Source organism: Streptomyces sp. UG1 (assembly GCF_049974585.1).
GTDB lineage: Bacteria > Actinomycetota > Actinomycetes > Streptomycetales > Streptomycetaceae > Streptomyces.
The window spans coordinates 57,672-113,591 of the sequence record NZ_JBNGGG010000045.1 but is presented as its reverse complement, the minus strand read 5'-3'; the positions used below and the strand labels follow the sequence as shown (position 1 = coordinate 113,591).

The following is a 55,920-nucleotide window of genomic DNA, read 5'->3' as shown; positions in this document are numbered from 1 at the left end:
CATCGATCAATCCTCCGGGGAGGCATGTCCTGCCGGGTCTGATCCACAGGTCTTGAGCATTGCTCCGCGGGGTGGGGCCGTGCCTGGCACGCTGCTGGCCGGGGCGGGGGTGTGGAGTTGTTCGGCGCATGCGGGTGGGTGGTTCTGCGGTGTGCTGGTGAAGGTGGACAGTGATGTGTTGTGAGGAGGGGATGCTCGTGTCGCAGGACTCGTCCGCGGCCGACGGCGCGGCGTTTTCGAGGGTCGATTCCACGGTGCCGCACTCGGCCCGGATCTGGGATTACTGGCTCGGCGGTAAGGACAATTACCCGGTCGATGGGGAGGCGGGTGATGCGTTCCGCCGGGTCTTTCCCGGCATCACCGATCTTGCCCGTGACTCGCGGGCCTTCCTGGGCCGCGCCGTGGGCTACCTGGCCAAGGAGGCCCAGATAGGCCAGTTCCTCGACATCGGCACCGGCCTGCCGACGGCCGACAGCACCCATGAGATCGCGCAGCGGATCAATCCCGGGGCCCGCATCGTCTATATCGACGACGACCCTCTGGTCCTGGCCCACGCCCACGCGTTGCTGACCAGCACGCCCGAGGGGGTCACCGACTACGTCGACGCCGATGTGCACGACCCGCGGACCATCCTGCGCGAAGCGGCCCGGACGCTGGACTTCACTCAGCCGGTCGCGCTTACGATGATGCAGGTCAGCGGGCACATTGCCGACGACGGGCAGGTACGTTCGATCATCGGCACGCTGCTGGGGGCCCTGCCGTGCGGCAGCTACTTCGCGTTCAACGACAGTGTCGACACCAACCAGGCCAACGTGGAGGCCACCCGCCTTTACAACGAAAGCGGGGCGGCCCCTTACCACTTGCGCAGTCCCGGACAGCTCGCCGGTTTCTTCGACGGCCTGGAACTGCTGGAGCCCGGCGTCGTGCCCCTGAACGAGTGGCGCCCCGAACCCGGCCGCTCTGCCGGAGAGGTGATCGCCCTGGGAGGTGTGGCCCGAAAGCCCTGACAGGCGTGCGGCTTGCCGCGCGGCCGTATGCTCCGCATCCGGACCGGCGGCCGGGACGCCACAGCAGGCCGCGGCGGATGCCGTGAGGGGCTTCAGCCCCGCGTGCGTGCGGGGGACCGGGCCGCCGGCAGCCCGGACGGACACAACTGCCCCGGTGGCACCCCCCGGGGGGGACCGGGGCAGTTGTGTCCGGCGTGGACACCGGGGGGCTCCGCAGAATCTCACGCCACGGGCCTTGCCGGTGCCGCACGGGCGTGGGCGGATCGACCGTGCCCCGGTCACGGGTTGCCATGGACGCAGCGCCGTGGATCGCGGACCCGGGGGCACATCCCCGGCGACGGGAAGCGGCTGGTCTGGATGTGCGGCCGGGCCGCTGCCGGGTGTGCGGCGCTGACGCTCGGGGGCGAAGCGGCGCGATGCGAGGCGGGCGGGCCCCAGAACGCGCCCGGCCGCGCGCTCCCGGGGCGCTCCGTGCCGCACGGGGGTGGGCGCGGTGGGGTAGTGCCGGCAAGACTCACCAGGCGCTACACCTGGCGGATCGGGCGGTCCGGATGAACACCCCTTCGCCCCCTGACGTGACCGCGCCCGCGCCGGCGGGGCGCACGGACCGGCCAGGGCGCCGGCCTGCCGCCGCACCTTGAATGGGCTCGTGCCTTCAGCGGCCGGCGCTCTGGGGCTGCGGGCCGGCCGGGGATGCGGTTGCCGGCTCGGGCACGTCGGGGGCGGTGTAGAAGACCGAGGCACCCTGCTTGGTCCGCAGGGCCTGGCCCTTGGCCACCAGTCCTTCGAGGGTGACGCGTACGACCTTGGTCTTGATGCCGCGCTCGGGGTGGGCCTGGCCGAGTGCGGTGGCGGTTTCCGCCGCCGAACGCGGCTCGCTCTGCTCGGTGAGGTGGCGGCGGATGAGTTCCACCAGGGTCGGCCGGGCCGCCGGCGCGGCGCTTGCGGCCTTGGCCGCGGGCCTGCGGGCAGTGGTCCTGCCCGCTGTCCGCTTCCCGCCCGGCCTGGTGCCGGGTGTGCGCCGGGGAGCGGGCACCGTGGCGGCGGTCTCGGGCATGACCTCAGGCGCAGCCGGTGCTTCGGTGATGCCGAGGGCCTGCTGCATGTTCACCAGCACCGCGTGATCACGCCGTAGGGCGGTCAACTGCTCCTGCAGGGAGGCGATTTCCGCACCGATACGTTCCTGCTCCGTGATGTTGCGTTCGAGATCACCGGCCACCTGGGCGATGTACTGCGCTGCCAGCTCAGTGGCGGGCGTGGCGCTTTCGGGCATGGTGCTGACCTTTCCTCGGTGTGCGGCCACGGCGCAGACCTCAAGAGCGCCTGCAGACCCGGGCCCGCTCTCGGGCCCTGACGCCCACGGATGTGACAGGACACCGCAACCGGCCGCAAAGGACCTTGGTGCACAAATGGTACGGACAGGCGCAGCCGTTTGCTCCTCTCCATCAGCCGCCGGTGTCGGCTGCCGGGTTCACATCTGCTGCGTCCCGGACTGCGCCGGCCCTCCTCGCGGGCCGGGGCCTGTTTCTGCAGCCGGGGGCAATTGCCACAGCACCTCGTCCCTCTCGCGGCGGTGATGCTGGCCGGGGCGGCGCCATACGGCTCCACCCGGAGCAGCTCCAACCGGCCCCAGTCCGCGGACGATTCGTGAAGACCGGATGGATCGGACAGCTCTGGAATCTGAGCCCGCTGCGTTCAAGGGCGAGTACGAACGGGTCAACAGCAGCCACGACGTCTTACGTGCCGTACCGTTCATCGCCACGGACGCCGTGTACCGGTTCTCGGACGGTTCGCGTCGGGCCATCGAGGAGGACCGGTCCGCGATCGAAAAGCAGCACCGCCCCCATCTCGCCCGGCGGCAAAGCACAACGAGGCGTCATCAGGCGCCGCAGCCCGTCGTGTGCGCGCTCCCGCCACCCGCAGATGATCCACCCCGGGAACATCCCGGTCGGCTGGACCAGGCGTCCGCCACCGTCTCGCCCGCGGCGTCCTTCCCGCGCTCGCCGGTGTGCAAGGTGCCGTGTAGGCGGCCACATGCTGCACGAACAGCGTGCTGATCGAGGAGAAGGCGCGCTCTAGGTGCCCCTTGGCCGGCCCGTTGCCCACCGGAGCAGGCTGCACGAAACGCCCAGCGACTCAGGCGGCGATGAACGAGAACGAGATGAACACATTGCCCCTGGCCGACCACGGTGGCCTGCAGGGTGCGACTCCTCATTTCGGTGTCACCTGTGGTTCTCATCTGGATGTCATGCATCTCTCCTGGGCGGAGCGCAGAAGTGGTGGCATCGGGTGAGGAGTCCTGGTGACATTGTGTGGGAATCCTCAGCGCACTGAAGTGAGAAGGCCATAGGAGTGGCCATCTGACCTGGTGTTTCTTGCTACGTGGTGAAGATCTGTGCGTGACGGCCGATCTCGAAGACCCCCGCTGGGGGCGGAGGAACGCGAGCGCTGTGACTGGGCATGGCAGTTTGCTGGGTTCGTCCGCTGGCCGATCAGCCATCACCGCCCCGCTGAGGGGCGGGTCCCGGCCGTGGCTGCAGGTTCGCTTCACGGTCGCCCGGGTCGCTCTTGGCTCTGGGGATGAGGGCCGGGAGGGTTTCAGTCGCTGTGTGGGATCGGGCGGGACGGAACCCGCCGGTTCTTCGGGCCGTGTGGCCGTCGCGTGCCGGCGGTTCGCGCTGTGCCGGCAGGTCCCACCACCGTCCGGGGCCGCGGGAGTGATGGCAGGACGAGTCAGCGCCTGCGCGGCCGCCGCTTGGGCTGTTGGCATCGTGATGTGTCTTTCCGGTCCGGCCCGGCTCAGGGCAGCAGGGCCGCGGGTGTCCCGTCGAAGGCCTCGTCCGGCGTCGCCGGCCGTTGCGCGGGCAGGCGCGGCACCGCGTCGCCCGGCGGTTGGGCCCCGGGCGGCAGAAGGGTCTCCAGCAGGGCCGAGTGCCCGCTGTTCGCCAGGGGGATGCCGGCCAGGAATTCCTCCGGCAGGTCGAACGCCTCGACCAGCAGCGGAAGCTGAGGCGCCAGCCGTTCCATGAGGGTGTCGACGGCCAGGGGCAGCTCCCGGACGTGAGCGGGGGTCACATGGCCCTCCGCCAGCAGGTCGCCGGTGTGCGGGGTGAGTTCCTTGAGCAGGAAGAGCCGGCACAGGTCCTCGAGCAAGGAGCGGGCACCGGGCTCCGTGGTGCGCTCGATCGCCGCGAGGAAGGCGTCCGCGGCCTGCAGCCGGATGTGCGCGGAGACCATCTCGAGCCCTGCGGTCGATGCCGTGTTCCAGCGGCCCAGGGGGTTGCCCGTCGGTCCCGTGCGCAGGGCCGTGCGAGCCCTGGCCTGCCAGATGTGTTCCACCTCGGCGAGCGCCCCGCGCAGGAAGGACAGTTCGCTCAGCGGCTGGACGTGCGGGGGCAGCAAGGGAGCGGAGGTCCGCTCAGGGCAGTGGCCGAAGATCATTTCCGCGGCGGCCTTGCTCCAGATCACCAGGTTGTCGCCCTCGGCCGTGATGGTGCCCTCGAGGTTCTGAGTGATCTCGGCCAGGCCGTTGACGGAGAACAGCCCGGCCGCCCCGCAGCGCTCCCGGCATTCGAGGGCGACCTGACGGCTTGTCCAGGTGATCCACCCCTTGGCCATGGCGACCAGGCGCTCGGCCTCGCCGCGCTCCGCTTCACCGGCTTCGGCCCAGCGGGTGAGCACGGCCCGGTGCAGGAAGGTCATGGCGTACGTCAGGGCGGTAGCGTGCAGGAGACGGCCGTGGTGGCTGCGGTGTGCGTCCAGCGGGACGCGCGTGCCCGCCCTCGGCCCGCTGATGGTGCGGTGCTGTGAGCGGTGTACGGCAATGGACAGGGCGGCCCGGGACACTCCGACACCCGCGGCGCTCATGCAGAGCTTGCCCCGGGTGACACGGCGGATCGAGTGCAGGCACCGTTTGCGCGGGTTGCCCAGGCCGCTGCTGAAGCCGGCGTCCGGGGTGAGACGCCCGTGTTCGCCCTCCAGCAGCGCATGGCGGGGCAGGCGGACGTCGTCGAAGCTGGTCAGGCAGTGGTCGACGGGGCTGCCGAGCCGCTGCGGCAGCCGCTGGATGCGAATGCCCGCAAGCGGGCCCGCCATGTCGGTCAGCGGCACCAGGAACAGGAAGACGCCCCGGTCCTGGCCGTCGACCACAAGACGTGCCGCCACCACTGCGCTCTTGGGGCCACCGATGAGGCTGGTGTTGGGCATGAACTTGCTCGCCCCGAACGCGGGCGTGCGCAGCACGAACTCGTCGGTCGCACGGTCCAGTTCGCAGGTGGTCTGCAGCGCCGCCACGTCGTTCCCATGGTCCAGCTCTGTGCACAGAAACGTTCCTGTGCGCTGCATGGAGGTGTATTCGACGAGCTGGTGCCGTTCGCCGTTGTCGCGGTCGAGCAGACTGCCCAGGAACAGGTTGTAGTGGATGCCCGCCAGAGTGCCGAGAGCTCCGTCCACGATCCCCGTCCACTCGTGCAGGCTCGCCAGAAGCGGCGTGTCGAGCGCCAGGGACACCGGGCTGTCGACGGTCTCGTTGATGATCCGCAGCCGCTCGTAGGAGAGCGCCGTGCGCTCCTCGGCGGAGAGCCCCGGACGGTAGCGGAACTCCTCTTTGCCGATGAGATCGCGCCAGGTTCTGTGCAGACGACCGCGGTTGTGCTCTTCGAACAGTTGGTGCGTCAGCTCGCTGAGGGTTGCTTCAGCCAGAGCCTTCTCTGCAGGTCCGGTGGGGCTGGAAACCTGGGTCTGCATCGTCAGCAGGGTCATAACCCTCTCCACAGTGGGGTGTGTGATGTGGGGGGAGAGGAGGCGCCGGACCTGCAAAATACATACCCCCCGGTTTCTTTTTCAAGGCTCTTTGCGAACGCTTGACCTTCGCGATCCGGACGAATCCATTCCAGGCGGGAGCGCGTGCGGATCAGCTCCGGGGCGGCAGGGGGCGGGGGTGTGTTGAGCTCCGGTGCTTCCTCGCGGCATGCGGCATGCGGCTGCTGCGACCCTCCTGTCGCCCGCCCGGCATGGGGAAGCCCCTGTTCAACGGGCCGGTGGCTGGTTGGGGCGCCCAGTGGTTCCCGGGCCCGCCCCAGGCCCCGCCCCGGGTGGTGCGGCGGACCGGCGAAGGGGCGCCGCGCGGGCGGCGCGGCGACCGGCCCTCTTGAAAAACCGGCTAGCAGGTTTTATTGTCCGGGCGGGGGGTGCGGCGAAGCGCCTGGGCGAGGTTGAGGTTTCATTCCGCGGGGGGAGGTGGGTCAGTAGAATCCGAACCTGTCGGTTTCTTTTCCGGGCCGGCAGATGGAGCGAAGTCGCTGAGCGGTGTGGAGGTGCGGTGTGGCGCGGCAGGATCGAGCCATCAGAACCCGGCAGGCGATCGTTGTCGCCGCCGCCAAGGTGTTCGACGAGGTCGGGTACGAAGCCGCGACCATCTCCGAGATCTTGAACAGGTCCGGGGTGACGAAGGGAGCCCTGTACTTCCACTTCGCCTCGAAGGAGGAGCTCGCCCAGGAAGTGCTCGCGAAGCAGGTCTCCTTCGTGCCGGCCATTCCGCAACAGGAGCTGCTGCTGCAGGAGGCCGTGGACCGGGCTCTGCTGCTTTCGTACCTGGTCGGGAAGATGCGCGACCCGGTGGTGCGGGGCAGTATCCGGCTCACCGTGGAGCAGGGTGTCCCAAGGGACGGCCTCGACCGAAGTGTGCCGATCCAGGAGTGGGTCGACTTCAGCGCGGCCGTCTTCGAGGAGGCGAAGGTACGGGGAGAGGTCCTTCCCCACGTCGACGCGGCCGCTGTCGCCAAGCTGTTCGTCGGCGCTTTCACCGGGGTGCAGCTCCTCTCAAGCCTGCTGACGCAGCACACGGACATCACGGAACGCACGGCGGATCTCTACCGGCACCTGATGGCGGCCATCGCGGTCCCGTCGGTGCTGGTACGTCTGGAGATCGCGCCGGAGAGAGCAGCGCGCGTGTATGAGGAAGCCACGAAACAGGACCGGGACGTCGCAGCGGCCCAGGCGGGCTGACCGGCTCGGTCCTCTGAGCATGCGTCAGTGAACTGCCGGAGGCGGCGGGCCGCAGTCTGATCCGGGCGCACCAGTTGGAACGTGCGACACGAGAGCCAACTACAGGGGGAGTGCACCATGGAGAGATCTGTATGCCCGTACGCCCTGGACGTACTGGGGCGTGATCATGCCGGTCAGGCTGCCGCGCTGCGTGCTCAGGGGCCGGTGACGCAGGTCGAACTGCCGGGCGGGGTCGTGGCCTGGGCCGCCACCGCCCACCGTTATGTCAAGCAGCTGGTCGCGGACCCGAGGGTGTCCAGGGACGCCCGGCACTGGCCGGCGTTCACCGAGGGCCGGATCACCGAGGACTGGCCGCTGTATTACTGGGTCTCGGCGCAGAACATGTTCTTTGCCGACGGCGCACGGCATGCCAGGTTGCGCCGGCTGGTGGCCGGCGCCTTCACGATGCGGCGCGTGAAGGCGCTGCGGCCCCGGGTGGAGGCGGTCGTCACCGAGTTGCTCGACGCCATGGCGGGTGCACCCGCCGGCGTCCCGGTCGATCTGCACGGCGGGTTCTCCCGGCTGCTGCCCATGGGTGTCATCTGCGAGCTGTTCGGGGTGCCCAAGGACATGAGGGAGATCCTGTGCGAGGAGCTGAGCACGACGGTCAGCACCGTGGCGACGCCTCAGGAGACGACCGCCTCGCAGCTGACGGTCTTCGACCTGCTGGGTCAACTGGTGGCCGTCAAGCGGTCACAGCCGGGCGATGACCTGACCTCCGCGTTGATCGAGGTCAGGGATCACGGCGAAGGGCTCACCGAGCAAGAGCTGGTGGGAACCCTGAACCTCATGATCGTGGCAGGGCTGGAAACGACCAGCATGATCATCGAGAACGCCGTGGTGGCGCTGCTGTCCGCCCCTGACCAGCTCGGCCATGTGCGCTGCGGCCGGGCCGGCTGGGACGACGTGGTCGCAGAGACCGTCCGGTCGCGCAATCCTGTGGCGTTCTCGCCCCTGCGCTACGCGGTGGAGGAGATCGATGTGGACGGCGTGGTGATCGGCAAGGGCGAACCCATCCTCGTGAACTTCTCCGCTGCCGGGCTCGATCCGGCACAGTACGGGGATGAGGCCGCCGTGTTCGACGTCCTGCGTACGGATCGCCGAGAGAGCCTGGGATTCGGGTACGGCGTCCACCGCTGTCTGGGAGCGCCGCTGGCCGTGCTGGAGGCATCCGTCGCCCTGGCGGCGCTGTTCGAGCGTTTCCCGGACATGGTGTTGGCGTGCCCGGCCGAGGAGCTGGAGCCGCAGGGGTCGTTCATCGTCAACGGCTACCGAGAGGTGCCCGTACTGCTGAGGTGACGCTCTCAGTCCGGAATTGGGCGACTCCGCAGCCCGTTGGGCTGCGGAGTCCCGTGCTTTCGCGGGCGGGCCGGGCGTCTGACAAGGCGCCGTGCGGCCGGCAGTGATGCAGATCTTCAAAAGCTCGCAGCCTGAACGTTAAACCGCACGAGCGGTTTGTTAACCTTGCTTGCGTGGCCCGGGGCCGGACCTCATCAGTCCCGCCCAGGGAGTACAAATCCGAGCTCATGCACCCGTACTTACGCGGCGGAGCGCGGCCTGACCGGCCTCGTCCCCTCCCGCACACACGGCAGTCCCCCGCAGTAAGTCCCCGGATCGGGCACGACCCCGAGGGCCGGCCGATGGCGCCCGCCGGCCGGCCCCAGTCAGGAGAACCGTCATGGTGAAGCAGGAGCGTGCCGCGCGCACGCGGCAGGCCCTGGTCCGGGCAGCCGCCGAGGTGTTCGCACAAGACGGTTTCGTCCTGGCGTCCCTCACCTCCATCAGCAAGAAGGCCGGGGTGAGCAACGGCGCGCTGCACTTCCACTTCGAGAACAAGCAGGCCCTGGCCCGTGCCGTCGCGGACGAGGCGGCCGCCGTCGTCCGCACCATCGCCGGGCCGGGCCGGCCCGGCGGGCCGGATCCGCTGCAGCGGATCATCGACGCCACTCACGCCCTGATGAGACGGCTGGACCAGGACGTCGTGGTCCGGGCCGGTTTTGAGCTGGGCAACGGCTCGCGGCGCCGGGACGGCGCCGTGGACCTGCGCGGACGGTGGCAGGCCTGGGTCGAGGAAGTGCTCAGGGAGGCGGAGCGCGAGGGCGTGCTCGCCGAGGGCGTGTCCGCGGCCGATGCCTCGGTTGCCGTCGTGGCGGCGACGGTCGGCTTCAAGCAGCTCGGTGCGGACGACCGCACATGGATGTCCGCGGCCACGCTGGTGCAGTTCTGGGACCTGCTGCTGCCGCGGCTGGCGTCGGCCGATGTCCTCGGTGGGCTGGTGTCCGGCGGGACGCGCACAGATCCGGCCGAATAAACAGCGGTAGCGGTCTGTTAAGTGATCCTGTGCTGCTCGATCCGGAGTCGGATCTCCCCGGTTCCGTTCTCCCCGGTTCCGTCTTCGAAGTGACTCGCCCAGTCGCGGCGCTCGCACGGGAGATCACGCTGTTTTTCCTGTTCAGATGGGCCCGTCTGCGCTCGAGGGTCGGTCTGGGCGGATCAGATAAAACAGCGTGCACGGTTTGATATTGGCAAACCGCTCTTGCTGTTTTCTGCTGGGTGCACGGGACGTCAGAGAGAACGGGGTCTCGATCACCCCCACCGCACCGAAGCCTCGGCAGGTCCTCGCCCTTCTGGCGCTCTGTGCCGGCCAGGTGGTGCCGGTCTCCGGACTGATCGAGGAGCTGTGGGCGGACAAACCGCCGCGCAGCGCCAAGGACGTGCTGGTGACCACACCCGGCGGCTATCTGCTCGTCACCAGGGGCGGCACCAGTGACGTACGCGAGTTCGAGCGGCTCGCGGGCGCCGGCCACCGGGCCATGGACGCAGGGGGACTTTCCCGGCGCCGCCCGCAAACTGCGCGAGGCGCTCAGCCTGTTCAGCGGCGCCGCCTTCGCCGGCATCCAGACGGGTACACGGCTGCAGAGGGAGGCCAGACGGCTGGACGAGAGCCGGCTGTGCGCCCTCGACCAGCGCGTCGAGGCCGACCTGCGGCTCGGCCGGCACCGGGAACTGCTCGCCGAACTCACCGTGCTGACCAGCCGTTACCGCACCCACGAGAACCTGCACGCCCAGTTCATGCCGGCCCTGCACCGCTCGGGCCGGCGCGGTGAGGCGCTCGAGGTCTACCACCGGCTGCGCGGCACCCTCGTGGGGGCCTCGGCCTGGAGCCCTCGGCACGGCTGCGCCGGCTGCAGCAGTCGATCCGGATGGCCGTGCCCGAGACCCCGCTGTCCATGGACCACCACAGGCCCGCAGCGGCCCAGATGCCCCCCGCCGGAACGGGCAGGGCAGTATGGCGCAGGTGTGAACCGGTGCGCGGCCGTCCGGGACCACCGGTGCAGGAACGTTCCGAGAAGACCCGCCACCGGCTGATGCGCGCCGGGGCGGAACTGTTCGACCTCAAGGGATACGCGAACGCCACCCTGGTCGGCATCGCCCGCGCGGCCGGGGTGACCAAGGGGGCACTGTACTTCCACCTCGCCTCCAAGGAGGACCTCGCCGAAGCGCCTGTCGCAGCGCGGCCACGCCCTGGTGCGCGAGGTCCTGCGGGCGGCGGCCGACGGGGCGGCGCACACCGCTGCAGGCACTCGTCGACTTCACCCACTGGCTGGCGTGGACCCTCCAGGAGGATCCGATACTGCGGGCCGCGTTCCGGATCACCGGCGAGCGGGCCGGGAGTAAGTCCGCGGCGGGGCCCGGCTTCCACCAGAGGTGCATCGCGGCCGGCCGGCAGCTGCTGCGCCGGGCGCGTGCCGCGGGGGAGTTGCGGCGGCAGGCCGCCGACGAGGGCGCCGAGAGGCTGGTCGACGCCGCGCTGTGCGGCATCGAGGTGCTCTCGCGCGGTGGCATGACGTACGACGAACTGTCCGGGCGGATCGGCGCGTTGTGGGACCTGATGCTGGGCGATTCTGGTGCCGCCGGGTGCCGAGGCCGGGTACCGGGCCTCGGCACCCGCGAAGGATCCGGCCACCGGTGGCCGCGGGATGAGGGAACCGGCCACCGGTGGCCGGCAGGACTGAACACCGTCCTGCCGGTTCTCACTCCTTCTTTTCCATGGCAGACCGGGACCGGCCCTTGGCCAGGCCCGCCATGACCAGCGACCCGCGTTGACGCGGGCGGCATCGGGGGCGCTGACGCCGGCCCGGATGCGGCGGGGTCCGCCGGGCCGGTTCCGGCCGGCACCGTACGAGCGTGTCGTGGCCCCAGGGCCGGCCGGCCCTCAGGCAGTGGTGTCCGGGGGCGTTTCGGGTTTTGTGTGGAGGACTTCGCGGGCCTGGTCCGCGGCGCGGGCGGTGCTCTCGGAGATGAAGTCGAGGAAGCGGGCGATGTTCTCGAGGCGGGCGGCGGCGGGGGTGCGGGAGCCGAGGACGTTGACGCCTTGTCGTGCGGTCTCGGCGATCTGGGCGATGCCGCGGGCGCTGGCCATCATGGACTGGTACCAGACGTCGTCGTCGACGATGTAGCGCTCGCGGCGGTGTTCGTCGCGTTCCCTGCGCACGAGGCCCTGGCTTTCGAGGAACGCGACGGCTTTGGAGATGGACGCCGGGCTGACCTGGAGGCGCTGGACGAGTCCGGAGGCGGTGAGGCTGCCCGTGTCGCTGATGCACAGGCAGGCCATCACCCGGGCCATCATCTTGGGTGTGCCCGTCTGCATGAAGACGGTGGTGAGCGTCTCCTCGTACTCGCGTACGGCCTCGGCGTCGCGCCCGTGGGCCTGCTCGGGCACCTGTGGTCTGCGGGACGCGGCCTGCCTGCGCCGGTGCGCGCGGCGTTCGGTGGCGCGGTGGGCGAGGTCGGCGCGGTAGGCGGTGGGGCCGCCGTTGCGCATCACCTCGCGGGTGATGGTCGAGGTCGGACGGTCGAGGCGTCTGGCGATCTCCGCGTAGGCGAGGCCGTCGGCCAGTCCCAGCGCGATCTGCTGGCGTTCCTGCTGGGTGAGTCTGCCTCCCGGCATCACGGCCTCCTTCCGTGGTCTGCATGCGTGCTCCGTGGTGTGGCCACTATAGCGTTCACCCCCAACTCATTGCAACGAACATGCCGGGTGCGGTTGCATTAGAATTTGAACCATTGCAACGATTACCGGGCTCTCGCCTGCATCGATGTCTGTTATGCGCAACGGGCTTGTTGCTGGATCCTTGAATGCAACGTAGCGTTTCTGTCATCGGAAACAGCCAGCAGTGAGCCGGAGGAGCACACGATGCCGACGACGCAGTACCCGACGCGGACGTTCGACACCCCCGCCCCGATCACCACCGTCCTCGACGTCCCCGCCGGACACATCCGGCTCATCGCCGCCGACCGCCCCGACACCACCGTCGAGATCCTGCCCGCCGACCCCGCCAGGAGCCGCGACGTGAAGGCCGCCGGACAGATCGAGACCGGCTACGCCGACGGTGTCCTGCGCATCACGGCCCCGGCGAACAACCGGTACGCCGGCCCCTGCGGAACCGTCGAGATCACCGTCCAGCTCCCCGCCGGCTCCCGCATCGAGGGCAAGCAGGCCGCCGGCGGACTGCGCGGCGTCGGACGCCTCGGCGACGTCACCCTCGAGACCGCCCAGGGACCGGTCAGGCTCGACGAGACCGCCACCGCCCGCCTCACCACCCGCGACGGCGACATCACCATCGGCCGCCTGACCGGCCCCGCCCAGCTCACCACCCAGCGCGGCGACATCCGCATCACCGAAGCCACCACCGGCACCCTCACCCTGCACACCCAGCACGGCCACATCAGCGCCGGCGCCGCCCGCGCAGTCTCCGCCACCCTCAACGCCCACACCGGATACGGCCGCATCCACAACACCCTCAACAACACCCACGGCCCCACCGCCGCCCTCACCATCCACGCCACCACCCACCACGGCGACATCACCGCCCACAGCCTGTAGAGAAGGAGCACCCCTTCATGAGCAACCTGGCCATCGCGGCGAACGGGCTGCGCAAGTCCTACGGCGCCAAGACCGTCCTGGACGGTGTCGACCTGGCCGTCCCGGCAGGCACGATCTTCTCCCTGCTCGGCCCGAACGGCGCCGGCAAGACGACCGCCGTCAAGATCCTCTCCACGCTCATCTCCGCCGACCCGGGCACCGGCGCCATCCACATCGGCGGCCACGACCTGGCCGCCGACCCTCAGGCGGTGCGCGCCTCGATCGGTGTCACCGGGCAGTTCTCCGCCGTCGACGGGCTGATCACCGGCGAGGAGAACATGCTCCTCATGGCGGACCTGCACCACCTCTCCCAGCGTGAGGGGCGGCAGGTCACCGCCGAACTGCTGGAGCGCTTCGACCTCACCGAGGCCGCGAAGAAGCCCGCCTCCACCTACTCCGGCGGCATGAAGCGCCGCCTGGACATCGCCATGACCCTGGTCGGCGACCCGCGGATCATCTTCCTCGACGAACCCACCACCGGCCTCGACCCCCGCTCCCGCCACACCATGTGGCAGATCATTCGCGAACTCGTCACGGGCGGCGTCACCGTCTTCCTCACCACCCAGTACCTGGAGGAGGCCGATCAGCTCGCCGACCGTATCGCCGTGCTCAACAACGGCAAGATCGCCGCCGAAGGTACCGCCGAGGAGCTGAAGCGGATCGTCCCCGGCGGACACGTACGGCTCCGCTTCACCGACCCGGCCGCCTACCGGAGCGCCGCCGCCGCGCTGGGCGACGGCGCCCGGGACGACGAATCCCTCGCCCTGCAACTGCCCAGCGACGGCAGCCAGCGCGCGCTGCGCTCCGTCCTCGACCAACTGGACTCGGCCGGCATCGAGGCCGACGAGCTGACCGCGCACACCCCCGACCTCGACGACGTCTTCTTCGCCCTGACCGGCGGCGCCGTCATCCCCGACCAGCCCAAGGAGACCGCCCGATGAGCAACCTCGCCCTCGCCCTGCGTGACTCCTCCACGATGCTGCGCCGCAACCTCCTGCACGCCCGGCGCTATCCGTCCCTCACGCTGAACCTGCTGCTCACACCGATCATGCTGCTGCTCTTGTTCGTCTACATCTTCGGCGACACCATGAGCGCCGGCATCGGCGGCGCCCCGGACCGCTCCGAGTACATCGCGTTCCTCGTGCCGGGCCTGTTGCTGATGACCATCGGCAGCACCACGATCGGCACCGCGGTGTCCGTCTCCAACGACATGACCGAGGGCATCATCGCCCGCTTCCGCACCATGGCCATCCACCGCGGCTCCGTGCTCGTCGGACACGTCACCGGCAGCGTGCTGCAGGCGGTCATCAGTGTGGTTCTGGTCGGCGCCGTCGGCGTGGCCATCGGCTTCCGCTCCACCGATGCCACGGCTCTGGAGTGGATCGCGGCGTTCGGACTGCTCGTGCTGTTCGCCCTGGCGCTCACCTGGATCGCGGTCGGCATGGGCCTGGCCAGCCCGAACGCCGAAGCGGCCAGCAACAACGCCCTGCCGCTGATCTTCCTGCCGCTCATCTCCAGCACCTTCGTCCCCGTCGACGCCATGCCCGGCTGGTTCCAGCCCATCGCCGAATACCAGCCCTTCACGCCCGCCATCGAAACCGTGCGCGGACTGCTGCTCGGCACCGAGATCGGCCACAACGGATGGCTCGCGGTGGCCTGGTGCCTCGCCCTCACCGCGCTCGGCTACTTCTGGGCCAAGTCGGTCTTCAACCGTGACCCCAAGTAACCGGCTTCCTCGCGATGATGGGCTTCGGCCTCGGTGCGGCCGTCCTGTTCGGCGCCTTCGTGGCCCGGACGGCGATCGTGCCCGCCGCGCACTCGCCGCTCGGCAACGCCGCCTGGTGGCTGCCGAAGCGGCTCGACCGGCTGCTGCCGAACGTCGACATCGAGGGCGACCGGAGGACGAGGGGGAACCTCGCCCACTGAGGCAACCGCACGGGAGAACAACCGCGGCCCGGCGCGACCTGGTTCAGGCCGTGCCGGGCCGTTCGTGGCCGGACCTGGAGTGGCTCCGCGAGCCCGGCCGCCCAGCTGCTGGCTGGCACGCCTGGAGCTCCCGGTGAAGAAACGGTGGCGGACCTGCAGGCCGCTACACGTCGGTGCGGCCGCCGGTGACCGGACCGGCATCCGCATCGCCGTCGAGTTCGAGACCTGGCTCGACACCCACTGACCAGCAAACTCACCGTTCCGCCGAGCCAAAGACCCTGCCGTCTCACTTCATTTCGGTGGAGCGCTGGTCAGGCTCTGTGCCATTTCGGTCACCCGCATCGTCGAGCCGACCGCCAGCCGGCCCCACCGCCTCCGCCAGCAGGCCGGGGGCCTCGGTGCCCGCGACACCGCCATGATCGACGCCGTTGCCGGCCTTCCGCCCGTCGTCGTGCGGTGGCGTGGGCAGCGGGGGCGCCCTTCGAACCTCCGGCCCGGAGAGCCCCGTACCTCCGTATCCGGTCGGCGGGCCGGATCGACAGGCTGAAGGTGTGCGCGAACTCCTCAGTGTGCGTGCGTGATCGCGGGAACGCGAACGCGCCGATGTTCCTAGCGTGGACGCGGAGCCTGAGGAGCAACGTGCCCACGGCTGCCGCCGACCCGCCCCCGCACCCACTGACGAAGGAACTCCGAGGTGTTTCGATGACCGTCCTTCCTGAAACAACCGCCGGGCACGAGGCATCCGCCGTCGCCGACCTCCGGGCCGTGCTGGGCAAGGCGGCACAGGTGGTGGGCGCGGACCGGGTCACCCACCCCGACGACGAGACGCACGGCGCACCGGTCACCACGCTCGGGCCGAACGTCGGCCTGTACCGCTCGCGCGCCGTCTTCGGTGTCGTACGTCCGCAGACGGCCGAGGAGGTACGGCGCGTCGTCGAGCTGTTCGCCATCGAGGAGACCTCCGCACGGCTGCACGCCTTCAGCACCGGCGGGAACTGGGGACTCGGCTCGCGTGAGCCCGCACAGGACGGGGCGGTCGTACTGGACCTGTCCGGCCTCGACCTGATCCGCGACATCGACGTGGCCCAGGGCTGGGCCGTCGTGGAACCCGGCGTCACTCAGGCCCGGCTCGCCCGGCTCCTCGAGGGCAGCGAGCGCATGCTGAACGTGACGGTCTCCTCCGCGCACACATCCGTCGTCGGCAACGCCCTGGACCGCGGTGTGGGCCTGCGCCACCAGCGCGTGGAGGATCTGACGGGCCTGGAAGTCGTCCTGCCGAGCGGCGAGTTGATCCGGGTCGGCTGGTGGCCCGAGGCGGACCGCCAGACCCCGGTCTACGCCCATGGACTGGGCCCCTCGCTGGTGCAGCTGTTCGTCCAGTCCAACCTCGGCGTGGTCACCGCGGCCACCGTGCGGCTGCTGCCGCGGCCCGAGGCGCTGCGGGTGGTCCGGCTCAACTTCACCCCCGACAAGCTGGAGGCGGCCACCGCCGAGGTGCGGCGCTGGGTGAGCCAGGGACTGGCACGCGGTGTGGTGAAGATCTACAACGAGGCCGCGGCCAGGGCGTACGACAGCGAGCCCGGCCAGTACCTGGTCCATGTGTGCCTCGACGGCACCCGGGAGGCCGTGGACGCGCTGAGCGGCATCGTCACCGTCGAGGCCGTCAAGTCCGGGCTCTTCAGCGCCGTGTCGGACACCGACGCGAGCGATCCGGGCGCGGCCAACCATGACGTCGCCGTGCGGGTGGAGCGGGCGTATGCCGGTGACCCCGATCCGACGGACGCGCTGTTCGAGGCCAAGATGGGGCGTCCGGCCAGGCGGCTGGACGAGGAGGGCGGCTTTTTGTTCTTCCTGCCGCTGGTGCCGTTCACCGGGGCGGCGCTGGCGCGGGCGGACGAGCTGATCGAGCAGGTGCGCGCGGAGACGGGGATGCGCTGCGGGGCCACGCTCAACGCGCTCAGCGCGGACGTCGTCGACTGCGTCGTGACGATGAAGTTCGCCCGCGACGGCGAGGAGGCCGAGCGGGCCCACCGGGCACTGGACCGGCTCTACGAGCTCTTCACCGCCGAGGGGTTCATCCCCTACCGCCTCGACATCGAGCACACCGAGTGGGCCGACCGGCTGGCCGCGGGCACCGGGGCGCGGTCCTTCGCCCGGCGCCTGAAGGACGCTGTCGACCCCCACCACGTCATCGCCCCGGGCCGCTACGCGTGAGCACCGCGCGCTGACCAACCGCATCACACGCACCGGACGCTGGGAGAGCGCCGTATGAGCCTGATCGAAGTTCTGGAATCCACCTCCGCCGCATCAAAGACCTCCCTCACCGCGGAGGGGATCCTGGCGCGGGCCCGCGCCGTCGCGCCCCGGCTGCGGGAGCGCGCCGAGGACATGGAGAACGAACGGCAGTTGCCGCCCGATGTCGTCGAAATGCTGCGGGGGACCGGTGTCTTCCGCATGGCCCTGCCCAAGGCGTGGGGCGGTCCCGAACTCGACGCCATGCAGCAGACGGAGGTGATCGAGGCCCTCGCCATCGGGGACGCCTCCGCCGCCTGGTGCGCCATGATCGGGATGGACACCCCGATCTACGCGGGCTTCCTCACCGAGGACGTGGCACGCCGGCTGCTGGCCGACCCGGACGTCGTCACCGCCGGGGCGATCATGCCGATGGGGCGCGCCGAGCGGGTGCCCGGCGGCTACCGGGTGACCGGACAGTGGCACTTCGGCAGCGGCATCACGCACAGCTCCTGGGTCGTCGGCGGGGTGCTGGTCACCCGTGGCGGCGAACTCGAGCCCGGCCCGGCCGGAGCGCCGGGCAACTGGCGCATCATCGTGGCCCCCGTCGAGGACTTCGAGATCCAGGACACCTGGTACACCACCGGCCTGGCCGGTTCCGGCAGCCGGGACTACCGCACGGAGAACCTGTACGTGCCCGAGGAGTACACGTTCAGCTTCGCCGAGCCGAGGACCACCGGGGCCGCCGCCACCTCCGACGCGGTGCTGCGCAACATGCCCGGCGTGCCGCTCGGGGTGGCCCGCGCCGCGATCGACCATGTGCGCCAGATGGCCGCGACCCGCATCGACCGCACCACACAGACGCCGTGGTCGGAGAACTACCGCGTCCAGACGACCATCGCCCACGCCGAGATGGACCTGGCCGCGGCCCGGTACGCCGTCTACGGCAGCCTGCGCGAGCAGTGGGAGATCCTCGAGGCCGGCGACGTGCCCACGCGGGACGAGCAGGTGGCGACCGTGCTGGCCCGGGTGGGCGCCTTCCGCACCGCCCGTTCCGTCGTCGCCTCCCTCTTCGACCTGGTGGCGACCGCCGCGGTCTACCGGCCCTCCGTGCTCGACCGCTGGCTGCGCGACCTCAACACGATGTGCCAGCACGTCATCGCCCAGGACCAGGTCATCCAGTCCGCGGGCGCCCATCTGCTGGGCGGTGTCCCGCACAACGCCTACAGCGTGGGCGTCGTCCACTAGCCACCGCGACCGGGGCGGTGACCCCACCGCCGTACGCCCGGCAGCACACCACACCGACAGCGAGGACCAGCTCTTATGGCTACGTCAACCGAACCACCCCTCATCAACGACAAAACCGATGACATCACCGCCGCCGCGGCGGCGCCCGCCGAGGCGAACTCCGGCTGGGGCGCGCGGCTGTGGGGCACGCTGATCGTGCTGTGCGGTGCCATGTTCCTCGACGCGCTCGACAACGCGATGGTCGGCATCGCCGTCCCGCCGATCCAGTCCTCCCTGGACATGTCCACCTCGGCCGTGCAGTGGGTCGTCAGCTCCTATGTGCTGGGCTTCGGCGGGTTCCTGCTGCTGGGCGGGCGGATGGCCGACCTGCTCGGCCGCCGCAAGGTGCTGCTGGTCGCGGTCGCCGTGTTCGCGGCGGCGTCGCTGGTCGGCGGTCTCGCCCATGACGGCGCGCTGGTCATCGCCGCCCGCTTCGTGATGGGCGTGAGCGCGGCCTTCACCGCTCCGGCGGGTCTGGCGATCATCATGTCGACGTTCCCGGAGGGCGCCCAGCGCAACCGGGCCGTCAGCATCTACACCGCGTGCGGTGCGGCCGGATTCTCCATGGGGCTCGTCTTCGGTGGTGTGCTCACCGAGATCGGCTGGCGCTGGACGTTCCTGCTGCCGGTGCCGGTCGCGCTCGGCGTGCTGTTCGGTGCGCTCGCGCTGGTGCCGCGTGATCCGGCGCGCGCTCCGGGCAGGCGCAAGTACGACGTGGCGGGGGCCCTGACGGTCACCCTGGCCATGCTGCTGCTGGTGTTCACCATCGTCCAGGCGCCCGAGGCGGGCTGGGGCAGCGCCCGCACGATCGGCGGCTTCGCCGTGGCGGCCGTCCTGGTGGCCCTCTTCGTGGCGGTCGAGCAGCGCACGGCCGAGCCGCTGATCCGCCTCGGACTGCTCACCAATCGCGCCCTGGTCGGCGCGGCCCTGGCGGCCGCGGCCATCCTCGGCACGTACATGAGCTTCCAGTTCGTCGGCGCCCTGTACATGCAGTCGCTGCGTGGCTGGTCCCCGCTGCAGATGGCGCTGGCCTTCCTGCCGTGCGGGCTGCTCATCGCCACCATCGCGCCGCGCGCCGGCAAGCTGGTCGGCCGCTTCGGCCCCGCGTGGATGATCTTCGCCGGGTTCGTCGCCTACACCGCGGCGTACCTGCTGTTCTGGCGGATCGGCGCGTCGTCGGGCTACGTCGGCGTCATCCTGCCGACCATGCTGCTGATCGGCGTCGCCTTCCCGTTCTCCTTCACCGGCGCCTATGTGCAGGCGACCAGCGGAGTGGACGACTCCGAGCAGGGCGCGGCCGCCGGCATCCTGCAGACCGGCTACCAGGTGGGCGCCGCAGTGGTGCTGGCCGCGGTGACCGCGACCATGGCCGCGGACGACGGCGCCGGCACTGTCGCGGAGCGGCTCGACAGCTACCACGCCGGGATGTACGTCGTCACCGGCATCTCCGCACTCACCATGCTGTTCGCGCTGGTCTCGGCCCTGCGGGGCACGGTCCGCAAGCGGGCGGCGGCGGTCGCCGAGCGCTAGCGCCAGGGTTTCGGCGCTACGGCGGCGGGTCCGCCTACCGCGGGCGTGACGCCCCGGCCGGGCTCTTACGCCGCAACAGCCCGGCTTGGGGCGAAGCCTGCGCGGCCATGACGCCGCGACAGGGCCGAACGAGCTGAAGGAGCACGTCCGTTGGGATCCTTGCAGACCATCCCCCCTTCCGGTGCCGCCCGTGGGCGGGAGCAGGCCGCCGAGGCCTCACTGCTGGCCGGCGCGCCGTTGCCCGAGCCGGGCCCGGTGAATCTGGCCGAGGCCCTGCAGCGGGCGGCGCGGCGCCGCAGCGGCCCGGCGATCTGCCACATCGGCGCGGACGGCACCGAGTCCTGGAGCAGCTACGCCGAACTGCTGCGGCAGGCCTCCAGGGTGCTCGGCGGTATCCGGCGGGCCGGGGTGCGTCCCGGGGAGGGGGTGCTGCTGCGGCTGGGCGACGAGCGCGAGTTGCTCACCGCGTTCTGGGCTTGTGTGCTGGGCGGCTTCGTGCCCGCGCCGATAGGTTCACGCGACGGCCTCGAGCAGGCCTGGCATGCCCTGCACCGTCCGTGGATCATCGCCGACGACGCCACCGGCGCCCGGCTGGCGGGCCCGGCCGAGGGCCCCCGCGCGCACTGGATCGGCGCCGTGGACCGGCTGGGCAGCGCCGCCCGGCCCGTGGACACGGCGCCGGCGCCGAGCCAGTGGCACGACATCGCCGTCCTGGTCCTGACCGCGGGCAGCACCGCAAACCCCAAGGCCGTCATGCTCAGCCACGGCAACATCCTGAGCCGGTCGACGGGCACGGCCCTGGCCAACGGGGTGAGCGAGGACTGCGTCACCTTCAACTGGATGCCGCTGGACCATGTCAGCGGGCTGGTGATGTTCCATGTGCGGGATGTGTTCGCGGCGGCCACGCAGATCCACGCGCACAAGCAGTGGGTCCTCGCCGATCCGCTGCGCTGGCTGGATGTGATCGACCGGCACCGGGTGAACGCCATCTGGGCCGCGAATTCCGCGTTCGACCTGGTCAGTTCACGGGTGGAGGCGGAGCCGGGGCGGCGCTGGGACCTGAGCTGCGTGGTCTACGTCATGAACGGCGGCGCCCCGGTGAAGGCGCGCACGATCCGGCGCTTCATGGCGAACCTGGCCCCGCACGGACTGCCGGCGACCGCCATGCGGCCCGGCTGGGGGATGTCGGAGACGTCCTCGGGCATCGTCGACCACCGGCTGGACGCGGCTGTGCTCGACGAGAACGAGCGGTTCGTGCCGGTGGGCGTGCCCCATCCCGGGGTCGCGGTACGGGTGGTCGGCGAGGACGACCGGGTGGTGCCGGCGGGCACGCTCGGCCATCTGCAGGTCGGCGGCCCGACGGTCACGTGCGGGTACTTCGGCGCCGAGGATCTGACCCGGCGTGCGTTCACCGCGGACGGGTGGTTCAGGACAGGTGACATGGCGTTCGTCGAGGACGGGGCGCTCACCGTCACGGGCAGCGCCGATGACCTGATCCGGCAGGGCGAATCCGTCTGCCACGGGCACGAGATCGAGTCGCTCGTAGAGGATGTCGAGGGGATCGCGGCCTCGTCCGCCGTGGCGTGCACGGTCGCGGGCGGTGAACTGGCCGTCTTCTGCGCTCTCGTCGACGGGACCGATGCCGACCGGGCCGCGTGGCTCGTCCGGGCGGCGATCGGCGCCCGGTTCGGCATGGACGTCGCGCATGTCGTTCCGATCGATCCGCGCGACGTTCCCCGCACTCCCACCGGCAAGCCCAAGCGCGCGCAGTTGCGTGCGCTCTTCTCCCTCCCGGGCGCCCTCGACCGGCCGCGCCCGGCCGTCTTCAACGAGGAGCACACACCGCCATGCAGCTGATGCACCACCCCTACGCCCTGGACGCGACGCTGAACGCCGATGTCGTCAGGGAACTGGCCGACCGCCAGGAGATCGCCGACGCCCTGCACCGCTTCGCGCTGGGCCGGGACGTGAAGGACCGGGCCCTGTTCCGCTCGGCGTTCACGCCCGACGCCGAGTTCGACTTCCGGCCGGTCGGCGCCCGCATCGGCCTGGACTTTCCCCTGATGCAAGGGGCGGACATGATCGCGGCGTACGTTCTCAACCCGGACGTGGACCTCGACACCTCCCACACGGTGACGAACTGCCGGGTGCGGGTCACCGGGGACGAGGCGGGGCTGACCGCGCTGGTGGAGGCGCAGCACCTGCCGGGCGCGGACCACAGCCGCCACCTGCTGCTGAAGAACCTCTACGACGTGGAGCTGGTGCGCGGCGGGCAGCGCTGGCTGATGCGGCGGGTCCGCGTCGACAACCTCTGGTACACCGGCGACCCGCAGGTGATCCTCGGCCGGTGACGGCCGGCGGCCCGAACAGACGGAAGGAACACGTACGTTGACCACCGAGACCACGACCGCCGAGACCACGACCGCCGGCACCGCCGTACTGCGCGAGGAGGTCCGCGCGCTGGCCGAGGGGCCCAACTTCGCGGCGCTCACCACGCTGATGCCGGACGGCACCCCGCAGACGCAGATCGTGTGGGTCGCCGCCGACGGCGATCATCTGCTCGTCAACAGTGAGGTGGAGCGGCAGAAGGTGCGCAACCTGCGCCGCGATCCGCGGGCCACGCTCATGATCTGGCAGCGCGACAACCCCTACCGGTTCGTGGAGGTCCGCGGCCGGGTGGTGGGCGAGACGACGGGCGAGGCCGCCCGCGAGCACATCGACGAGCTGGCCGTGAAGTACAACGGGCGCCCCTACCCGCCCGAGGACATCGGCTCGCCGCGGATCATCCTGCAGATCGCGCCGCAGCGGCAGTACCTGTGGGGGCACTGACCCCGGCCCGCTGTTCGGCGAGGGAGGAGCGGTACCAGCCGGCGCCGGCGGCGACGTCCTCGGCGAAGCTCGTGCCGGGCGGGCAGTCCAGCAGCCGCCACAGCCGGGAGGTGTCGTACCAGTGGTCCACCGTGAGCAGCGACAGGCGCCGCTGCCAGCCGGGGTCGTCCTGTGTGCCGGGCCAGGTGCGGGCCTGTGAGTGCGACACCTCGCCGGCGGGCAGGGGCAGGCCCAGGGCCCGGGCCGCCGCGGTGAACAGCTCGCGCCCGCTGACCGGTTCGGGACGGCCGGCGTGCAGCGCCTCGCCGGTGGGCAGCTCGGGCCGCAGGGCGAAGCCGGCGATCACCCGGGCCAGGTCGTCGACTCCGATCACCGTCATCAGCGCCCGGCCGCCGTCCACCCAGTGCGGCAGCACCGTCAGGAAATCGGCCAGAGCCGGCAACACCCACACGTCGCCGGGGCCGTAGACCAGGTGCGCACGCAGCACCAGCCCGCCCGCTGCCAGCACCCGCTGCTCGCCGGCCAGCCGGGTGATGCTGGTCGAGGAGGCCGGCTCGAGCGGCAACTCTCCTTCCCTCACGCAGACATGGCGGCCGTCGCGGTACACGGCGGTGGTGCCCAGCTGGATGATCCGCCGCACGCCACTGCGCCCGGCCTCGGCCAGCAGCGCCCCGGTGCCGGCGTCGTTGACCGCATGGCACCGCCGCGGGCTGCCGCCGATCTGCGAGGCCAGGTGCAGCACGGTGTCCACGCTGTCACACAGGCCACGCAGGGACTCGGGGTCGGTGAGGCTGCCCTGGCGGACCTCCACCTGGCCGGTGCGGGGCAGTTCGCTCCGGGAGCGGTGGCAGAGCAGGCGCAGCGCCGGGCGGGGCCGCCCGAGGGTGTCGGATGTGAGGAGCGCGGTCACCCGGGCGCCGATGAAACCGGTGCCACCGGTGATCAGTATGCGGCTCGGTGCCATGCGTTCACTTCTTTCAGCCAGATGTGGAAACGGTTCGGCAGGTCCTGGAGCGGCCGGGGAAGGCGGGCGGAGGGTGTGCCGGGCGCCCGTATTCGGCCGCGCGCGTCAAGTCGACGGGCGGGCAGGGGAAGCGGTCCGGTCGCTGAAGTCGGGGCGAAGGCCCGGAGAACGGGGGAGGGAATCAGGTCAATTGTTTGCCCGAGCGATAGTGGAAGGCGCTCCTCCGATAGCTTGGGATCATGATGCAGGAGGGCCTTCTCGCAGGTAAATGTGTCTTTATCAGTGGGGCGAGCAGCGGAATCGGCGCCGCGGCCGCACGCGTGTTCTGTCGTGAAGGCGCGGCGGTCATGCTGGTGGCCCGTCGTGAGGAGAAACTGGACGCTCTCACCCGGGAGTTGCGCGGCAAGGGGTACGAGGCGCACTGCACGACGGCGGATGTCGCGCGCAGCGCCGAGGTGGCCGAGGCGGTGGACCGCACACTCGACCGCTTCGGACGGCTGGATGCCGCCTTCAACAACGCCGGCGTCGGCGCCGCCCAGGTCCCCCTGCATGTGATGGCGGACGAGATGTACGACCTGATCATGGACACCAACGTGCGCGGGGTGTGGAACTGCATGCGGCACCAGATCCCCGCGATGCTGCAGCGTGGCGGCGCCATCGTGAACACCAGCAGTACCGCGGGTCTGGTCGCCACCCCTGTGGCGGCCCCCTACATCGCCTCCAAGCACGCCGTGCTCGGACTGACGAAGGCGGCGGCCGCCGAGTACGCGGCGCGCGGCATCCGCATCAACTCGATCGCACCGGGCTCGACCCGCAGCGAGATGATCGACGACTGGCTCGAACAGGACCCCGGCGCCGAGGAGTTGCTGCGCGACGCCGCGCCCCTGCCGCGGATCGCGGACCCGGAGGAGATCGCCGAGGCGGCCGCCTGGCTCGTCAGCGACCGGGCTTCGTTCGTCGTCGGCGCCACCGTTCCGGTGGACGGCGGCTGGACGGTCCGTTGACCGGGCCGGCCAGCCGCGGTCGTCCGCGTGGTCCCCGGTGGTGGGCGGGCGGCCGTGCGGACGGGGTGACTCGGGACGAGCCATGGTGTCGACCGGCTCCTTCGACGGGACACGAGAAGGCGGGCGCCGCGCCTGGCAGCGGGGCCCGGCGGGGCGGGCGCCCTGTTGCGTGGCGCGGTGCGGTGACTGAGTGCGGTGTTGCTGTGAGCGCGCGGTCGGCGTGTGCGTGCACTCCCGCGTCGGGCACGGCGAAGTCGGGCCAGGACGCGGGAGTGCACGACGGCGAAGTCCTCGGGGGGTTTGCGTTCCGCCGGGGAATCTCCTGCCGCGGCGCGGACGGTGACGAGCCGACGGGCCGGGTTCACGGATGCCGCACGCACGGATGTGCCCGGGTACGTACCCGGCGACGGGCCGGCAGGCGCCAGTAACTGGCAAGGGAACATCCGAAACGGCGGCTCGTGCGCGGACCTGTACGAAGGTGGCGGCCCGGTTGCGTCGAAGAGCGCGACGGCTCCCCTGCCGGGCGGGCTCGCGCGAGGAAGCGGCGTGGCGCCGCGCTGCCCTAGCGGGCGAACCGGATCACGAAGGCGAGCTGCTCGTCCTGGTGACCGGTCACGCTGACCGAGGTCGTTCCGTCCTCGGCGGTGAAGGGGTGGGCCTCGATCCGGCAGGGGATGCCGAACTCGACGTACCGGCTGAAGTTCATCTCGGAGGACGACGGGTTGAACCGGCCCCAGGGCACGAGCATGTTCGCGGCCTGCTGGGCGGCTTCGACCAGGACCATCGCCGGGATGTGGTCGTTGACCCGGTCGAAAAAGAGCTCGTTGGCCGGATCGGCCCGCAGCTGCCAGCAGCCGGGCTGGTCGGTTTCCGCGAGGACCACATCGCACTCCCGGTCGTGGTGGACGGCCGGCGGGTCCACCGGATCGGGCAGCGCGGCCGCGAAGGCAGGGTCGTCGGAAGTGGGGACACTCCCGCGTATTCGTTCGTAGGCCGCAGGCGAGGTGATGTTGAAACGGATGGAGCCGGAGCCGACGGCGTGGCCCGACATCCGGATCGTCATCTCCATCGCCACGCAGGTCGGCACGGCCCCGCGCCGGCGCAGCTTTGTGACCTCGACATCCAGTGTGACGCCCGCGGGGGCCGTGCCGCGGGCCGGCAGTTCGGCGTCGAGGCGGTGGCACAGCTCCCACATCACGAAGTGGTGCCCCACGGGAACACCGAGCTCCGCGTGCGAGACCAGAAGCGTGGTCTGCCGGATCGTCTCCAGCACGAGCGAGGCCGTGTAGCGGCCGTCCGACGTCACGAACAGCCGGTGATCACGCGGCCAGCGTGTGGAAACGGTGAAATGTGTGTCGTCGCGGCGTGTCAGTTGTGTGGGCAACACGTCGCGCAGATGAGCCCGGTGCACGAGTGTCCGCTCCACCGGCAGCACCGGCAGACTCGGCGGTCCACCCGCCGTGATGTCCGGGAACACGGCGCGGTGCGCCCCTTTGTGAACGTCCCGGATCTTCGAAGCCATAGCACTCAAGGTCATTGCCTCTTCTTTCCTGGGTGAAGGTGCATGACGCGTGGGGTATGGCTGATCGCCCCCCGCGCTCGGTAAGATACAGGCATGCGGGTTTGTTTTTCAATGAGTTGGAGGACGAACCGTCGGAGTACGTACATGGAGTCGTCCCCCCGGGCGGCTGGGCACAGAAGGGAGGCCGCGTGGTGCGACAGGAGCGGGCGGTCAGGACCAGGAAAGCAATCCTGGATGCAGCCGGGGAGGTCTTCGCCGATCACGGCTTCGCCGGGGCCACGATCCTCGACGTCTACAAGCGTTGCGGGGTGACGAAAGGAGCCTTCTACTTCCATTTCGCGTCCAAGGTGGAACTTGCCCAGGCAGTGCTGGACGAACAGGTCAGCGGTCAGATCGGCTACCTCGAGGTGCCACCCGGTGAGCGGACGGTCAAGCTCCAGGACGCCCTCGACGTCGGGCTGCTCGTGGCGCACCGCCTCACCTTCGACCGGATGCTGCAGGGCAGTATCCGGCTGGCGGTGGACCAGGTGCACGAGATCAACCGCCGGGTTCCGTACCAGGCGTGGATCGACGTGCACGCCAGGATCCTCGCCGAGGCGGAGGAGCGGGGCGAGCTGCTGCCGGGCGTCGACGGCAACGACGCCGCGCAGATGATCGTCGGCGCGTTCAGCGGGGTGCAGCTGATGTCGGAGGTGATGAGCGACCGCAGTGATCTGGAGGAACGCATAGCGGTCCTCTACCGGGGACTCGCGCGCGCGATCGCGACCCCCGAGACCCTTGAGCAGCTGGACATCGCGACCGATCGCGGCAAGCGGCTGATGGCCAGGGTCGAAAGGGCCGCGGAGCGGGCCGACACATAGTCGCCCCGCAGGCAGGAGCGCCGTGCCGAGTGTGCCGGGGCGGGGGACCCGGCACACGGTGTCGCCGCCGCCGCTCGCCCGGACGCGACAGGTCCTCGGGCCCGGCCCGTCGGCGGTCGGACGGTGTCCGGCGTGTCGGGTCGTCGTATTTCGAGGCCGGGCCGGTGGCGTCGTCGCGGTCGGCACCGGATGGCTGCCGGTGAACCCGCCGGCCGCCGGTCACCGCGCCGGGTGCAGGGACAGGGCGAGCAGGGCCGCCCGTGTGACCTGTGCGGCGCTGCGGTTCCGGGTGGGTACGGTCACCCGGGCGACCTCGCGGTAGAACGGCGCGCGCTGCGCGGCCAGGCTGCGCAGCCGGGCGGAGGCGTTCCCGGCGAGCAGCGGCCGGCCCGCGACACCCTGGCGGCGGCCCAGCACCTCTGGGACCTCGGCGTCGACATGCACCACCGGACCGCCCGCGAGCAGCCCGCGCGTGACGGGGTCGACGACGGCACCACCGCCCAGCGCGAGCACACCCTCGTGTTCGGCGAGCGCGATGCGCACCGCCGCTTGCTCCAGCTCGCGGAAGCGGCCTTCCCCGTACGCGGCGAAGATCTGTGCGACGGACCGTCCGGTGCGCTCCTCGATGTCCTCGTCGGTGTCCCGGAAGCCGACCCCGAGCCGCTGGGCCATCAGCCGTCCCACCGTGGACTTGCCCGCCCCGGGCAGACCCACGAGGACGGCGACCGGCCTCATGGGTGCCCGCCCGCCGCCGCGGCCGTCCGCGGCGCCGGCCCGGGGCGGCGCCGGGAAGAAGTCGGGTGAGGGGGAGAGGGGGAGGGCGGTCGGCGGGCGGGGCCGGTGGCCGGTCAAGGCGTCCTCCGCGGGTCGGGTCGGCGGGCCGGGACCCACGGATTGTCGGTGTCCGCGAGCGTGCCGTGGGGTGCGACCTGACATGCCGGCGCCCTGTCATCGCACTTTCCGATAAGCATAGAAAACCTGCATGCGGGTTTGTTTGGCTGGATCCGGCTCCCGAGGCCTGATACGCCTCCGCGCCCGCCCGCGGCCTGGTGCCCCTTGGCCCGGCGCGCCCGCGCGGCGTGCGACGGGGGCCAGACGTCGGAGCCCGGGCTCACCGACCACGGAGAAGCCACATGATCAAGCTTGACGACATCCGCCGGCATGCGGCCGTCCGCCCGGACGCGATCGCCGTCGTGGACGGCGCGACGCGCCTGTCATGGACACAGTTCGCCGACGCGGTGGACCGGTTCGCGGCCGGCCTCGTGGGCCGGCTGCCCGAGGTCCGCCCCGCCCGCGCGGTGTTCCTGGCCGACCCGAGCTGGGAGCTCACGGTCGCCCTGGCCGCCTGCGCGACGCTCGGCATCCCCTGCACGGGGCTCGACCCCGCGCTGGAGGCCGACCGGCTCGAAGCGGTCCTCGGCGTGCTCGACCCGTGCGCGGTGTTCGTCACCGCGCAGCACGGGCCGCTGCTGGAGGGGTGCGCGTGGCCGGGCCGGCCCGGGGCGCTGCGGATCGTGCTGGACGCAACGGCGGTGGACGATACCGGGCCGAAGGCGTGTGTACGGGCCGAGGGCGGGCGGACGTTCACCCGCTGCGATGGCGAGCAGGAGCACGGATCGGCCGAGGACGGGCAGACGTGCGCAGCCGCCGGGGCCGAGCGCACGCGCGAACCGGCCGGCAGTGAGCGCAAGGCCGCACCCTGCGAGGACGGCCAGGAGCACGTGCGCGACGAACTGCGGGGCACGAAGGTCTCCGGCGGGTCCGACGCGGAGCTCTCCGTCCGCCGGCTGCTGCACAGCGAGCCGCTCAGGCGGCTGCCCGAGCCGCTGCACCGGGAGTCCTTCAGCGTCGTGCCCGGCGGGCAGCGGCAGCGGATCGCGGTGCGCCGGGCCGCCGCCGAGGGGCGTGGACTGGTCGACCTGGTCGACGAGTTCGGCTTCGACGCCCACGACACCCACCTGGTGGCCGCACCGCTGTGGCTGCCGCTGTCCCTGCAGCTGGCGCGCACCCTGCTCGCGGTCGGCGCCACCGTGGTGCTGGACGCCACGCAGGACGCGGAGACCGTGGCCGCGCTCGTCACCGCCGAACAGGTCACCACCGCGGTGATCGACCCCGGCACGCTCGGCCGGCTGCTGGCCCACCCGGCCTCCGCGCCGCTGGCACACACCGGCAAGCTGCGGTGCGTGATCACGCCGGGCCGGCACCTCGGCCGCTGGACGGTCAACGCCGCCTGGGAGCGGCTCGGCCCTGTGCTGCACCTGGCCTACACGACACCCGAGACCGGGCTGAGCGCGATCCTCACCCCGGAGGAGGCGCAGGTCACCAGGGCGCGCACCGGCCGGGCGGTGCTCGGCACCACGGTCACGGTCCTGGACGAGGCCGGCGCCGTGCTGCCGGCCGGACGCCCCGGCCGGGTCGCCGTCGCCGGCCACCATGTGATGGACGGCTATCTCGAGGACCGCGAGGACCGCGAGGACCGCGAGGGTGAGAACGCGTTCGTCACCCTCGACGCTGGCACGGGCGAGCAGCGCTTCTTCGTCACCGACGACCTCGGTGTCCTCGACGAGCAGGGCCGGCTCACTGTGACCGGGCGCGGTTCGGGCGTGACATCGCCCGCCCGTGACCGCGCCCTCGACGCCGCGCTGTTCCGCCTCGAGTCGGACCTGCTCAACCTGCCCTGCCTGCGCGACACCGCCGTGGTGCGGGTCAGCCTGCCCTCGCTGGGCGACGCGCTCGTCGTGCCGTTCATCGCGGTCGCCGTCGGGCGCGAGGCCACGGGATACACCGCGCTGCGCACCGCCTGTGCCCGCCGGGTGCCGTCGATCCCGGCACACGTGATCGCGGTCGACCACATTCCCTACAGCCCCACGGGCCGGATCCGGACCGCGCAGCTGCTGGAGGCGGTGGTTCCGATCATCACCCTGAATCTCCAGCTGGAGCAGACCGTGCAACAGGAGATCTCCGCATGACCGTCACCCACGCGCCCGACCTCTACGAGCACGCCCCGGACACCGACTGGGAGAGCGGCTTCTTCGCCCTGGAGGGGGAACTGCTCGAACTGGCCTGCGTGCGGGAGTGCGCCGTGGTCCACACCGACCTGCCCGAGCCGGGCCAAGCGGTCGTGGTGGCCTTCGTACCGCTCGCGCCGCAGCAGGAGATCGCCGGGCGGCGGGCCGTGCTCGCGGCCTGCCAGCGCAATCTACCCGCCCTGTACGCGCATGCCGTGGCCGTGGACGACGTGCCACGCACCGTCGAAGGGGCCGTGCGCGAAGGGGAGTTGCTGGACCGGGTGCTGCCGCAGATCGCCCGGGACCTGATGTCACCGGCCGCGATGGCCGACTGAACGGCCGGCGTGACGGGAGCCGCCGGCAGCGCCTGTGACCGACCCGTACGCGTGCACGAGGAGGCAAAAAAAACGGGCAAGCTGGTATCTTATTTTTCACGTCGGGGGAACGTGGCCGGAGAAAGGGGCCGTGTCGTGCAGTTCCAGCAGTTACGGGCCTTCAGGGAGGTGGCGGCCGAGCTGAGTTTCACGAGAGCCGCCAAGAACCTCCACTACGCCCAGTCGACCGTGACCGCCCAGGTCAAGAACCTCGAAGAGGATGTCGGGACCGAGCTGTTCGACCGCAGCCGGCGTCAACTGTCCCTGACCGAAGCGGGGGCGCGGCTGCTGCCTCACGCCGAGCGCATCATCGAGATCGCCGAGGCCGCTCGGCGTGAGGTCGCCCTGGCCACGCAGCAGGCACAGCGCCCGCGCGGCCACCGGGGGCGCCCGGCGCCCCGGCGCACCCTGCTCTGAGCGACCCCGCACCCCTCTCTCACCGGCCGGCCCTCTCGGGGGCCGGCCGTCCCGCGTTGTCCGCGCAGACCCCGGTGGGTGCGGGGCGGTCGGGGTGGGAAGACCGGGGCGCGTGATTCCGCAAGGGCTCGTGCGCGAGGCGGCAAGTGGTGGATCGGGCCCGTTCCTACAGTCGCTGGCAGCGGATCGTTTCATCACTTTCGGACATCCGCGTTCGTCTCCCATGCGCTCTGCCCTCGGCCCGGCCGTCCCGGTGACACCGACCGCAGACTCCGCGCCGCATGTCCCAAGACCCGGAGAGGACCAACCATGGGCCAGGCCCCAGCAGCGGATCAGACGACGGGTGCCGTCGACGCCCCGAGCGACCTGCGCGCCGTCATGCGCCACTTCGCGACCGGCGTGTGTGTGGTGAGCACACACCGCCAGGAACAGGACGGCCGCCGGCACAGCGCGGTCACCGTCAACTCCCTGACTTCCGTGTCGCTCGAGCCGCCCCTGGTGTCGGTCAGCTTCCGCAGCGACTCCGGCTTCCTCACCGACCTGATGGCGGCCAGGGTCTGGGGCATCTCCATCCTCGACGGCGGCTCGGAGGACCTCGCCCGGCTCTTCGCCCGCCCGCGCGCCGAGCGCGACGAGGCGGTGCGCACCCAGCCCGCCGAACTCGGCGTCCACACCGGGACGTTGCTCTTCGACGCCGCGGGCTGGATGGAGTGCCGCTACCGCGACCACGTGGTGGCCGGCGACCACGTCATGGTGATCGGCGAGGTCGTCGGGCTCGGCGTGCGCGGCGGCACCCGCTCCCCGCTGATCTTTCTGCAGGGCAGCTTCCACCGCTTGGAGCCCCCGCAGGCATGACGCGCGCAGGCTTGACCCGCGCAGGCACGTCCTGTGCAGGCACACCTGGTGAGGCCCCTCCGCCCGCACACGGCAGGAGCGGACACCGCGCCCCGCACCCGCCCGGCGCCGGAGTACTGCGCCTGCCCGCCCCGAGCCGTCCGCATACCGATAGGTGACTGACACATGTCCTCTGGAATCTCGATCGGCGTCGTCGGCGGCGGCGCGGCCGCCGTCTGCCTGGTCGACGCCCTGGCCCGCAGCGAGGGCGACCCGGGCACCCTCACCGTGTTCGAGCCGTCGCCCCACCTGTGGCGCGGCCGGGCCTACCAGGTGGACTCCGAGACGCTGCGCGTGAACGCGACCCCCGACGACATGTCCGTACGCGCCGGGGACCTGGGCCACTTCGAGCGCTGGCTCGAGACGCGGGACCGCGTCGCCGGCGTCTCGCGGGGCGTCGACCGCATTTCCGGGGCCCGGTTCGCGCCCCGCCCGGTCTACGGCGACTACCTGGAGGAGTCCGCGTACGCGGCCCTCGGCGAACTGCGGCGCAAGGGCTGGCGCGTCGACATCATCGGCGAGGCCGTCGGCTCCGCCGCCCGGCTGCCCAACCAGGTGCTGCTGCGCACCGGCCCGGGATCCTCCCGCGCCTTCGACTACGTCGTCCTGTCCGTCGGCGGGGACAGCCCGAAGGACGTCTACGGCCTCGGCGGCACCCCCGGCTTCGTCGGCGACCCCTACCCGGTCTCCGGCACGCTGGAGGACATCGGCGAGGACGAGCACGTGGCCGTCATCGGCAGCGGCCTGACCGCCGTCGACATCGTGCTGTCGCTGGCCGCCCGCGGCCATCAGGGCCCGATCAGCCTGCTGTCCCGGCGCGGTGTGCTGCCCGGCGTGCGGCAGCGGCCCGTCCACTTCGAGCTGCGCCATCTGACGCCGGAGCGGATGCGCACCACGGCCAGGGGGCGGCGCGAGCTGGCCATCGAGGACGTCGCCGCGGTGATGCGGGCCGAGTTCCGCGACGCGGGAGCCGACCTCGACGCCGTCATCCACGAGATCATCCGCGTCGACCTGGAGGACCCGGTGGACCGGCTGCGCCGCCAGATCGACGAGGTCGACTCGCCGCACATGGGCCTGCGCATCCTGCAGCGTGCCGTGCCCGAGACCGGCCCCGACGTATGGCCGCTGCTGCGCGAGGAGGACAAGGTCCAGGTCCTGCGCGCCCACTACCGCACCATCATGAGCCTGTGCTGCCCGATGCCGCCGAGCAGCGCCACCGTGCTGCTCGAGCTGGTCGAGACGGGGCAGCTGGAGATGTACTCCGGCCTGCTCGACATCACCCCCGCCGACGACAGCGGCTTCGACGTGCTCGCGGCCGACGGCACCGAGTTCCGCGCCGACCGGGTGATCAGCGCCGTCAACGCCTCCGAGGGGCGCATCCCCACCAGCGCGCTGTCCCTGGTCACCTCGCTGATCCGGGCCCGCGCGGCCAGCCGCCACCCGCACGGCGGGCTGCAGCTGGCCCGCGCCACCAGCCGGCTCACCAGCAACGGCCGGCCCGACCCGCGTCTGTACGGGCTCGGCAACATCGCCGCCGGAGCCCTGTTCTTCACCTTCGGCATCCCCTCCCTCGTCGACCGCAGCCAGGACATCGTCGCGGCGATCCTCGAGCACTCCGCCACCGTGAACGCCGCCCGCAGCGAGGCCGAACCGGTCGCCGCCTGACGGCGCGCCGCCCCGGGCCACTGCCACCCAGGAAGGACCTACCCGCGCATGAGCACGACCGTCACCGAGCCCCGCCCCGCCTATCTCGCCGACACCGCCACCGGGCTGCCGATCCCCGGCGAGCCGCACTTCGCCACGTACGAGGAGACCCGCCGCCACCGCAAGCAGCGGCTGGCCGCCGCCCTGAGACTGTTCGGCAAGTACGGGTTCGGCGAAGGCATATCCGGCCACATCTCCGTGCGCGACCCCGAACACGAGGACCGCTTCTGGGTCAATCCCTTCGGCGTCTCCTTCAACCAGGCCCGCGTCGCCGACCTGATCTGCGTCGACTCCACCGGACGCGTCGTCAGCGGCCGTCACCCGGTCAACCCCAGCGCCTTCGTGATCCACTCGCAGATCCACGAACTGCACCCCGGCGCCACCGCCGCCGCCCACGGCCACACCCCCCACTCCCGGGCGCTGGGCGCCCTGGGCCGGCTCCTGGAGCCCATCGACCAGGAGTCCGCCGCGTTCTACGGCCGCCAGGTGCTCTACGGCGACTACGAGGGCCCCTCCGTCTCGGTGGCCCAGGGCCGCGACATCGCCGAGAAGCTCGGCGACAACCGGGCCATCCTGCTGCGCCACCACGGACTGATCACGGTGGGCGGCTCCCTGGACGAGGCCGTGCACTGGTTCTTCACCTACGACAGCTGCGCCCAGGTGCAGCTGCTCGCACAGGCCGCGGGAACCCCGCAGACCTTCACACACGAGCAGGCCCTGGCCGCCCGCGAGGGCTTCGGGGACGAGCAGCTGGGCTGGTTCAGCTTCCAGCTGCTGTGGAACGAGATCGTCGCCGAGCAGCCCGACCTGCTCGAGGAGTAGCCGGTGCTCAGCAGAACCGGCGATCACGCCGCGGCCCGGGCCGGGCGGCCGGCCCCTTCCTTCCGTACGAGATTGAGGCCTTACCCGCATGCATGCTGAGCACACCGTGACGTCCCCGGACTCCTGGCGCCGGCTGCCGGCCGCCCAACAGCCCGACTGGCCCGACCCCGAAGCCCTGCGCGACGTCGTCGCAGAGCTGTCCGCCTACCCGCCGCTCGTCTTCGCGGGGGAGTGCGACCAGCTGCGCGGCCGGCTCGCCCAGGTCGCCCGCGGCGAGGCGTTCGTCCTGCAGGGCGGCGACTGCGCCGAGACCTTCGCCGCGGTCACCGCCGAGAAGGTCCGCGACAAGATCAAGACCCTGCTGCAGATGTCCGCGGTCCTCACCTACGCCACCTCGGTGCCGGTGGTGAAGATCGGCCGCATCGCCGGTCAGTACTCCAAGCCCCGTTCCAAGCCCACCGAGGTGCAGGGCGGCGTCGAACTGCCCGTCTACCGGGGCGACTCGGTCAACGGCCTGGAGTTCACCCCCGAGGCCCGCAGGCCCGACCCCGAGCGGCTGAAGCGGATGTACCACGCCTCCGCCGCCACCCTCAATCTGATCCGCGCCTTCATCACCGGCGGCTACGCCGACATGCGCCAGGTCCACGAGTGGAACCGGGACTTCGTCGCCAGCTCACCGATCGGCGAGCGCTACGAGGACCTCGCCCGGTCCATCGACGACGCGCTGACGTTCCTCGCCGCCTGCGGCGCCGACCCCAGCGAGTTCCACTCCGCCGAGTTCTACTCCAGCCACGAGGCGCTGCTGCTCGACTACGAGACGGCGCTCACCCGCACGGACTCGCGCACCGCGCTGCCCTACGACGTGTCCGCGCACATGATCTGGATCGGTGAGCGGACCCGTCAACTCGACGGTGCCCACATCGAGTTCGCCTCCAGGGTGCGCAACCCGATCGGGGTCAAGCTCGGCCCGAACGTCACGCCCGACGACGCACTGGCCCTCATCGACCGGCTCGATCCGGGCCGCGAGCCCGGCCGGCTCTCCTTCATCACCCGCATGGGCCGGGACAAGGTCCGCGACGTGCTGCCCGACCTCGTCGAGAAGGTCACGGACTTTGGCGCCCAGGTCGTGTGGCTGTGCGATCCCATGCACGGCAACACCTTCGAGGCGCCCAGCGGACACAAGACCCGCCGCTTCGACGACGTACTGGACGAGGTCCGCGGCTTCTTCGAGGTGCACCGCGCCCTGGCCACCCACCCCGGCGGCATCCACATCGAGCTGACCGGCGAGGACGTCACGGAGTGCGTCGGGGGCGGCGACCACATCGCCGTCCACGACCTGCACCAGCGCTACCGGACGGCCTGCGACCCCCGGCTCAACCGCTACCAGTCGCTCGACCTCGCCTTCCAGGTCGCCGAGCTGTACCGGGAGCGCGGCACCCCCCTGCGGCAGGGCCCCGCCCGGATCGCCGCGGCGGCCTGAGCCCCACCACCGGCACCATCCCAACCGAGCGAAGAGGGCGCCATGACGATGCGAGCAGTGCGCGGCGCGGTCCAGCTGGAGCGCGACGACCGGCTCCACCTGCGTGACAGCGTGAAAACCCTGTTCCAGCAGATGCTCGACGCGAACGGACTGGTCCACGACGACCTGGTCAGCGTCATCTTCACCGCCACCCCCGACCTGCACAGCGACTTCCCCGCGGTCGCCGTGCGCGAACTCGGCCTGGCCGACGTGCCGCTGATGTGCGCGCAGGAACTCGACGTCGAGGGGGCACTGCCCCGGGTGGTCAGGATCCTCGCGCACGCCGACACCGAGCGGCCCAAGCCCGAGATCCAGCACGTGTACCTCGGGGGCGCGGCCGCACTGCGCCGGGACCTGACCGTGGCCGGAGGGGGCGCCGGATGATCCGCACCGCCGCGGTGGTGGGCACCGGCCTGATCGGCACCTCCATCGCGCTGGCCCTCACCCGGCACGGGGTGTGCGTGTACCTGAGCGACGCCGACGAGTCCGCGGTCCGTACCGCCGCGGCCCTCGGCGCCGGCCAGGTCGGCACTCCGCCCGTGCCGGCCGACATCGCCGTACTGGCCGTGCCGCCGGCCCGGATCGGTGCCGTCCTCGCCGAGCAGCAGACCCGCGGGCTCGCCCGCAGCTACACCGACGTGGCGAGCGTGAAGGGCGGACCGGAGCGCGAGGCCGCCGCCCACGGCGGGGATCCGTCGGTCTTCATCGGCGGCCACCCCATGGCGGGGCGGGAACGCTCCGGACCGCTGGCCGCCTGCGCCACCCTGTTCGAGGAGCGCACCTGGGTGCTCAGCCCGTCCCCGCACACCGGGCGCGAGACCCTCAACAAGGCGCTGGAACTGGTCGCGCTGTGCGGTGCGATCCCCGTCCTCATGGACAGCGAGGCGCACGACCGGGCGGTCGCGGTGGTCTCCCACGCCCCGCACGTGGTGGCCGCGCTGGTGGCGGCCCGGCTGCAGCACCTGTCCGCCGACGCGGTGCAGCTGGCGGGCCAGGGGCTGCGGGACGTGACCCGGATCGCCGAGGGCGACGTACGGCTGTGGGGCGACATCCTCGAGTCCAACGCGAGGGCGGTCGCCGACGTGCTGACGGAACTCGCCGAAGACCTCGACGTCACCGTGGCGGCGCTGCGGGGGCTGGCCGCCTGCGACGCCGACGAACGCGCCCAGGGCACCACTTTGCTGGCCGACCTGCTCACCCGCGGGCTGGCCGGCCGCGGCGCCATCGCGGGCAAGCACGGCGGCCCCGACCTCACCTGCGTGCCGGTGCGGATCCTCATCGGGGACCAGCCGGGCGAGCTGGCGCGGCTGCTGGGCGCCGCCTCCGAACTCGGCATCAACATCGAGGACATGTCCATCGACCACTCGCCGGGCAAGCCCAGCGGTCTGGTCGAGCTGAGGGTCGCGCCCACCGCCGCGCTGGGCATGGCACAGCAGCTGAAGGACTGCGGCTGGCGGGTACAGCGGGTCCCGGACCCGGCCGGCGCCCGCACCCCGGGTCGGCTGCACCAGACCGCGGCACGCCGCACCGGCACCCGCACGGCGGCGTGACACCACCCGCCACACCCGGCATCCACCGCGCACGGCAGCGCGGCGGCGTCCTGCACCTGGGATCGGTGATGCGGGCGGCGCGGCGGCCTCGGCCAGCCGGCATCCGCCGCGCGGGGCGCCGCAGCGACGCCCCGCACCCGACCGCCCACGTCGCACCACTGCACCGCCCGCATCACTGCACCGTCCGCACTACCGCCCCGTCCGCACCACTGCCCCTCCCGCACCACCGCCCCTCCCGCACCACCGCCCCTCCCGCACCACCGCCCCTCCCGCACCACCGCCCCACCCGCACTACCGCCCCGCCCCGCATCCCGCAGTCGCCGCACATGTCGGCGCGGTGGTGCCCCGTACCCGTCCACCCCGCGCCGACTCCGACGCTCCGCACCACACCGAAGGAACCGCATTGTCTGCTTTGCGATGGCTCACCGCCGGCGAGTCGCACGGGCCGGCCCTGACCGCTGTGCTCGAGGGACTGCCGGCTGGTGTACGGACCTCGACCGACCAGGTCGCCGAGGCCCTCGCCCGCCGCCGCCTGGGGCACGGGCGCGGCGCCCGTATGACGTTCGAACGCGACGAAGTGGCCTTCGCCGGCGGGGTACGGCACGGCCGCACCCTCGGCAGCCCCCTCGCCGTCCGCGTCGGCAACAGCGAGTGGCCCAAGTGGGAGACCGTGATGGCCGCCGACGAAGTCCCCGCCGACGAGCTGGCCGGCCAGGCACGCAGCGCACCTCTCACCCGTCCCCGCCCCGGCCACGCCGACCTGGCCGGGATGCAGAAGTACGGGTTCGACGACGCCCGGCCCGTCCTGGAGCGGGCCAGCGCCCGGGAGACCGCCGCCCGGGTCGCCCTGGGCAGCATCGCCGAGGCCTTTTTGCACCAGGCGTACGGGATCGGGCTCGTCAGCCATGTCGTGGCACTCGGCGGACAGCACTCCGTCTCGCCCGCGCTGCCCGGCCCCGAGGACACCGAGCGGCTCGACGCCGACCCCGTGCGCTGCTTCGACGCCGCGGCGTCGGCGGCCATGGTCGCCGAGGTCGACCGGGCGCACCGTGCCGGGGACACCCTCGGCGGCGTCGTCGAGGTCCTGGTCCACGGTCTGCCGCCGGGCCTCGGCTCGCACGTGCACTGGGACCGCCGGCTGGACGCGCGCCTGGCCGGCGCCCTCATGGGCATCCAGGCCATCAAGGGAGTCGAGTTCGGGGCGGGCTTCGCGCTCGCCGCGGTCCCCGGCTCCGAGGCGCACGACGAGATCGTCCCCGCCGACGGCGGCGTACGCCGCACCAGTGGCCGCTCCGGCGGTGTCGAGGGCGGCATCTCCACAGGCGAACTGCTGCGGGTGCGCGCCGCGATGAAGCCGATCGCCACCGTGCCGCGGGCCCTGGCCACCGTGGACGTGAGCACCGGCGAGCCCGCCGTGGCCCATCACCAGCGCTCCGACGTGTGCGCGGTGCCGGCCGCCGCGGTGGTCGCCCAGGCCGTGACCGCGCTGGTGATCGCGGATGCCGCGCTGGAGAAGTTCGGCGGCGACAGCGTGCCGGAGACCGCCCGCAACCACCGCGCCTATCTCACCCACCTGGCCGTCAAATGAGGCATAACGTGAATTTCCCGACGAATTCGTCCCCTGTGACCGCCACCCTGCGGGCGGCCGGCCCCACGCCGTACCCCGTCGTCGTCGGCAGCGGTCTGCACGAGCAGGTCGGGCGCATGCTCGGGGAGAAGGTGCTGCGGGTGGCGCTCGTCCACCCGCCGAAACTGGCCGCGGCCGCCCACCGGGTCGCCGGCGACCTCGAACGCCACGGCCGCCATGTGCTGCCCCTGGTGGTGCCGCCCGGCGAGGGGGCCAAGGACGCCGGCGTCCTCGTCTACCTCTGGTCGCAGCTCGCCGAGTCCGGCTTCACCCCCTCCGACGCCGTCGTCGCCCTGGGCGGCGGCGCCACCGCCGACCTCGCGGGCGTCCTCGCCGCCACCTGGCAGGGCGGCATCCGCCTGGTGCTGGCCCCCTCCACCCCGGCCGCCATGGTCGACGCCGCGGTCGGCGGCCGTGCCGCCCTCAACATCCCGCAGGGCAAGAACCTGGTCGGCGTCCTGCACCGGCCGGCCGGCGTGGTGTGCGACCTGGACCTGCTCGCCCAGCTGCCGCGCGCCGACTACACCAGCGGCCTCGCCGAGGTCGTCAAGGCGGGCCTGATCAGCGACCCCGCCCTCCTCGACCTGATCGAGGCCGACCCGCGGGCGGCCGCTGACCCGGCGGGCGAGCGGACCCGGGAGCTGATCGAGGGAGCGATGCGCGCGAAGGCCGCCGTGGTCGCGGGGGAGCCGCCCGCCCAGGGCACGCGGGAGTTCCTCGACTACGGCCACACGCTCGCCCACGCCGTCGAGCACGCGGAGAACTACCGCATCCGGCACGGCCACGCCGTGTCCATCGGCATGGTGTTCGCCGCCGAACTCGCCCGTGCGGCGGGGCGGCTGGACGCCGGGCACGTGGCGCGGCACCGGGCCGTGCTGGAATCGCTGAGGCTGCCGACGTCCTACCCGCGCTACGCCTGGGAGCGGCTGCGCGCCGCGTTCGCCCTCGACGGCATGACCCGCGGCACCCGGCTCAGGTTCGTCGTCCTGGACGCGCCGGGCCGCCCCGGACTGCTTCAGGACCCTGCCCCCGGGCTGCTGAAAGCGGCCTACGGCCGGATCGGCACATGAGCACCGTCGCCTCGTACGTCCCGCCCCGGCCGGGCGTGCGGCTCAGCGGCGACACCGGCACCGGGCCGCATCCCGAGACCGGTCGGCCCGGCCCGGACGGCACCGGGAACCGGCCGGACGGCCGTCCCGATGCCGTTGCCGACGCCGATCCGGTCGCCGACCTGTCCCGTCGGGTGCTGCGTCCCCTGGCCCGCCGCGACCAGCGGCGCAGCGGTGAGCTGTACATCCGGGGGCTGCTCGCGGCGACCGGGCGCAAGACCATCCGCAACATCGCCTCGCACACCGGCGTGCCGGCCGATGCCCAGCGGCTGCACCACTTCGTCAGCGACTCGACGTGGTGCTGGTGCCCGGTGCGCGACGCCCTCGCCCGCCACATGGGCCGCCTCGCACCGCCCCGGGCCTGGGTCGTGCACACCGCGACCATGCCCCGCACCGGACGCGGCGGCGTGGGGGTCGACTACTTCGCCGACCGGGGCACGGGACGGTCCGCCAACGCGCAGCGGGCCGTCGGGCTGTGGGCCGCCTCGGAGCGGGGCGGCTACCCGGTCGACTGGCACCTGCAGCTCACCTCCCGCTGGCTGGACGACGCCCACCTGCGCGCACAGGCCGGCATCCCCGCCGACACGGTCGCCGTGGACGGCGTCGGGGCCGGTCTCGAGATGGTCCTGGACACCGCCCCCGCCGCTGGGGCACCCCGCCCCCCGGTCCTGCTGGACGCCCGGCAGGCCTCGGCGGGCCGGGTCGCCGCTCTGCTCGGCGCCGGCGGCTTCCCCTACCTGCTGCGCATCAGCGCCTCGCAACTGCTGAGCCCTCTCACCGCCGACGGCCGCGGCACCGGCCGCGCGGTCACCGCGCGCCGGCTGGCCGGCGGCCTGGCGCCGCGCCGCTTCAGTCGCGTGCGCACCCCCGCTCCCGGGACGGGCCACCGCGAGGTCGCCCGGGTGCCGTGCCAGACGGCCGACACCCCGCCCGGACCGCGGCGTCGGCAGCTGCTGCTGGCGCAGAGGGACCCGTTCAGCCCGCTGGACACCGCCTTCTGGCTCACCGACCTGACCGCCCTGCCCACCGGCGCCCTGGTGCGGCTGGCCGCCACTCCGGCACAGCTCGCCCAGGACGTGACCGTCACCGGCCGCCGTGTCGGCCTGTACGACTTCGAGGGCCGCACCTTCGCCGGCTGGCACCGCCACATCACGCTCGCCTCGGCGGCCCATGCCGCCGCCCTCCTGCTCCGTTCCCGGGGCCGGAGCGGCCTCCCGCCGACCGACGTCACCCGCTGAACGCCGGTCCCGTCCGAGGAAGGAACCATGACCGCAGCGCTCACCGAGTACGACGACGTCCGTCAGGCCCGGGCGGCCTGGACCGACGCCGACCGCCGGTCCGTCGACGTGGCGCGCGCCCTGGCCGCCGACGCGGTGGAGGCGGCCGGTCACGGCCACCCCGGGACCGCGATCAGCCTCGCTCCGGCAGCCCACCTGCTGTTCCACAAACTCCTGCGGCACGACCCGGCCGACCCCCGCTGGGCGGGCCGGGACCGCTTCGTGCTGTCCTGCGGCCACGCCGGCCTGACCCTCTACGTCCAGCTGTACCTGAGCGGCTACCCGCTCGGCCTCGACGATCTCGCGGCACTGCGCCGCGAGGGCAGCCGCACGCCCGCGCACCCCGAGTACGGGCACACGCCGGGCGTGGAGACGACGACGGGTCCGCTCGGGCAGGGGCTCGCCAACGCCGTCGGCATGGCGATGGCCGCCCGCCGCGAGCGCGGCCTGTTCGACCCCGGTGCCCCGCCCGGCACCTCTCCCTTCGACCACACGATCTGGGTCTTCGCCTCCGACGGGGACCTGCAGGAGGGGGTGAGCCATGAGGCGAGTTCGCCGGCCGGGCACCAGCAGCTCGGCAACCTGGTTGTGCTCTGGGACGACAACCGGATCTCCATCGAGGACGACACCTGCGTCGCCGTGTCGGAGGACGTCCTGGCCCGCTACCGGGCGTACGGCCGGCAGGTGCAGCAGGTGGACTGGACGGCCGGCGGGGCCTACACCGAGGACGCCGAGGCACTGCACCGGGCGCTGAGCGCGGCCCGGCGGGAGACGGGCCGGCCCTCCCTGGTCGCCCTGCGCACCGTCATCGGCTGGCCCTCACCCGGCAAGCAGAACTCCGGCAAGATCCACGGCTCCGCACTCGGCGCGGCCGAGACAGCGGCGCTCAAGGAGGTCCTGGGCCTCGATCCCGCCCGCTCCTTCCAGGTGCCCGACGACGTCCTCGCGCACACCCGCACCGCCCTCGACCGGGGCCGCCTCGCCCACCGCCGATGGGATCGCGCGTACGCCGACTGGCGGGCCGCGCACCCGCGCCGGGCCGCCGAGTACGACCGGATCGCCGCGCGCCGGCTGCCCGAGGGCTGGACGCGGCACCTGCCGCACTTCCCGGCCGGCGGGCAGCCGGCCACCCGCAAGGCGTCCGGGGCGGTGCTCTCGGCGCTGGCCGGGGTGCTGCCCGAGCTGTGGGGCGGCTCCGCGGACCTCGCCGAGTCCAACCTGACCACCATGCGCGGGGAGCCGTCCTTCCTCCCCGAGGAGCACGCCACCAAGGCCTTCCCCGGCCACCGCTACGGCCGCACCCTGCACTTCGGCATCCGCGAGCACGCCATGGGCGCGATCCTCAACGGCATCGCCCTGCACGGCGGCACCCGCCCCTACGGCGGCACGTTCCTGGTCTTCTCCGACTACATGCGCCCGGCGGTGCGGCTCGCGGCCATGATGCGGCTGCCCGTCACCTACGTGTGGACGCACGACTCCGTCGGGCTGGGCGAGGACGGGCCCACCCATCAGCCGGTGGAGCACCTGTGGTCGCTGCGCGGCATCCCCGGCCTGGACGTGGTGCGCCCCGCCGACGCCAACGAGACGGCCGTGGCGTGGCGCGGCATCCTCGAGCGCGCCGACCGGCCCGCCGGCCTCGCCCTCACCCGCCAGGACCTGCCGGTGCTGGACCGCTCGCCCGGCTCCGGCCTCGCACCGGCCGACGGCCTCCTGCGCGGCGGCTATGTCCTCGCCGAGGCGGACGGCGCACCGCCCGAGGTGATCGTCGTCGCGACCGGCAGCGAGGTCCCTGTGGCCCTGGAGGCCCGCCGGATCCTGCAGGCTGAGGGCATCCCCACCCGTGTGGTGTCGATGCCGTGCCTGGAGTGGTTTGCCGAACAGGACGAGGAGTACCGCGAGAGCGTGCTGCCCGCGCACATCGCCGCCCGGGTGTCGGTGGAGGCCGGCACCGCCATGGGCTGGTACGTGCTGCTGGGCGGGGCGGGAGAGGCCGTGAGCATCGAACAGTTCGGCGCCAGTGCCCCCTACCAGCGGCTGTACGAGCACCTGGGCCTCACCCCCGAACGAGTCGCCGCGGCCGCCCGCAACAGCCTCACCCGTACGGCGCGCGGAGGCCGGCGATGACCACCGCCGTACTCACCACGCCCGCGGCCCGCCCCGCCGACCGTGACGCTGCCGCGTCCGGTGCCCGGCCCGCCGAGCGTGAAGCTGCCGCGTCCGGTGCTCGGCCCGCCGACCGGGATGCTGCCGCGTCCGGTGCTCGGCCCGCCGACCGGGATGCTGCCGCGTCCGGTGCTCGGGATGCTGTCGCGTCCGCCGTCCGGGACGTCGCTGGGGCTGTGGCGTCCGGTGCTTGGACCGCGGAGCGTGATGCTGCCGCGTCCGGTGCTCGCCCCGCCGAGCGTGACGCTGCCGCGTCCGCTGCCCGGGAGGCCGCCGCGTCCGTCGCCCAGGATGCCGCTGGAGCTGCTGTCCAGGACGGCGCTGGGGCTGTCGTTCAGGACGTCGCTGGGGCTGTCGCCGCGCTCGCCGTACGGGATGCTGCCGCATCCGCCGGCCGGGACGCGGCCGCGTCCGTCGCCCAGGAGGTCGCTGGGGCTTCCGGCCGGGACCTGGCCGGGGCCGTCGCCCTGGACGCTGTGGACGACGGTCCGTTCGGCGGGCTGTTGCACGCACACGGTGCCGGCGCCGCGCCGGACGGGGCCGTGGTGCCGTACCCGGAGTACGACGCGCATCTGCGCGCCCTGGCCCGGCGCGGCCGGCCGGTCGCCGAGGCGCTCGGTGAACTGGTCGCCCACGGCGCGCGCCGTGCCGCGGACCGGCTGCGGCCGCGGTACGAGGCCTCCGGACGCGCCGACGGCCACGTCTGCGCCGCCGTCCCCGCCCACCTGGCCCACGACGCCGGCGCCACCGTCGCGGGTGCACGCGCCCTGCACGGCGCCGTCGGCCGGCCCAACCTGATGATCCGGATCCCGGCCACCGAGCGGGGCCTGGAGACGATCACCGCGTGCCTGTCCGAGGGCATCGGGGTGCACGCCGTGTCCGTCGTCTCCCTGGAGCGGTACGCCTGTCTCGTCGACGCCGTCCTGACCGGGCTGGAGCGCGCCGCGCACGCCGGCCTCGACCCGGCCGGCGTCTCCTCGGCCGTCTCGGTGACGGCCGCCGGCCTGGACGAGGCGGCCGTCCGCCACCTCGGCGAGCACGGGGCGGGCGCGGATCCCGACGGTCCAGCGGGCCTGGCGGCCGCCACCGTGCACCTGGCGTGCCGGATGCATGAGGAGATCCACACGTCCCGGCGCCGGCAGGCGCTCGCCCGGCAGGGCGCCCGCCCGCACCGGCTGCTGTGGGACGTCCCGCCCGAGGCCCACGGCCACGGCGACGAACGGGCCTGGGAGATCCTCGGCACGCTGCCCTCGTACGGCATCTGCTACCGCGAGCTGACCGCCGCCGCGGAGACGGCCGACCTGACCCGCTCGGCCCGCCGCCAGCGGCAGACCGCAGACCGGATCGAGGCAGCCCTGCGGTAGCAGGCTCCCAGGGCGAACGAGGCCCGCGGTCGCGGGCGATCCCTGGGCAGGGCCGGCAGGTCGGCGCGCAGCCGGTCCTTGAGCAAACGCGTACCGCCTCGTGCGGGATCACGCCGTCTCGTTTTCGCCCCTCCCGTGTCGCGGACTGTTCGAACGCGTGTGGGCTTGCGTGCCATCGAATCCTCCGATACGACTTCGATACCAGCATGCGGGTATGTTTTCCTGGGGCAAGGCGACGGAACGCCCGCGCGGGTGGCCGGTTTCCGTCCCGGACGCACGGATGGAGGTTGATGCGGTGCCACGCCTCGACGAGCTGAAGCCGACGCACGTCACTGCCGGACCCGCTCCCGCCGGCCGCGGCGGGGTGCAGATCGTCAGGGAGCACGACGAACCGCTCGATGGCACCACCAGGACCCACCAGTTCGGCGGGGTACGGGTGTCACTGGTCAAGGGCGACGGCCCCAGAGAACTGATCCGGCCGGGCCGCCAGATCGACCTGAGCACGGCGGGCTGCCTGCGCGTCGTACGTCCGTTGACCGGATCCGTCTGGGTGTTCCAGGACGGCCGGCACGGGACCGTACGTGCCCCGCAGCTCGTCTGCTTCGACAGCACCCGCCCCTACAAGGCGGTGATGCCCGAGAACTTCCGCCTGGTCGACATCGTGGTCACGCACCGCCTGGTGGGCCTGACCGCACCCGAGGCCGAGCCTCTGACGGCCCGGCCGTGGTCCGGCGCCGAAGGGCTGGCCGCCCTGCTGTCCTCCCTCCTCGACGGGCTCGGCCGGCACGGCAGGGAGGTGGAGACGGCGGTCGACCTGCTCGGCGGCAGCGTCGTGGGACTGACCGCGGCGCTCTTCGCGGAGCGCATGCGCGAGGTCGCCCAGGACCCGCAGATCGCCCGGCAGACGCTGATGCTGCACATCCAGGCCTACGTCCGCGAGCGGCTGGCCGAGCCCGATCTGAGCCCGGTGACGATCGCCCGCGAGCACAACATCTCGTTGCGCTACCTGCAGAAGATCTTCCAGGAGCACGGCATCAGCCCCGCCCGCTGGATCCGCGACGAGCGGCTGGCCCGCTGCCGTACCGAACTGGCCGACCCCTCCCTGGACCACCTGCCCGTCGCGCTGATCGGGGAGCGGGCCGGACTGTACGGGGCGTCCCACTTCAGCCGGCTCTTCCGCGACCGCTACGGCATCACCCCCCGCGACTACCGCAGGGAGCGTGATGGCTCATGACCGGCACAGGCCTGGCACTGCTGGACGGCGGGCCCGCCCCGCACCCGGAGTGCGGCACGCTCGGCAACGCGCTGGTGCGGTCCGCGCTCGCCCCCGACGCCGAGGGCCTGTGCTTCGTCGGCGCCGACGGCGGCGAGACCCGGTGGAGCTACGCGCGGCTCCTCACGGAGGCGGCCCGGACGCTCGCCGGGATGCGCGAGGCCGGGGTGCGCCCCGGGGAACGGGTCGTCCTGCACATCGCCGAAGAAACCGAGCTGCTGGCCGTGTTCTGGGCCTGCGTGCTGGGCGGGTTCGTCCCGCTGCTCGTCGGCACCGGCGCCACCGACGGCGCCCGCGCGGCCGCGCCCGGCCTGCTCGACGCGGTGTGGAAGCGCTACGGCCGTCCGCGCGTCGTCACCGGCCAAGGACAGCAGGTCCTCGCGGCCACCCGGGCGCACCCCAGCTGGGTCAGGTCCTGGCTCGGCCACCCGCACCGGCTGCGCGCCGCCGTCCCCGACCACCACCGCCACCCGGCCCGCCCCGACGACCTCGCGGCCCTGCTGCTGACCTCCGGCTCCACCGGAGTGCCCAAGGCCGTGATGCTCACCCACCGCAACATCCTCAGCCGCGCCGCCGCCACGGCCCGCGCCAACGAGCTCAGCGAGGCGACCCGCACCGTCAACTGGATGCCGCTGGACCACGCCGGCGGACTGCTGCTGTTCCACGTGCGGGACGTCTACCTCGGCGCCTACCAGGTGCACGCCCGCCAGGACTGGGTCCTCGCCGACCCGCTGCGCTGGCTCGCCCTCGCCGACCGGCACCGGGCCTGCACCACCTGGGCGCCCAATTTCGCCTTCTCCCTCGTCAACGACCAGGCGCACCGGCTCGCCGGCCAGGACTGGGACCTGAGCCGCCTGCGCTACATCATGAACGGCGGGGAGGCGGTGCACGCCTCGGTGGTCCGGCGCTTCATGGAACTGCTCGCCCCGTTCCGGCTGCCCGGGGACGCGATGTTCCCCGGCTGGGGCATGTCCGAGACGGCGTCGGGCGTCGTCGACTGCCGGCTGTCCGACCTGGACACCGGGGACGGGCGCTACGTCCCCGCCGGGCGGCCCCACCCGGGCACCGCCGTGCGCTGCATCGACGACCGCGGCGAGCTCGTGCCCGCCGGCACCGTGGGACACCTCCAGGTGAGCGGGCCCTCGGTCACCCGCGGCTACCTCGACGACGCCGAGCACACCCGCCGCGCCTTCACCGCGGACGGCTGGTTCCGCACCGGAGACCTGGCGTTCGTCGAGGACGGCATCCTCACCGTCACCGGCCGCGCCGACGACCTCGTCGAGTGCGGCGGCGTGCGCTGCCACAGCCACGAGATCGAGGCCGCGGTGGAGGAGCTGGACTTCGTCACCCCGTCCCACACCGTGGCCTGCCCGGTCACCGGCGCCGACGGCGAGGAGCTCGCCGTCTTCTACCACCCGCGGCCCGGCACCGTGCAGGACGGGGCGGCAGCCGCCATCCGCGCCCGCGTCGCCGACCGAATCGGCCTGCACATTGCCCGCGTCGTCCCGGTGAGCCCGCGGGACGTCCCCAGGACCGGCATCGGAAAGCTCCGCCGATCCCGGATGCGGCAGTGGTACGAAACGCGAGGCGGCCATGGCGCGAGCCGCCGCCCGCGCCCCGAGAAGTCCCACGCGCGGACCGACGGGAAACGTTTCGGCCCGCCCGCCGGGGCCGTCGTACGCGAGAGGCCCGCCGCGCGGGCAGGAAAGGGAGAGGACGTCATGAACGACACCGCACGGACTGCCGCGGACGGCGGTGCGCTGCGGATCGGGGTGCTCGGCCCCCTGGAGATCCGCGCGCAGGGGGAGGACCGCACACCCACCGCGCCGATGGCCCGGCGCGCCCTGGCGCTACTGCTGCTCAACGCCAACCGCCTGGTGTCCACCTCGGCCCTGATCGAGGAGCTGTGGGAGGCCGACCCGCCACGGCTGGCACGAAAGACCGTGCAGACGTACGTCTACCAGATACGCAAGACGCTGCACTGCCCGGTGGATGGGGGCGAGCGCGTGCGGACCGGCCCCAATGGCTACCGGATCGATCTCCAGCCGGGCGAACTGGACCTGTGGGAGTTCGAGCACCAGGTCGCGCGCGCCCGCACCGCGCTGAACGAGGGCGATCCGCGCACCGCCGCGGCCCTGCTGCGCCAGGCGCTCGCACTGTGGCGCGGCGACCCCTTCGCCGGGCTGGAGACCGGACCGCTGCTCGCCGCGCAGATCGCGCAGATCGCCGACTCCCGGCTCAGCGCGCTGGAGCTGCGCATCACCGCGGACCTGCAACTCGGCCGCCACCGCGGTCTGGTGGGGGAGCTGCAGCAACTCACCGCGGACCACCCGCTCAACGAGGAGTTCGCCGCGCAGCTGATGCACGCCGCGCACCGGTCCGGGCAGCGTGCCACGGCCCTGGAGGCGTTCGGGCGGCTGCGCCGCCGGCTCGTCGACGAACTGGGCATCGAACCGTCCGAGCGACTGCAGAAGCTGCAGCAGGACGTGCTGAACGAGGCGCTGCCCCGGCCGGCGACGGTGCCGGCGGACGCACCCGCCGAGGCGGTTGCCGCTCCCCCCGCGGGCGGACCCGCCGCGGCGCCCGCACGGCCCGTCCGCGGGCGACTGCCCCTGGACACCCCGGACTTCACCGGCCGCACCCGGCAACTGGCCGAGCTGACCGCACTCGCGGGTGAGGGCACGGGCGCGACGCGGCCGGACGACGGGACACAACGCGAGGGCCCGCGTGTCGTCGTACTGCTGGGCCCGGCCGGGGTGGGCAAGACCGCGCTCGCCGTGCACGGGGCGCACCGGCTGGCCGGGCGGTTCCCGGACGGGACGCTGCACGCCCGGCTGCACGGCGGCGACGACCGCCCCCGTCCGGCGGCCGCCGTGCTGCGCATGCTGCTGCGGGACTGCGGTGAGGACCCGGCGGCGCTGCCCGAGGACACCGACGAACTCGCGGGGATGTTCCGCGCGTTCGCCGCCGGGCGGTCGCTGCTGGTGCTCCTGGACGACGCCGCGAGCACCGACCAGGTGCTGCCGCTGCTGCCGGCCGACAGCGCGAGCCTGGTGCTGGTGACCTCCCGGGTCCGGCTGCCCGGCCTGCCCGGCGCCCGGCCCCTGTCGCTGGGGCCGCTGTCGGCCCGGGACGCGGCGGATTTCTTCGCGCGCGTCGCCGGGCCCGAGCGCATCGCCGGCGAGCCGGACGCGCTCGGTCAGGTGACGGAGCTGATGGGCAACTTCCCGCTCACCCTGCGCGCCGTGGGCGAGAAGTTCGCGGCCCGCCCGATGTGGACGCTTCCCGACCTGGCCCTCGGGCTGGTGGACGACGGCCATCTGGCGGCGGAACTCCACGACGAGGCCTGCGACGTGCTGGCCCGGGCGGCCGGAGCCGTCGCCCGGCTGCCCGGGCCGCTGCGCCGGGCGCTGGCCCTGCTGGCGGCGGCCGGGGCGGCCTCCTTCGACATGGCACGGGCCCGGCGGCTGCTGGGCGGCGACACCTGGTGGGTCCAGTCCCTGGTGGGCCAACTGCTCGACCACCACGTGGTGGTGAGGGTGGACCAGCCCGACCCGTCCGTCCTCGCGTTCCGGGTACCGGACCTGATCCGGCTGGCGCTGCCCTCCCCCCAGGACGCGGAACTCCACGTCCTGCCCGGCGCCGACCGCGAGCTCCGCGGCCGCTCCGTCTCGGGAGTGCTGACCGCCTCGGAGTGAGCACCTCGGGGTGCTGATTGCTGCGGGGTGAGCGCCGTGGGGCGGGGGCGCGTCTTGCGACGGGTGGTGCGGTTCTCCGGGTGATGCGCTCCCAGCGGGGCGCGGTTCCACGGCCGGTGCGGTTCCACGGGCGGAGCCAGCTCGTTGGTCGGGGATTCACCCTGCCTGGACCGGCCGGGCCGACGCTGGCCGGTGGCGGTCCGGCCGGATCCGCCGGTACAGCACGGCCGAAGGCGAGGAGGCGGTATGCGGCGCGAAGACCATGAGGGGGTACCGGCCCGGTGGCTGATGGTGCCCGCGGGAGTGGAGATAGACCTCGACCCGCCGTGCGGGGCCGTCCGGCCCGCACGGCACGCGGCCGTCTGCCGTCGCTGCGGCGCACGGCAGACGGACGGCGCGGCGCCGCGACATCACGGCACCCGACAGCCGTACTCCGGCTCCTGAGGGTTTGTTGCCACGGCCACGGGCACGGGCACGGCCACGGCCCCGTTCCCCGAGGCCCGTGCCTCAGGCGGCGGAGACCGCCGGTGCCGCCTCGTGCGCCTCGTGTGCCTCGTGTGCAGGGAAGTGGGGCAGGACGTGCTCGGCGAGCTCCTGCAACACCTCGTCGACCGGCCTGCGGCCGTACTTGAGGTTGAGTACGACGTGGTGCACGCCGGCGTCCCGCAGCCCCTCGAGGTGGCTGCGCAGATAGCGCCGCCCGGTCCGGTAGCCGAGGTGGATGGCGCTGGGGCGGGCGTCGGGGCGCTCCACGAGGTCGAGGTAGAGCGACTGCGAGAACGGCTTGCGGGGCTCGCCCGCGTCGTGCACCGCCTTCTGCCACAGGGCCGTCGTCCGGCGCTGCTGGATCAGCGGGCGCGGATACATGAGCCATCCGTCGGCGTGCTCGGCGATCCACGGCACGCTCTGCCGACTGTGCCCCGTCACCAGGACGGGGATGCCGCCGTCGGACGGCTTGGGCAGCACGCCCGCGTCGCGGAAGGCGCCGTAGCGCGAGTCGACGGTCGGGAAGTCCTCCGTCCAAAGGCGTCGCAGGGTGGAGACGGCGGTACGGAACAGCCCCCCGCTGTCGTCGCGGTCGAGTCCGTACGCGGGGAACTCCACGCCCCGGTCCCCGGTGGCCGCGCCGAGCACCAGCCGCCGGCCGCTGAGCAGGTCCAGCGAGGCGGCGGACTTCGCGGTGTCGATGGGGTTGCGCAGCGGCAGCACCGTGGAGCCGGTGGCCAGCGCGATGCGCGAGGTGTGCGTCGCGATGTGGGTCAGCCAGACCCAGGGGTCGTACATCTGCCCGGCATCGCCGAACGCCGGGTCCAGCAGTGGGATGTCACGCACCCACAGGGCCGCGAACCCCGCGCGCTCCGCCCGGACGGCGCGGTCGGTCTGCTCCGCGACGTCCATCCGGGCCACCGGGCCGTCGTACGACTCCAGCGGGAAGAACACGCCCAGGGTCAGCGCACCTGGGCGGAACATGCGCGCGTATCCGAGGCGCGATGCGAACCGGGAATCGAAGCGGGACATACGGCCTCCGAAAAAAGAGTTCGCCCACCGCGGCGGGCCGCGATCCACCCCGCCGCGGTGAGCGAACGCACCGACACCATCTCCACCCGCCAACGTAGGCGCCCCCCACCTCCCCGCCTGCCCCAACCGCGCACCACCCCTGACCAGTCCGCGCACCTCACCCCTCGGCCCCGCCCGCTCCCAGGATCCCGCCCACTCCCTCGGCCCTGCCCGCTGCCAGGATCCCGCCCACTCCCTCGGCCCCGCCCGCCGCCAGGATCCCGCCCACTCCCTCGGCCCCGCCCGCCGCCAGGATCCCGCCCACCTCCTCGGCCCCGCCCACTCCCAGGATCCCGCCCACCTCCTCGGGCCTGCCCGCTGCCAGGATCCCGCCCACCTCCTCGGGCCTGCCCGCTGACAGGATCTCGCCCACCTCCTCGGGCCCCCTCCGCTTTCGGGATCCTGTCCGCTCGTCTCGGTCGGCCGTTCCTTGGGCTCCGCCCGCTTCTCGGCCGCGTCCGTCGCCGGGGCTGCTCCGCTCTTCGGATCCCCCCGGCCACCGCGGGCCCGTCCGCTTCCGCTCCCCGCAGCCCGTCCGCCGCTCGGAGCTCTCCCGCTCTCGTTGAGCCGCCGGGCTCCTCCGAGGTCCCCTCCCAGCTCCCCCGATTCCCCCCTGCCTTCGCGGCCCCCGCTTTCCCGGCCTGCGCGTTTCCCGTGCCTTGGCCTGCCCTTGGACGGCCGGTTCGAGGCTGCCGGAGCAGGCATCGGGACCGACTGACGAGGTGGGATGGGATGCAGGGCAGGCTGCACAGGCGCATCATGCAGGGCGAGCTGTTCCCCTCGGCGCGGGCGACGTCCCAGGAGAGCGTGCTGGAGGAGCTGAGCTCGGTGCTCTTCGAGTCCCTGCCGCGCAGCGACCAGCGGCGCAGGGGCGTGGAGTACGTACAGGGCCTGCTCGGCGTCGAGGGCCGCAAGTCGATACGGAACATCTCCTCGCTGTTCGGCGGGGAGGCGGCCGAACAGAGCCTGCATCACTTCATCAGCGGCTCCACCTGGGACTGGAGCCCCGTCCGCCGCGCCCTCGCCCGCCACCTCGAGGAGATCTCCCCGGCCCGCGCCTACGTACTGCGGCCGATGGTGATACCCAAGGCCGGCGACAGCTCGGTCGGCGTGGACCGCCGCTTCGACCCCAGCCGCGGCCAGATGATGAACGCCCAGCAGGCCGTGGGCGTGTGGGCGGTGTCCGAGGAGCACAGCACCCCCGTCAACTGGCGCCTGCACCTGCCCGAGACCTGGCTGGAGGACGCCACCCGGCGCCGGCAGGCCTCGATCCCGGAGAGCGCCTCGCCCGAGACCATGGACCAGTGCAGCGTGGAGGCCTACCTCGACATCACCCGCAACTGGGGCCTGCCGGCGCGCCCGGCCGTCATGGACGCGCGCGAGGCCGACGTCACGAGCATCGTGCGCCGGCTGCAGGCCGCGGGCGCGCCGATGCTGCTGCGCGTCAGCGCCAACCTGAGGCTGTCCGCGATCGACCCGGGTCTGCCCCGCAGCACCGCCGAGACGGAGATGACGGCACATCAGCTGATGCTGATGGCCCGCCCGCTGCGCCAGCCGGTCATCCAGCGCAGACCCGGCCCGGCCGGCGGTGCCGTGCACGCGGGCCTGACCGCGGCCGTCCGGGTGCAGCTGCCCCGGCGCACCTCCCGCCGCCCCTCCTGGAGCCGCGACCTGGTACTGCTCGGCGCCGGCGACAACGGCCGGCGCTGGCCGGGCGAACTGTGGCTGACCGACATCACCGACCTGCACCCCGCCCAGCTGCTGCGGCTCAGCCGGCTGACCCGGCGCGTGGAGCAGGACTTCGCCCAGATCGCCGAACGGGTCGGCATCCGGGACTTCTCCGGCCGCTCCTTCAGCGGCTGGCACCGCCATGCCACCCTCGCCTCGGCCGCCCACGCCGTCGCGGTCCTGTCCGGCACGGCCGAACCGCTCACGGAGGTGGCCCGGGCAACCGCGTGAGCGCCGAGGACGGCGCAGTGTACGGACGCGGAAGGCGCCTGTCGGCGCCTCACCGCCCGTTGTGTCAGCTCCGCGGCCGGCCCGGCCGATGAGCTGACGGACTCTGCACGGCAGCTGACGGATTGCCAGGGCCTGCTTTGGTGACCCCTGAACCGGCGGCACACGATCGGCGGACCAGCCCGTCCGAGTGCCCGAGGAGTTCACCATGGCCAGCCAGCCGCAGGCCGCAGGCAAGCGGCGGGGCGCGTCCGCCGTCGTCACGGACCCGCCCCGCCCCCGCGCCGCGACCGCGTCCCGGGTCGTGGTGCGCACATCGGGCGGGCTGGTGGCCGGCGAACGCGCCGGCCACGTCGCCGCCTTCCGCGGCGTGCCCTACGCCCGCCCCCCACTGGGTGCCCTGCGCTTCGCCTCCCCACGGCCGCCCGAGCCCTGGAACGGCGTGCGCGAGGCCACGCACTTCACCGACGTCTCCTTCCAGAGCGTCATTCCCAACCGGCCGGTACCGCCCAGCAGCGAGGACTCGCTGTACGCCAACGTCTGGACACCGGACCCCGGCGGCAGCCGGCCGGTCCTGGTCTACATTCACGGCGGCGGCTGGCAGGCCGGCGCGGGCAGCATGCCCGCGTACGACGGAGCCCGGCTCGCGCAGCGCGGCGGCCTGGTCGTCGTCACCTTCAACTACCGGCTCGGTGCTCTCGGCTTCGGCCTGCACGAGGACCTCACCGACCCGGACACCGGACACTTCGCCAACTGGGGGCTGCAGGACCAGGAGGCGCTGCTGCGCTGGGTGCACGCCAACGCCGCCGCCTTCGGCGGGGACCCCGGGAACATCACCGTGTGCGGCACCTCCGCGGGCGGCGCCACGGCCTGGCAGCTGGCACTGCTTCCCGGCCTGCGCGGCCTGATCCGGCGCATCGTGTCCATCAGCCCCAGCCATGTCACCCCGCCCGCGACCTCCCTGACGCCCGAGGACTGCCGTACCGCGTACCAGGCCGTCGCCCGCCGGCTGGGCACCACCGTCGCCGAACTGCGCGAGGTGCCGGCCGCCGCGCTCGTCGGAGCCTGGGAGGAGATCTTCGCCCCGCCCCTGGAGGACCGGATCGTCGGCAGCGGACGCTGGTACCGCGGCCCGGTCGTCGACGGGCGCACCATGCCCGCCTACGACCATCTGCTGCCGACGCCCGGCGTGCCCGTGCTGTCGATCCACACCAGCACCGAGGGCTCCTTCTACACCGGCCCCGCCTCCCCGCAGCCCCTCCCCGCCCCGCGCGACGACGCCGAGCTGCGGCGGGCCGTGCACGACGTGCTGCGGCTGGGCGAACCGGACACCGACGGCACTCTCGCGGACGCCTGCGCCGCCGCCTACCGGGCCGCGGCCCGGGACGCCGGAGCGCCGTGCGACCCGCGGTCGCTGTGGACCGAGATCTGGGGCGACGCGTTCTTCCGGCACCAGATCGTCCGGTTCGCCGAGCGCCACGCCCGCCTCGGCACCACCCCCCTGTACGCGATGGAGTTCGCCCACCCCGCGCTGCCGCCGCACTTCGGCACCCCGCACGAGGCGACCTCACCGTTCCTGTTCGGCACCCACCGGCTGCCGCAGTTCGCCCCGGTCTTCGGCGACGGGCCCGTGGAGCGGCTGCTGTCCGACATCCTCATCGACGCCGTGGCCGCGTTCGCCCGTACGTCCGCTCCGCACACCCCGAACACGCCCGACTGGCCGCCGTTCACACCCGACGCCCCCAGCACGCTCGTCCTCGGCGGACCCGGCATCGCCGAGGTCGCCCGCACCCCGAAGCTCGCCCAGCTCGGCTTCTGGGACGCGGTGGGCTGGGCACCCCGCCTCTGACCCGCCGCCCTCGCACGGCCCCGCCGCCCCGGACCGCTCCCCGCTCCGGCCGGCTCCCCGCCTTCCACCCGCGCCCGTACCCGTTGGCCGCGGCCTCGTGCCGCGCTGCCCGCCGTTTGTGTCTGGAGACATCCGTGGACGATTCCCTGCTCGACATAGAACTGAAGATCGCCCCCCAGCAGCCGGAGTGGGACGACCCGGCCCAGGTGCGCCGCGTCCGGTCGGACCTCGCGGGCCGGCCCGCGCTGGTGAGCGCCGACGACGTACGCACCCTGCGCCGCCGGCTCGCCCGGGTGGCGGCCGGCGAGGCCCTGGTGGTGCAGGCCGGGGACTGCGCGGAGGACCCCGACGAGTGCACCGCCGAACACGTCGCCCGCAAGGCGGCCCTGCTCGACCTGCTGGCCGGGTCGCTCCGGCTGGTCACCGGCAAGCCCGTGATCCGCGTGGGCCGCATCGCGGGCCAGTTCACCAAGCCGCGCTCGCAGTCCACCGAACACATCGGCGGTCTCGAACTGCCCGTCTACCGCGGCCACATGGTCAACGACCCCGACCCCACACCCGAGGGCCGCCGCCCCGACCCGCTGCGTCTGCTGACCGGCTACATGGCGGCCGACGAGACCATGCGTCACC

At 72.7% G+C, this 55,920-nt stretch carries 45 protein-coding genes and 1 pseudogene (1 of these 46 cut by a window edge); 37 read left to right on the top strand and 9 right to left on the bottom strand.

Annotated elements, in window-relative coordinates:
* Positions 1 to 197 precede the first annotated feature (197 nt).
* A complete protein-coding gene (locus ACP4J3_RS39845; RefSeq protein ID WP_426541239.1) occupies positions 198 to 1,007 on the top strand; it encodes an SAM-dependent methyltransferase in 810 nt (269 codons plus the stop codon).
* Between the two features lie 655 nt (positions 1,008 to 1,662).
* Here ACP4J3_RS39845 and ACP4J3_RS39840 read toward each other — a convergent pair.
* Both ACP4J3_RS39840 and ACP4J3_RS39835 read right to left on the bottom strand, forming a co-directional pair.
* Positions 1,663 to 2,280 (bottom strand): hypothetical protein, encoded by a 618-nt coding sequence (locus ACP4J3_RS39840; RefSeq protein ID WP_426541234.1) that lies wholly within the window; start codon positions 2,278 to 2,280, stop codon positions 1,663 to 1,665.
* Positions 2,281 to 3,806: 1,526 nt separating this feature from the next.
* On the bottom strand, positions 3,807 to 5,768 hold the full coding sequence (locus ACP4J3_RS39835) for an acyl-CoA dehydrogenase (protein ID WP_426541233.1): 1,962 nt from the start codon (positions 5,766 to 5,768) through the stop codon (positions 3,807 to 3,809).
* A 561-nt stretch (positions 5,769 to 6,329) separates the two neighbouring features.
* Here ACP4J3_RS39835 and ACP4J3_RS39830 point away from each other — a divergent pair.
* The 5 genes and pseudogenes from ACP4J3_RS39830 to ACP4J3_RS39810 all read left to right on the top strand — a co-directional run bounded on the left by ACP4J3_RS39830 (position 6,330) and on the right by ACP4J3_RS39810 (position 10,900).
* Entirely contained in the window at positions 6,330 to 7,013 is a 684-nt protein-coding gene (locus ACP4J3_RS39830; protein ID WP_426541232.1) for a ScbR family autoregulator-binding transcription factor, read from the top strand.
* A 117-nt stretch (positions 7,014 to 7,130) separates the two neighbouring features.
* Positions 7,131 to 8,351, top strand: coding sequence for a cytochrome P450 family protein (locus ACP4J3_RS39825; RefSeq protein WP_426541231.1), 1,221 nt, complete (start codon positions 7,131 to 7,133; stop codon positions 8,349 to 8,351).
* 379 nt (positions 8,352 to 8,730) lie between these two features.
* On the top strand, positions 8,731 to 9,363 hold the full coding sequence (locus tag ACP4J3_RS39820) for a ScbR family autoregulator-binding transcription factor (protein WP_426541230.1): 633 nt from the start codon (positions 8,731 to 8,733) through the stop codon (positions 9,361 to 9,363).
* 235 nt (positions 9,364 to 9,598) lie between these two features.
* Positions 9,599 to 10,309 (top strand): annotated as a pseudogene (locus tag ACP4J3_RS39815) (AfsR/SARP family transcriptional regulator); the annotation flags it as partial.
* Positions 10,283 to 10,900, top strand: coding sequence for a TetR family transcriptional regulator (locus tag ACP4J3_RS39810; RefSeq protein WP_426541238.1), 618 nt, complete (start codon positions 10,283 to 10,285; stop codon positions 10,898 to 10,900). The pseudogene ACP4J3_RS39815 and the gene ACP4J3_RS39810, both read left to right, overlap by 27 nt.
* Before the next feature lie 368 nt (positions 10,901 to 11,268).
* On the opposite strand, the gene ACP4J3_RS39805 is transcribed toward ACP4J3_RS39810, so the two are convergent.
* The gene (locus tag ACP4J3_RS39805) at positions 11,269 to 12,003 is read right to left on the bottom strand and encodes a helix-turn-helix domain-containing protein (RefSeq protein WP_426541229.1); all 735 of its coding nucleotides are present in this window, start codon (positions 12,001 to 12,003) and stop codon (positions 11,269 to 11,271) included.
* A gap of 243 nt (positions 12,004 to 12,246) precedes the next feature.
* Here ACP4J3_RS39805 and ACP4J3_RS39800 point away from each other — a divergent pair, with 243 nt between their 5' ends.
* The 10 genes from ACP4J3_RS39800 to ACP4J3_RS39755 all read left to right on the top strand — a co-directional run bounded on the left by ACP4J3_RS39800 (position 12,247) and on the right by ACP4J3_RS39755 (position 22,779).
* Positions 12,247 to 12,936: a DUF4097 family beta strand repeat-containing protein gene (locus tag ACP4J3_RS39800; RefSeq protein ID WP_426541228.1), complete on the top strand. Its 690-nt coding sequence runs from the start codon at positions 12,247 to 12,249 to the stop codon at positions 12,934 to 12,936.
* 17 nt (positions 12,937 to 12,953) lie between these two features.
* Positions 12,954 to 13,916, top strand: coding sequence for an ATP-binding cassette domain-containing protein (locus ACP4J3_RS39795; RefSeq protein ID WP_426541227.1), 963 nt, complete (start codon positions 12,954 to 12,956; stop codon positions 13,914 to 13,916).
* Positions 13,913 to 14,701 carry an ABC transporter permease gene (locus ACP4J3_RS39790; RefSeq protein ID WP_426541226.1) on the top strand — a complete coding sequence of 263 codons (789 nt, stop codon included), beginning with the start codon at positions 13,913 to 13,915 and terminating at the stop codon, positions 14,699 to 14,701. Before ACP4J3_RS39795 ends, ACP4J3_RS39790 begins: the two co-directional genes overlap by 4 nt.
* A gap of 14 nt (positions 14,702 to 14,715) precedes the next feature.
* The gene (locus ACP4J3_RS39785; RefSeq protein WP_426541225.1) at positions 14,716 to 14,901 is read left to right on the top strand and encodes a hypothetical protein; all 186 of its coding nucleotides are present in this window, start codon (positions 14,716 to 14,718) and stop codon (positions 14,899 to 14,901) included.
* 702 nt (positions 14,902 to 15,603) lie between these two features.
* On the top strand, positions 15,604 to 17,115 hold the full coding sequence (locus tag ACP4J3_RS39780; protein WP_426541224.1) for an FAD-binding oxidoreductase: 1,512 nt from the start codon (positions 15,604 to 15,606) through the stop codon (positions 17,113 to 17,115).
* A gap of 54 nt (positions 17,116 to 17,169) precedes the next feature.
* Entirely contained in the window at positions 17,170 to 18,381 is a 1,212-nt protein-coding gene (locus tag ACP4J3_RS39775) for an acyl-CoA dehydrogenase family protein (protein WP_426541223.1), read from the top strand.
* 75 nt (positions 18,382 to 18,456) lie between these two features.
* Positions 18,457 to 19,950 (top strand): MFS transporter, encoded by a 1,494-nt coding sequence (locus ACP4J3_RS39770; protein WP_426541222.1) that lies wholly within the window; start codon positions 18,457 to 18,459, stop codon positions 19,948 to 19,950.
* A gap of 150 nt (positions 19,951 to 20,100) precedes the next feature.
* The gene (locus ACP4J3_RS39765) at positions 20,101 to 21,807 is read left to right on the top strand and encodes an AMP-binding protein (RefSeq protein ID WP_426541221.1); all 1,707 of its coding nucleotides are present in this window, start codon (positions 20,101 to 20,103) and stop codon (positions 21,805 to 21,807) included.
* Positions 21,798 to 22,301, top strand: a complete 504-nt coding sequence (locus ACP4J3_RS39760; protein WP_426541220.1) for a nuclear transport factor 2 family protein — start codon at positions 21,798 to 21,800, stop codon at positions 22,299 to 22,301. The genes ACP4J3_RS39765 and ACP4J3_RS39760 overlap by 10 nt, the downstream gene beginning before the upstream one ends.
* Before the next feature lie 37 nt (positions 22,302 to 22,338).
* Positions 22,339 to 22,779, top strand: a complete 441-nt coding sequence (locus ACP4J3_RS39755) for a PPOX class F420-dependent oxidoreductase (RefSeq protein ID WP_426541219.1) — start codon at positions 22,339 to 22,341, stop codon at positions 22,777 to 22,779.
* Here ACP4J3_RS39755 and ACP4J3_RS39750 read toward each other — a convergent pair.
* Positions 22,733 to 23,743, bottom strand: coding sequence for an NAD-dependent epimerase/dehydratase family protein (locus tag ACP4J3_RS39750; protein ID WP_426541218.1), 1,011 nt, complete (start codon positions 23,741 to 23,743; stop codon positions 22,733 to 22,735). The two genes, ACP4J3_RS39755 and ACP4J3_RS39750, sit on opposite strands and share 47 nt — an antisense overlap.
* 239 nt (positions 23,744 to 23,982) lie before the next feature.
* On the opposite strand from ACP4J3_RS39750, the gene ACP4J3_RS39745 reads away from it, so the two are divergent.
* The gene (locus ACP4J3_RS39745; protein ID WP_426541217.1) at positions 23,983 to 24,747 is read left to right on the top strand and encodes an SDR family NAD(P)-dependent oxidoreductase; all 765 of its coding nucleotides are present in this window, start codon (positions 23,983 to 23,985) and stop codon (positions 24,745 to 24,747) included.
* 562 nt (positions 24,748 to 25,309) lie between these two features.
* On the opposite strand, the gene ACP4J3_RS39740 is transcribed toward ACP4J3_RS39745, so the two are convergent.
* Positions 25,310 to 26,269 (bottom strand): ScbA/BarX family gamma-butyrolactone biosynthesis protein, encoded by a 960-nt coding sequence (locus ACP4J3_RS39740; RefSeq protein WP_426541216.1) that lies wholly within the window; start codon positions 26,267 to 26,269, stop codon positions 25,310 to 25,312.
* Positions 26,270 to 26,457: 188 nt separating this feature from the next.
* Between ACP4J3_RS39740 and ACP4J3_RS39735 the strand changes: the two genes are divergently transcribed.
* The gene (locus ACP4J3_RS39735; RefSeq protein ID WP_426541215.1) at positions 26,458 to 27,129 is read left to right on the top strand and encodes a ScbR family autoregulator-binding transcription factor; all 672 of its coding nucleotides are present in this window, start codon (positions 26,458 to 26,460) and stop codon (positions 27,127 to 27,129) included.
* Between the two features lie 219 nt (positions 27,130 to 27,348).
* Here ACP4J3_RS39735 and ACP4J3_RS39730 read toward each other — a convergent pair whose 3' ends face one another.
* A complete protein-coding gene (locus ACP4J3_RS39730; RefSeq protein WP_426541237.1) occupies positions 27,349 to 27,864 on the bottom strand; it encodes a shikimate kinase in 516 nt (171 codons plus the stop codon).
* Between the two features lie 398 nt (positions 27,865 to 28,262).
* On the opposite strand from ACP4J3_RS39730, the gene ACP4J3_RS39725 reads away from it, so the two are divergent.
* From ACP4J3_RS39725 to tkt, 13 genes are all read left to right on the top strand, one after another.
* Positions 28,263 to 30,098 (top strand): class I adenylate-forming enzyme family protein, encoded by a 1,836-nt coding sequence (locus tag ACP4J3_RS39725; RefSeq protein WP_426541214.1) that lies wholly within the window; start codon positions 28,263 to 28,265, stop codon positions 30,096 to 30,098.
* Positions 30,095 to 30,472, top strand: a complete 378-nt coding sequence (locus ACP4J3_RS39720) for an AMP-binding enzyme (protein ID WP_426541213.1) — start codon at positions 30,095 to 30,097, stop codon at positions 30,470 to 30,472. Before ACP4J3_RS39725 ends, ACP4J3_RS39720 begins: the two co-directional genes overlap by 4 nt.
* Positions 30,473 to 30,607: 135 nt before the next feature.
* Positions 30,608 to 30,928, top strand: coding sequence for a LysR family transcriptional regulator (locus tag ACP4J3_RS39715; RefSeq protein WP_426541212.1), 321 nt, complete (start codon positions 30,608 to 30,610; stop codon positions 30,926 to 30,928).
* A 309-nt stretch (positions 30,929 to 31,237) separates the two neighbouring features.
* Positions 31,238 to 31,783, top strand: a complete 546-nt coding sequence (locus ACP4J3_RS39710) for a flavin reductase family protein (RefSeq protein WP_426541211.1) — start codon at positions 31,238 to 31,240, stop codon at positions 31,781 to 31,783.
* Between the two features lie 165 nt (positions 31,784 to 31,948).
* Positions 31,949 to 33,487, top strand: a complete 1,539-nt coding sequence (locus ACP4J3_RS39705) for an FAD/NAD(P)-binding protein (protein WP_426541210.1) — start codon at positions 31,949 to 31,951, stop codon at positions 33,485 to 33,487.
* Between the two features lie 48 nt (positions 33,488 to 33,535).
* Positions 33,536 to 34,348, top strand: a complete 813-nt coding sequence (locus ACP4J3_RS39700) for a class II aldolase/adducin family protein (protein ID WP_426541209.1) — start codon at positions 33,536 to 33,538, stop codon at positions 34,346 to 34,348.
* An 88-nt stretch (positions 34,349 to 34,436) separates the two neighbouring features.
* Complete coding sequence (locus ACP4J3_RS39695; RefSeq protein ID WP_426541208.1) at positions 34,437 to 35,828, top strand: class II 3-deoxy-7-phosphoheptulonate synthase; 1,392 nt, start codon at positions 34,437 to 34,439, stop codon at positions 35,826 to 35,828.
* 42 nt (positions 35,829 to 35,870) lie between these two features.
* A complete protein-coding gene (gene aroH / locus ACP4J3_RS39690) occupies positions 35,871 to 36,251 on the top strand; it encodes a chorismate mutase (RefSeq protein ID WP_426541207.1) in 381 nt (126 codons plus the stop codon).
* The gene (locus ACP4J3_RS39685; protein WP_426541236.1) at positions 36,251 to 37,417 is read left to right on the top strand and encodes a prephenate dehydrogenase; all 1,167 of its coding nucleotides are present in this window, start codon (positions 36,251 to 36,253) and stop codon (positions 37,415 to 37,417) included. The genes aroH and ACP4J3_RS39685 overlap by 1 nt, the downstream gene beginning before the upstream one ends.
* 403 nt (positions 37,418 to 37,820) lie before the next feature.
* Positions 37,821 to 39,005 (top strand): chorismate synthase, encoded by a 1,185-nt coding sequence (gene aroC, locus ACP4J3_RS39680; RefSeq protein ID WP_426541206.1) that lies wholly within the window; start codon positions 37,821 to 37,823, stop codon positions 39,003 to 39,005.
* Positions 39,006 to 39,040: 35 nt separating this feature from the next.
* Positions 39,041 to 40,114, top strand: coding sequence for a 3-dehydroquinate synthase family protein (locus tag ACP4J3_RS39675; protein ID WP_426541205.1), 1,074 nt, complete (start codon positions 39,041 to 39,043; stop codon positions 40,112 to 40,114).
* A complete protein-coding gene (locus ACP4J3_RS39670; protein WP_426541204.1) occupies positions 40,111 to 41,391 on the top strand; it encodes an IS701 family transposase in 1,281 nt (426 codons plus the stop codon). The genes ACP4J3_RS39675 and ACP4J3_RS39670 overlap by 4 nt, the downstream gene beginning before the upstream one ends.
* Before the next feature lie 27 nt (positions 41,392 to 41,418).
* Positions 41,419 to 43,554: a transketolase gene (tkt, locus tag ACP4J3_RS39665; protein WP_426541203.1), complete on the top strand. Its 2,136-nt coding sequence runs from the start codon at positions 41,419 to 41,421 to the stop codon at positions 43,552 to 43,554.
* Here the strand turns inward: tkt and ACP4J3_RS39660 are convergent.
* Positions 43,455 to 44,102 carry a hypothetical protein gene (locus tag ACP4J3_RS39660; protein WP_426541202.1) on the bottom strand — a complete coding sequence of 216 codons (648 nt, stop codon included), beginning with the start codon at positions 44,100 to 44,102 and terminating at the stop codon, positions 43,455 to 43,457. The two genes, tkt and ACP4J3_RS39660, sit on opposite strands and share 100 nt — an antisense overlap.
* Between ACP4J3_RS39660 and ACP4J3_RS39655 the strand changes: the two genes are divergently transcribed.
* The 3 genes from ACP4J3_RS39655 (at position 44,070) to ACP4J3_RS39645 (ending at position 49,928) form a co-directional block, all read left to right on the top strand.
* Positions 44,070 to 44,957 (top strand): transaldolase family protein, encoded by an 888-nt coding sequence (locus tag ACP4J3_RS39655; protein ID WP_426541201.1) that lies wholly within the window; start codon positions 44,070 to 44,072, stop codon positions 44,955 to 44,957. The two genes, ACP4J3_RS39660 and ACP4J3_RS39655, sit on opposite strands and share 33 nt — an antisense overlap.
* Before the next feature lie 295 nt (positions 44,958 to 45,252).
* On the top strand, positions 45,253 to 46,191 hold the full coding sequence (locus ACP4J3_RS39650) for a helix-turn-helix domain-containing protein (protein ID WP_426541200.1): 939 nt from the start codon (positions 45,253 to 45,255) through the stop codon (positions 46,189 to 46,191).
* Positions 46,188 to 49,928, top strand: coding sequence for an AMP-binding protein (locus ACP4J3_RS39645; RefSeq protein ID WP_426541199.1), 3,741 nt, complete (start codon positions 46,188 to 46,190; stop codon positions 49,926 to 49,928). Before ACP4J3_RS39650 ends, ACP4J3_RS39645 begins: the two co-directional genes overlap by 4 nt.
* A gap of 507 nt (positions 49,929 to 50,435) precedes the next feature.
* Here ACP4J3_RS39645 and ACP4J3_RS39640 read toward each other — a convergent pair.
* Both ACP4J3_RS39640 and ACP4J3_RS39635 read right to left on the bottom strand, forming a co-directional pair.
* Positions 50,436 to 51,446 (bottom strand): LLM class oxidoreductase, encoded by a 1,011-nt coding sequence (locus ACP4J3_RS39640; RefSeq protein WP_426541198.1) that lies wholly within the window; start codon positions 51,444 to 51,446, stop codon positions 50,436 to 50,438.
* Positions 51,447 to 51,603: 157 nt separating this feature from the next.
* Complete coding sequence (locus ACP4J3_RS39635; protein WP_426541197.1) at positions 51,604 to 51,858, bottom strand: hypothetical protein; 255 nt, start codon at positions 51,856 to 51,858, stop codon at positions 51,604 to 51,606.
* A gap of 359 nt (positions 51,859 to 52,217) precedes the next feature.
* On the opposite strand from ACP4J3_RS39635, the gene ACP4J3_RS39630 reads away from it, so the two are divergent.
* The 3 genes from ACP4J3_RS39630 to ACP4J3_RS39620 form a co-directional block, all read left to right on the top strand.
* Positions 52,218 to 53,444: an IS701 family transposase gene (locus ACP4J3_RS39630; protein WP_426541196.1), complete on the top strand. Its 1,227-nt coding sequence runs from the start codon at positions 52,218 to 52,220 to the stop codon at positions 53,442 to 53,444.
* Positions 53,445 to 53,649: 205 nt separating this feature from the next.
* On the top strand, positions 53,650 to 55,290 hold the full coding sequence (locus tag ACP4J3_RS39625; protein WP_426541195.1) for a carboxylesterase/lipase family protein: 1,641 nt from the start codon (positions 53,650 to 53,652) through the stop codon (positions 55,288 to 55,290).
* Between the two features lie 134 nt (positions 55,291 to 55,424).
* Positions 55,425 to 55,920, top strand: partial view of a 3-deoxy-7-phosphoheptulonate synthase gene (locus tag ACP4J3_RS39620; RefSeq protein ID WP_426541194.1) — the 5' end (the start) only. Its footprint extends 674 nt past the window's final position; only the first 496 of its 1,170 coding nucleotides appear in the window; the start codon lies at positions 55,425 to 55,427; the stop codon falls past the right edge of the window.

Bases quoted from the DNA above. Each gene is read 5' to 3' on its own strand.
- ACP4J3_RS39840 (WP_426541234.1), bottom strand. From the start codon at position 2,280: ATGCCCGAAAGCGCCACGCCCGCCACTGAGCTGGCAGCGCAGTACATC.
- ACP4J3_RS39835 (WP_426541233.1), bottom strand. From the start codon at position 5,768: ATGACCCTGCTGACGATGCAGACCCAGGTTTCCAGCCCCACCGGACCT.
- ACP4J3_RS39825 (WP_426541231.1), top strand. From the start codon at position 7,131: ATGGAGAGATCTGTATGCCCGTACGCCCTGGACGTACTGGGGCGTGAT.
- ACP4J3_RS39820 (WP_426541230.1), top strand. From the start codon at position 8,731: ATGGTGAAGCAGGAGCGTGCCGCGCGCACGCGGCAGGCCCTGGTCCGG.
- ACP4J3_RS39810 (WP_426541238.1), top strand. From the start codon at position 10,283: ATGGACCACCACAGGCCCGCAGCGGCCCAGATGCCCCCCGCCGGAACG.
- ACP4J3_RS39805 (WP_426541229.1), bottom strand. From the start codon at position 12,003: ATGCCGGGAGGCAGACTCACCCAGCAGGAACGCCAGCAGATCGCGCTG.
- ACP4J3_RS39800 (WP_426541228.1), top strand. From the start codon at position 12,247: ATGCCGACGACGCAGTACCCGACGCGGACGTTCGACACCCCCGCCCCG.
- ACP4J3_RS39795 (WP_426541227.1), top strand. From the start codon at position 12,954: ATGAGCAACCTGGCCATCGCGGCGAACGGGCTGCGCAAGTCCTACGGC.
- ACP4J3_RS39790 (WP_426541226.1), top strand. From the start codon at position 13,913: ATGAGCAACCTCGCCCTCGCCCTGCGTGACTCCTCCACGATGCTGCGC.
- ACP4J3_RS39785 (WP_426541225.1), top strand. From the start codon at position 14,716: ATGATGGGCTTCGGCCTCGGTGCGGCCGTCCTGTTCGGCGCCTTCGTG.
- ACP4J3_RS39780 (WP_426541224.1), top strand. From the start codon at position 15,604: ATGACCGTCCTTCCTGAAACAACCGCCGGGCACGAGGCATCCGCCGTC.
- ACP4J3_RS39775 (WP_426541223.1), top strand. From the start codon at position 17,170: ATGAGCCTGATCGAAGTTCTGGAATCCACCTCCGCCGCATCAAAGACC.
- ACP4J3_RS39770 (WP_426541222.1), top strand. From the start codon at position 18,457: ATGGCTACGTCAACCGAACCACCCCTCATCAACGACAAAACCGATGAC.
- ACP4J3_RS39760 (WP_426541220.1), top strand. From the start codon at position 21,798: ATGCAGCTGATGCACCACCCCTACGCCCTGGACGCGACGCTGAACGCC.
- ACP4J3_RS39750 (WP_426541218.1), bottom strand. From the start codon at position 23,743: ATGGCACCGAGCCGCATACTGATCACCGGTGGCACCGGTTTCATCGGC.
- ACP4J3_RS39745 (WP_426541217.1), top strand. From the start codon at position 23,983: ATGATGCAGGAGGGCCTTCTCGCAGGTAAATGTGTCTTTATCAGTGGG.
- ACP4J3_RS39740 (WP_426541216.1), bottom strand. From the start codon at position 26,269: ATGGCTTCGAAGATCCGGGACGTTCACAAAGGGGCGCACCGCGCCGTG.
- ACP4J3_RS39730 (WP_426541237.1), bottom strand. From the start codon at position 27,864: ATGAGGCCGGTCGCCGTCCTCGTGGGTCTGCCCGGGGCGGGCAAGTCC.
- ACP4J3_RS39725 (WP_426541214.1), top strand. From the start codon at position 28,263: ATGATCAAGCTTGACGACATCCGCCGGCATGCGGCCGTCCGCCCGGAC.
- ACP4J3_RS39720 (WP_426541213.1), top strand. From the start codon at position 30,095: ATGACCGTCACCCACGCGCCCGACCTCTACGAGCACGCCCCGGACACC.
- ACP4J3_RS39710 (WP_426541211.1), top strand. From the start codon at position 31,238: ATGGGCCAGGCCCCAGCAGCGGATCAGACGACGGGTGCCGTCGACGCC.
- ACP4J3_RS39705 (WP_426541210.1), top strand. From the start codon at position 31,949: ATGTCCTCTGGAATCTCGATCGGCGTCGTCGGCGGCGGCGCGGCCGCC.
- ACP4J3_RS39700 (WP_426541209.1), top strand. From the start codon at position 33,536: ATGAGCACGACCGTCACCGAGCCCCGCCCCGCCTATCTCGCCGACACC.
- ACP4J3_RS39695 (WP_426541208.1), top strand. From the start codon at position 34,437: ATGCATGCTGAGCACACCGTGACGTCCCCGGACTCCTGGCGCCGGCTG.
- aroH (WP_426541207.1), top strand. From the start codon at position 35,871: ATGACGATGCGAGCAGTGCGCGGCGCGGTCCAGCTGGAGCGCGACGAC.
- ACP4J3_RS39670 (WP_426541204.1), top strand. From the start codon at position 40,111: ATGAGCACCGTCGCCTCGTACGTCCCGCCCCGGCCGGGCGTGCGGCTC.
- tkt (WP_426541203.1), top strand. From the start codon at position 41,419: ATGACCGCAGCGCTCACCGAGTACGACGACGTCCGTCAGGCCCGGGCG.
- ACP4J3_RS39645 (WP_426541199.1), top strand. From the start codon at position 46,188: ATGACCGGCACAGGCCTGGCACTGCTGGACGGCGGGCCCGCCCCGCAC.
- ACP4J3_RS39640 (WP_426541198.1), bottom strand. From the start codon at position 51,446: ATGTCCCGCTTCGATTCCCGGTTCGCATCGCGCCTCGGATACGCGCGC.
- ACP4J3_RS39630 (WP_426541196.1), top strand. From the start codon at position 52,218: ATGCAGGGCAGGCTGCACAGGCGCATCATGCAGGGCGAGCTGTTCCCC.
- ACP4J3_RS39625 (WP_426541195.1), top strand. From the start codon at position 53,650: ATGGCCAGCCAGCCGCAGGCCGCAGGCAAGCGGCGGGGCGCGTCCGCC.